Source organism: Chitinophaga sp. 01L420 (genome assembly GCF_056399985.1).
This window is the reverse complement of record NZ_JBFTSK010000019.1, coordinates 1-57,671: the sequence shown is the minus strand read 5'-3', so window position 1 is coordinate 57,671 and position 57,671 is coordinate 1. Positions and strand designations below refer to the sequence as shown.

The window sequence follows — 57,671 nt, the reverse complement described above, 5'->3', positions numbered from 1 at the left end:
CCAGCAGGCGTTGGGATCTGTACTCCTGAATAACTGTTGTCCCCAGCGGTTGAATACAGCAATGTCCGAACTGATAATATTTCTCCAGAATCGAATACCAAAGCAATCATTCCTGCCATCTCCGTTAGGTGAAAAAGCATTGGGTATATCGTTGGCAACGGGAGGGACTACCGTTATCGTATAAACGCTGCTACAGCCGTCCAGGTTGCCGGTGACGGTGTAAGTGGTCGTTTGCGGCGGATTGGCAATGGGAGTGGCAATATGCGGATCACTAAGCCAGGTGGCCGGTGACCAGCTATAGGTGGTTGCACCGGTGGCTACCAGGTTAACGCCCGTCCGGCAGCCGGCAGCAACAGATTGACTGACAGATAATACCGGTCCGGGTTTGACGGTGAGATTTAGTGTGGTGATGCTGTCGCATCCGCCAGGTAGGGTGGTGGCGTAAGTGGCCACCGCCTGACCACCTGAGCGGATGGTTAAGCCGTTCCATAAATAGGGTAATTCATTTTCACAGATGGTAATATTTTGAGTGCCCCTGGGTATGGGATTTACGGTGAGGTTGAGGGTAACGGTACTGTCGCAACCTTTGGACGACGAAGTGGTATAAGTAGCCACCCCATTGCCGCCGGTAGTAACCGTCTGCCCGTTCCAGGCATAGGGTAGCTGGTTCTGGCAAATGGTGATATTCGTCACCGCAGTGATGGTAGTATTAACAACAAGCTGCAACGTGATCGTACTGTCGCATCCGGCAGAAGATGCAGTGGTGTAGGTGGCTGAGCCGGCAGCATTGAGTATTTGCCCATGCCAGGTATAAGGAAGTTCTCCTGAACAGATACGGACGTTTTCTGTAATGGCCCATACCGGATGTACCGTCAGGTTGAGGGTAACAGTGCTGTCGCAGCCTTTGGCGGAGGTGGTGGTGTAGGTAGCCACGCCGTTACCGCCGGTTGTTACTGTTTTTCCGTTCCATACATAAGGTATTTGATTTTGGCAGATGGTGATATTGTCTGTTGCAGTTACGATGGGGTTGACGGTAAGGTTGAGGATGACTGTACTATCACAACCTTCGGAGGAAGTAGTGTGGAAGGTAGCCACATTGTTACCTCCAACAGTAATGGTTTTTCCGTTCCATACATATGGCATTTGATTCTGGCAGATGCTGATATCAACAGTAGCGCTTTTCGCTACATTTACCGTCAGATTGAGCGTAACAATGCTATCGCATCCTTTGGAGGAAGTAGTGGCGTAGGTAGCCACCGTATTGCCACCGGCGGTGATAGTTTGACCATTCCAGGTATATGGCAGCTGGGGTTGGCAGATGCGGATGTTGTCAGTAGTCCGAATGGTACCGCCGGATGATTGGGCCTCGAAGCAGCCGATGTCAACGATGCTATTGTAAATACGGGGTTGGCCACCGAGGTCTGTTGTAATAATACCTGGCACCAGTGAATTATCCCCGGCATCAATGGCCGCGCTTCCGCAGGGCTGCAGGTGGTAGTCGCCATCCGTGGTGGGTGCTGCCGATGCGGGCTGTGGTGCAATGAACAGTGGATCGGCATTGCTGTTGCCTGCACCTGGCGGCACAGTGGCCCCCTGGATAATACTATGTGCAATCGTGGCATTGCTGAAGTTCAGCAGGTTGGGATCGGAAGCAGCTTCGTTGCCCCAGATAATGCAGTTGTTGAAAGTAAAATTTTGGTTTTGCCCATAGAAGCCTGCATTCACACCGCCCGCCTTATTACCGGCGATGGTGACACTGGAAAACACCGTAGTGCCGTTGCTGTTCATCCATCCGCCGCCATCGCCGTTTGCCCGGTTACCAGTCACCAGTCCGCCGGTAAAAGTCACGTTGCCGGCGTTACGCCCTGCTGCGCCGGTTCCGGAAGCAGTATTGCCTCTTATAATAACGTTGGTCAGCTCCATGATACCGGAACCACTCTCGAAACCACCGCCATTGGCTGCACTATTTAACTCGATGCTGCTGCTACTGATGACCAGTCTGCCGTTGGTGCCATTGTCGAATCCTCCACCGTTCATCAGTGCCGTATTCCCGGACACCTGGCAATTGTTAAGCGAAACATTATCCGTGAATTTGGAAAAACCACCACCATTCTTCTTTGCATGATTCAGACTAATCACTGTGTTTGTCAGTGTAGTGGAGCCGGAATACTGATAAAAACCTCCACCATTTTCAGTGGCATTATTCGCTCTGATGGCACTGTTCTGAAATATGACGTTACCACCTGAATTGGCCAGCCCGCCGGCGCTCCCGGAAGTTTCATTGCCCTGAATGGTCACGTTGTTCATCGTCACATTGGTATTGCGGGAAATGTAAACACCGCCGGCACCATTCCCGGAGGTATTGATGTTGATACCGGTGGAGGTGAAGGTGGGATTACCATCTTCAATATATACGCCTCCCGCATAGGCCCGGGCGGTATTGCTGCTGATATAACAATTCACTATAGCAGGACTGCTACGTTTAATGTATAATCCGCCTGCGTAGGAACCGAATATGAGGTCACCGTTGACGAATGTATTAATCGTCCTGGTGGCGTTGCCATTGGTAATATGAAAACCATCCAGCACCGCATTGCCCACAGCACCTACGCTGAGCACCGTATGATAGCAATTGTCTGTTGCATCACCAGGTACGCCAATGTCAGCGGTCAGAACGCTGGGCGTTGCATTGATGATTCGTTGGGAGGGATCCGTTTCTGTGCCCAGGAAACCACCGTATAGCTGTACATTGTTCACCAGGGAAAAGGCATTATCGCGCGGGTCGATGCCTGGGCATCCGGTGGCGGGGTCATACAACGGTTTATAGGTGCCCTGGCCAACCCATATCTGCTGAACGGCCGCATTGGTCTTTGCCACCGCCAAAGCGTCCGCCAGTTCTTTAACGGCAGTGCCCCAGCTGCTACCATCTCCACTGGCAGCTGCGAGGCCGTTTACGTACAATATACCTGCGGGTGAAGGCGTGATGCCGGCAGGCGTGCATTGCGCAGCTGCGGGCAGGGAAAAGAATAAGGTGGCTAACAGAAGGGTTCCCCCTGGCAGGAGGAAAGTTAATAATGGACGAATATCTACAGACAATTTGATCATTATGTTGTTGGCATGCTACCTGCATGGCTTACGGAAAAAGCAAGCTACTGCACAGATGTTGGGTTTGGGTTATGTTGATATTTTTTCTGAAATCAATGAAACCATAGCCCATGGGGGCTGTAGTGCGGTATGGGAGACAGGACGAAGGACTGTATTAGTCGCTTCGGGGCTAAAGATAATAAATTATGACAGAAGCTTTCTATTGCTATCGGGATGGCTGGCAACAGGCCTGGCAGGGGGACATGCTTTCAGTATTTTAGGTAACCGGAAACCATTGACTACAGCCGGTTTAAACTTTTAAAACGAGTCATTTTGAACAATTACTTTTCCTGCGTGTTCATTTTGAGAATTTATCAACCATATCGTATGCTGAGAATACTTCCTTTGATCATCGTCCTCACGGGGATCAGCCAATTTGCCTGGGCGCAGGATGCCAATTACTGGTCTAACAACTACGGACCTGCCGGATTTTTTACCCCGGGTGCAGTGCTGGCCAACAACCGTGACAGTGGGGTGCTTTTTTACAACCCTGCCTTGCAGGCCTGGACGCAGAAGAAGGCGGTATCTATTTCCGGAACTGTTTACCAGGTAGAGTCTATCAAAATCAAGAATGGGGCGGGCACGGGGAGAGATTTAAAATCACGTATTACATCCAGTGTTCCGCAGATGCTTTCCGGGATGGTGGCATTAGGCAAAAAGAAGCCCGTGTATATTGCCTATGCGCTCATGCATACGGCCGTATTTAATTACAATGTATCCCAGCAACAGGACACCAAACTAAATATACGGGATAGTGCGAATGCTCCCGGCCTGGAGTATTATATCGGGCAGTATAATTTTCAGAATATAACGAGAGAAACATCGGCATTGATCAGCACCGGTTTTGCACTTACCAAACGATGGGCGATAGGATTTATGGCCGAAGGGCAATCGCGTTCCCAGCATTACAGTGAAACCTTCAGTTCGCGGGCATTGATTGGCAACAGTACCACCAGCACAATGCCGCTGGCCAGCAATGAAGGAGCCTACCAGGTAGACTATCATCATATCGGACTGAGATTGAAATTGGGGCTCAGCTATGAAATGGAAAAGCATCATGTTGGATTACTGTTTTCTTCACCGCTCATTCACCTTGGAGGAAAGGGCACTTTGCTGAGTAATAATGCTATTGCCAATATCCATTTCATCCCGCAGGAGGTAGTGAATTTACTGGCGAGTACACGGCAGACAAAACTAAAATCCGATTATAAAGTGCCGGCAAGTATTGCGCTGGGCTATGCATATGACTACAATAGGGGACAGGTGTATGTTGCCGCAGAATATTTCCTGAAAGTAAAAGAATACAATATCCTGACCCCACGTGCAGAAGGTTTTATAAGGCCGGACACAGGAGGCTCTCATTCTTCTACAGCGGCATTGCTGGAAATGCGGGAAGCGAGGAAAGCTATTTTTAATATAGGCGTTGGTGTTAGTTATCAGCTTAAGCCGCAGTTGGTAGGGTATTGTTCGCTACGCACTGACTTTAACTATGCGACCCGGGAAACCACTGATGGGTTTTCACCCAATACCGCTATATGGGACAATTATTATTGTCAGTTAGGGCTGAATATAAAGAGAAGCAAATACAATCTCCGCACCGGCATTTTATTGGGATACGGTCATACGGGCAGCTACCAGCAGCCGATTAATTTTGATGATCCCAAAGAATCCAATTTACTGACCGGTACCATCGGTACAGTACCAGCGACCCGCGTGACGGCTGCGTTAATGATCGCTTTTATTCATAATCTGTAAGCAGATAAAATAAGTCAGCGCTATATGGAGAAGCATACACTTCTCCATATAGCGCTGACTTGTTAAAGTGGTTTATTCCTTGATTACTTTCAGGGTTCTCACCTGACCATTATGTACCAGTTTTATCACGTAGATACCTGCCGGCAGTGAAGCTGCTGATATCATTTCCGTATAGGCGCCGGCGTTAAGTTGTCCGTTTACCGGTATCAATCGTTGTTTGCCTGTCATGTCATACACTGCGAGTATCGTGTAACCATTTGAAGGCAGACTGAATTTTACCGTAAAATGTGCCCCTGCAGGATTAGGATATACTGAGAACGTAGGTGCTTTTGATAATTTGGAGGCAGTCAGGCTGGTTGTTGTTTTAATTTTCACTTCCGCATAGCTGTTCCACAGGTTTAAGTTGTTGCCATGTCCGAGAATGCGTATATACTTCGCCGTTTTACCGGTAAAAGTGAAGCTCTCAAAATTGTCGGAGGTGCCGCTGCTCTGCAAGCCGGTCGCGGCGTTGGTCCAGGTGTTACCATCTGTGCTAATCAGTACGTCGAATAGAGAACGGCGGGTATCCCCTTTGAAAAACGCAATATCCACGCCTGTAACAGTAGCGGTGCTACCCAAACAGAATTGTATCCACTCTGCGTTGCCGCTTGCTGACCAGCGGGTATTCAGATCATTGTCGAGGGTATTGGCGGCTACGTTTCCATCATCGCTGCTGGCAGTAGCAGGTGTGCAAGCCGGGCCTGCTGTTGAATCTGCGATCACTGCGAGTTGTGGAGGATTCGCTGCTGCCTCTTTTGAATTGAGGAGTATACGTGGATCGTGTGCCTGCTGACTTTTCAGTACCAGCGTTATCTTTTTTCGTCCTGCCAGCAGTTCACTTTGCACATAGCTGGTTACATCCCAGGTATAATACCTGGCGGTATCATTGGTCAGTACGGTAGATGCTAAAGCGGTACCGCCGGTTGCCGGTTTATTATTCCAGGTAATGGTTTTTTCGGACCAGGTAATATTACTGGCCGGATATGCCGCCACTGGTACGCTGGTAGCAACCGTGCCATCTACACGACCAAATACTTTCAGCACCACGGATGATACGGAGCTCGCCGCATTTGTGAGGTCGAAAGTAAAGTAAGATTCACGGGCATTATTCAATTGTCCGCTTGGCGATACTTTCGTAATCAGCAAGGTGGAATCTGTTGTACCAAATGTGATGGCTGCATTGGTTCCATCTCTCACATATGCATCCTGTACCGGTGGCAGTGTGGTGGCAGCAGGAGCGGCTTTAAATATAGCCGTATACGTAGTATCGTTATCGGTAATCCGGATGTTCTGCACCCTTGCACCTCCATGTACCCAGTGATCAAAAATATAAGTAACCCCGTTAAGCGTTTGCGGAGAAGGGGCATCCATGGGTCTTACCATACCGGACAAAGTAGCCGAAGAATATGGTGTGGTAAAAGGAATATCATTGAGGCGGATCTGCAGGCCGGCAGGTTGTGTATTCAACGTTATATTGGAGGTCACCGGGAACATTTCTACATAGGTGGTATCCAATTCACCTCTGCTATCTTTCACGGAAAGAAGAATGCGATACCAGATATCTGTTTCCGTATGTCCTTCTGCAGAAATCACAAAAGTGCCTGTTTTAACACTGTCGGGTACTTGCGGACCGGGATGGATATGATTGGCATGATGAAAATCAATCCACCAATGAAATGCGCTGGCAGCAAGTGTTCCATCTTCGGCATCCGTACCGGTACCTGTAAATCTAACGGTATCGCCTGCACGGAATGTGGCACCGTTTACAGGAGCCGTAATAGTGGCAACGGGTAGTGTGTTGGGTTTGGCAATGGTCAATTTTGCATTGCTGCTGGTAACGCTGCCTGCGGTGTTGGTCACTACTACGCTATAAAGACCGGAATCTGCCGGTTGTACGTTGGAAATGGAATAACTGGCCGCTGTGGCACCACTGATATTCACCGCATTTTTTCTCCACTGGTAAGTGGGAGCGGGATTGGCAGTAGCTACTACACTAAACGTAGCGGTTTGGCCTTGCGGGATGCTAAGTGATTGCGGCTGCGTAACGATGGCAGGGGCTTGTGTGCCGGTGTAAATAAGTTTGTACAGGGCACTATTATCCCGGCTCAGGAAATAGAGGTTTCCATCATTACCTTGTTTAAGATAAACAAGTCCGCCGCCTAAACCCGTTGCAAAGGCTGTCCGTGTGGGTGATGCCGGGTTGATGTAGTTGATCCATCCTCCGCAGTAGTCCAGGAAAAAATACTTGCCATTATAAGTAGCCGGATAGTTGCTGATAGCGCCATTGAAAAAAGTGCCTCCATTGATCGCGCAACCTTGTCCATCCGGAGGAGCCGTATTCCTGTTGGTGCTATATTTATAAATAGGATCGGTTAAGCCGGTACAGCCGGATGAGCAGGTGCCTTCTTTGTCGGGCCATCCGAAGTTACGGCCACTAACAGCAGCATCGTTGATTTCTTCCCAGGTAGATTCCCCCACGTCATTGATAAGGATTTTGCCGGTTACCGGATCGATGGAATTGGTAAACGGGTTTCGTAAACCATATGCCCAAACGCGGCTGCGGGCAGCTCCGCCACTGAAGGGGTTTCCGGAAGGTACAGAACCATCAGAATTGATGCGTAGCAGTTTCCCCATGTAGCTGTCGAGATTTTTAGCATTATCGCCTACTTTATTATCTCCTACAGAAACATATAATTTACCATCATTTCCAAAAGATAATCCGCCTCCGTTATGGTAGATCGCACTTAAGGTAGGAAGGTCCAGCAATGTGGTTTCTGAGCCGGCAATGTCTCCTGTCATTGTAAATCGGCTCACGCGGTTATGTGGACCGGAAGTATTGGTATAATATAAGTAGATATAGTGATTGGTAGCAAAGCCCGGATCTACCGCAATGCCTATCAGGCCGCGTTCTCCGCTGCTATTAACGGAAAGGGTAATAGCCGGAGTGGATAGCAGGCTACCGTTTTTGATGACGCGTAGCTGCCCTGTTTCCTGGCATACAAGGATGCGACCATCAGGAAGAAAGGCCATGGCGCTGGGACTGCTGATACCATTAGCCACTTGCACCCGTTGAAAGTTGGCAGGTAGTGATTGAGCTCCGGCCGACAGCCATAAAAGTGGTAAGAATAAGTAGAGTAGTAAACTTGTAATTGCGTATTTTTTTTTCATAATAGGTTTTCTTAAGAGAGAAATGTTTGAGGGTTGGATACCAGACATAGGTTGCCCGTTTATGCATAATCCAGTAGTTATACATAGCAATGCTGTTACACACTGATGCGGACCGCCTTTTTAACGGATGTAATAAAAGATAGGGGGACTCATAAAGCAGTTTTTAAGGATGAACAATAGGGTTATTATATGTACAAAATATAGAAACGAAGTAGGTTACAACACTGGCTCGATGGTCTTTCAGAATAATACTACCCGCTACAAATATTTCTGCCGGGAATTACGTGGGATTTTAGCTGTGTACTGAAGTTATGCAATCGTTTGCAATAATTAGCATATTATTTTCACATTTCCCGATAGTATATTTCAGGTTATGTGGGTATGTGGAGAGAATAGGGAAGAGATAGATCTATGCTAAGAAGGCCTATTGGCCTTCATTACTGTTCAATGGCTCTTTTCAGCATGACCAGTGTGGTATTCCAATAGAAATTAAGGTGATGGTAGATGACATCTGTCGGAAAGTTAGTTAAAGATAATTCCAGCGAAGTATGTTGCTCCATGGGAATTATGGTGAACCGGATAATGGTGTAGTTTTCGTTTTTGTCGGGCAGTCGGGATAAGGAGCTCAGGAAATTATAACTAAGGATCTGGTCAGGTAAATATTCCAGTACAACGCCTTTGTTTTCAAACCTGGCGTGATGGAAACCTTTTATGATAATGGGAGCTCCAACTTGCCAACTGGTAGTAATATCCAGATCCAATGCTGCGTCTCCCATCCATTTGGCCATTAACGTTGTATCCGTAAGTGATTTCCATATTTCGGCGGCCGGTGCTTTGATGTCTATTTTTTTGTCGATGATCTTTTCCATGGGAGAAGGTAGTGATAAAGTATGGCGACAAATTAAGCAATGGGAATGGCAATGTAGCAGACTTCTTGATGAGCTGAATAAAATGTGGGATTAGTGGTGGCTTCATGTAGGAATATCTCTGATGAATAGAACAGCTATTATCAGTCCGGCGTCAGTAAAAATATTCAGGTATCACTGTGCCGCCAGGGTGATTATCATCACTTTGGCGGCACAATTGCTTTCTGAGACAGGCGGAAAGCCTTCTCTCCTAATAAAAAAATTGCTCTAATACAATCTGACCATCTTTTACTTCATATAACATGATCTGTTCAATTTGTATTCTGCCAAAACCGTCTACCGTAATATCCACGGTACGCCCTACTGAAAAATGGTTACCGCCTACCACAGGTAGGGTAGTACTTGCTGCATGAACGTCTGTTATCTTCGCTACAAAGTCCTTTCCCTTTTTCCGAACGGCTTCTTTGCCTTCGGCATATCCCATATAGGGGGAATTTTCAGGGTCTATACTTCTTACGTCATCTGCAAAGAACTCGTCCTGGATTTCAAACCACTTTTCCTGCTGGGCAAGTTCGTTAAATCTTGTGGCCACTTCCTGGGTGGTCAATGCTGTTGCGATCATAAAAATTTGTTTTTTTAGTCAGTCAATTTTTTATTTAAAAGAAATTCCAATTTCTTCAGTTTCGATGTCCAGAACTTATCAAAGAAGGAGATCCATTGCTGTAATTCATTGAATCCTTCCTGTTTCAGTGTGCAATACCTTTCTCTGCCTATGTCCTTGATAGAAATAAACCCTGCGGAGTATAGTATTTTGATATGCTTTGAAACAGCAGGACGACTCATGTCGAAATTTTCAGCGAGGCTGTTGATGGTTAAACTTTCTTCTGAGAGTAGCGTTAACATCTTCCTCCTGCTCGGGTCAGCAATTACCTGGAATACATCAAGTGTTGGTTGTGCCATTTACTCTGGTATTTATACGGTCAGCGATTTTTTGTAAGTTTTTGAGCCATCCGTCTGTCAGTGCGTTGTACATGTTGACATTTTCTGTTTCCGAAAAACCGCTATGCAAAAGTGAAAGTTGAGTCCCTTGATCTTTCTGTTCCAGTTTCCATTCCACTACTGATTCAATAGTGATCTTGCCGTCTCCGGAGCCGCTATTCCAGGAATAGGATAGCTTTTTGAAAGGAACCATCTCTAATACCCTGCAATAAACTATTCCGTCGAAGTTGAGGCTGGGTATGGGGTTGGTCTTGAATTGAAAGTCATGCCCAATGATGGGCTGAAAATCATTTTTCATGAGCCACTGTTCCATCAATTCAGCATTTGTGAGATATTCCCAAACTATCTCGGGAGGATGGGGGAAGAAAAACTGGTGATTAATGCTTGCTGCCATAATGCGTAACTTTTAAGTTACCTAAAGGTATATGTAACTTTTGAGTTACCCAAATATTTTTTGAGTTTTTTTTACTTTCTTAGAAAACTAACAGGAATGAGGCTGGTGCATATTTTTTCAGATCAACAATGAACCTGTTGTTTTTTACGCTAATCCGCTTCCCAATTGGGTTACCGCGTAAATCAACCGGTTGAACCGCTTTGGCATTACATTTTTCAGGAAAACTAACCGTACAATTGCCTGAAATGCCTGATTGTTCCCACAGCCGTAGAATAGTGCCTTCGCCATCCGGATTTTCTCCAAAAGCGGTGATGAGTACACCGGTTCTGGAAATGGAGATACCTGTATTCATTGCCTTTAACTTTCCGGCTTCGCCCTCCGCTATCCCTGTTAATAAAGGTACACGTGCTTCCCAGGAGTTTTGAATCAGATCAGGAACGGCAGGCGTGTGGGCATCTATGGACCAGATCCGAACTCTTTCACTCCATGAACCATCCTGCCATAATGGGAAATTGGTATTCCACATATTATTGTAAATATTTACAAATACGGAGGGGATTTCCGGGGAGTGATCCAAAGCAAATTTCCATAAGCCGGGTTCGCCTAAACAAATCAACGGCGCATCAATAGGAGTTAATCCCATTCCCGATTGGTTGGCCTGCGTAATAGCCACACCGGAATTAACCGCCATCAGGTACTTGTTAGTGCCGGTAATGATGTCTGTCTGAGGATTTATAGGGCCACCCAAACGTCCCACTGTAAAGTGAGGTTTCGTAATGGCAAAGGGAAAGCAAAGCCATCCACCTTCTGGTTGTTTGTCTGCTGTTTTAGAAGCTACTGCCCATTCCACATCTACATAAGGTGTATTTCGGGGGAAGGTAAATATCAGCGTATATTTTTTTGCGAAGCCGTTTGTCTGCTCCGTAGTCAGCGTAGCGATATCCGCTATGGCTGAATGCGCCACCGTGATGTCCCAATGATGTGGCGTAAAGGCGATGTAAGGTGCTTTATCCGCACTGATCATTCCGGGTTTCCCCAAATCATTCAAACCCCAGCCATCTTTTATCCGGCTATAGGCATTAAACCATTTGTCTACCTCGTTGGTGCTGAACCGTTCATGCAAAAACTGGCCAACAACATATTCTGAGGAAGTATCCACTAATTCACGACCGGTTTTCTTCTCAACTAAAGAGGATATTCCTCCCCGGGTTAAATCAAAAACTATGTTAAAATAGGGGGTGCTAAATATAGATTGGCTATCGTTTGTAATGGTGGATGCTTTTAAATCGCCTGGAGCATAAGTAACATAACCACCTGCCGGAATTTCTTTTGCATAAAAAGAAGTTCCTTTTTCCCAAGGATTTTCAACCATGCCTGATCTCTTCCAGGGTAGGGGATTATAAACGATCAACCGCTTTCCTGCTACGTTTACAGATTTTGCCAGCAGATCAAGATGGGTATTTAGTTCCGTACTAACAATGTTGTTGGTGTTGCGGATATACTGGCGCTTTTCATCGTACGATTTTAACCATTTCCTTTTGCTTCCCTGACCAGTGTTTGTTGCATCACTATTTTTAAGTTTTGAATAATCGCCGTTTTCAGGAATGGGTTCTGCTTCGGCTTCAGCCAGCCATTTTTTCCAATCATCACCATAACTGTAACGTGGGCCGTATTCCGCATTCATGCCCCAGGTATGTTCAGCGTACAAAAGACTTTGTTCATAGGCTTTTGCCAGTTTAGCCGAAACAGATGCAGTGGGAACGCCCCAGATGTTCATTTCTGTGTGCAGTGCATCAAGTGCTGGTGTCAACGGGCGGATATTTCGTGCGATTTTTGTTTCCTGGGGATTTGATTGTAGGCCATGAATCCAGGAATCGGGTGTGTCTCCTTTAATAGTAGGCAAATCAGGATGCTCCGCAAATATTGCTCTTGCAAAATCATCGAGCGTTCCAAAATGTATCTTTACTCCTGGCAGATCTCTTTGCGTTTGCGCAATGATGTTCTCCACTTCTTTTTGGTTAGGCGGGCCGTGGTTGTCGCCAGTCATGATCATAGCAAGATAGTTCTTGCATGGCCAGTTGGCAGGAGGTTGTATTTCAGAGCCATACAGCGGGGTATATTGACATAAAATTTTAGCACCATCAGCACCTTCCCACCAGAAAATTGGAGGAAAGCGCGGATACTGACTCGCAGGATTACAGCCTAATTGCAGGAACTTTATACCTGCATGGCTTAGCAAGGTAGGCATCACCCAGGAATGACTGGGAACATCGGTCATTTTAGCACTGATAGGTAATGGCAGTCCATAGGTACGGGCAATTTTTGAAGAGTAATTTAGCCCGCGAACTAAATCTTCATAATCAAGCGACTCGGTATGCGTTGTAAAAGGGAGGGCATGTACCACGATGGCTCCTTCTCTGATCGCTTTTTCTATTCTTATCTTTCGTTCCGGATTTTGTTGAGGCCCTAATATCTGTGCATAGAGTGGCCATCCGGGCACTGTCCAGGCAAAGCGTTTATCTTTCGGGAGTGTTGCATTTTTCTCTATCACCTTTAATGCCTTATCCATCATTTCTCCCCGGTATCGTGCAAAAACATTTTCCGGTAAATCAGTAAAGCCTAAGTCGAAGTGAGTTTTGAATACCAGCCATACATCTGTTACTTTTGAGATGCCTGCATTACTTGTTTTTTGCTGTTGTGCAAATGCTCCCGCTGTAACCAGGAGAATGGTAAAAAATATCAGGTAGATTTTTTTCATAATAGTTCAATCTTTTTGATTACTTATTCCTGTTAGTCTTTTTTAACGATTGTTCCTTTAGCTCCTGCTTTAATGGTCCACTCTTTACCTGCAAAATGTATATGGCGTAGCTCCCCGGTAAAAGGGCGTGGTGTGGATGAATTCTGAAGACCTGTTCCTTCACCGGCTTCCGGGGAGAAGCCAAAGAACGTAGTGATGACCACGTCACTGAACGCAACGCCACTGATACATTCTTTCATACAGCCCTGCCTCATGGCAATACGCACAGGCGCATCATAGGCGGTGCGGTTGGGACCAAAAAATTCACGGGCCTGCGCAAATGGACCTTCCCTTGTAACCACTGCCGTACGACAGTAGAACGTATAGGCCCCAACGGGATCACCGAGCTGCCACATGGTATTAACAGTGAGTGGAATCCAGCCGTCATAAGCGCCCATGGGGCCATGATCCGGGCGGTCTGAATTCATGGCCGCAGCATCTTTCTCACTCATTGCCCGCATCCAGTCGCGGGTAAGGAGTTCGTTTTTGACGAAGGAAATCATTTCTGATTTTTGTGTAGGAGAGAGGTCCCGCTTTAACGCATTGCCCGTATATATGAAGTCTACACAGTGCCGCAGTTCCACACGTTTACCATCTAAGTGCCAGGCATTCCAGACGCCATCTCCCGGTTTGTAGAGCGACAGTACCACGGGAAGTAGCGTTGTCGCTTTTTTCTGTAACTCATTTGCGCGTACTGTATTGCCACGAAGGATATACCACTTTGCGGTCTCCCGCATCATCCATATATTTTGCGCATTGCAGGAAGGAACACAATGGATATAAGCGGGAGCGCATTCAAGCAGGTTGTTGTTTTCACCATAGTTAGCCAATCCATCATGACCTTTGGGAAGTGATTCCCAGTTGGTAGCAAGTGAATCCATGGCTTCCATGATGGTGCGGCCATTTTCCAGTTTTTCATCGAGGAAGTGGCGATCATTTGTTACGCGCAGATATTCATCAATGGTTTTAAAGATAGTACATGCATTGAATGCATAACCGCCGATGTTGTCATAATGATTTGCATCAAAACCTGTAGTATCCCGTAAATCGAGCGCATAGCCACTGGCTTTTCCGCTACGTGGATTCTGCACCAGCCAGCGGCGAAGCGTCGCCTTCATACCGGCAGGTTCCAGCAGTGCCCATGCAGTCGCCTGCATAGAGGCATCCCAGTAAAATTGAGTGCCGTCTTCCCGTTCACCACTGGTAATAAAAGAACGGGGATGGACCGGAAACTGTGTACGTTCCAGGGCTAACATCGTCCACGCGCCAACGTAGTAGTTGCGTGCCAGTGCGGCGTCGGAACTTTTCAAGACAGGCAGATGTCCCGAAAAATGTGTATTACCCGGCGTGAATGCGTCCGCCCAACGATTCTCCCAAACCTTTTTGCAGTCATCGAAGTAAGTGTTAAAGCTGGCCGCCCATCTGGTCACTACAGCGTCGGTTTGCGCCGTTTGTGAAGATGCATCATCACCCGCCGCAAATTCAATACGCATACTGCCTCCTTTGGGTAGCTCCATTGTCCAACGCCAGATAACGGTATCTTTTTCCGTTGATATATGATCGGGGTTGCGTGATGGACGCAGTATGGATGTCACTCCCTTACGTTGGGTGCTATTGGAAACGCCGATACCATCGGCCAGGAGTTTACCAGGTACACGCAAAGTCAGCGTAGTATGGCGCGGTACAATCGTTGTATTGGTGGCCACGATGCGACACATTATATTTCTTGATTCATTGATCATTCGTGTGTCCGTTTCCACTGATATGCCATTGCAATATGGATTGCGCCGCAGCGCCTTATAGGGGAAACAGCGGGTTTCCGTGGCCGGATATTCCTGCCCGTCTATGGTCAGTGTAGTGACAGGATGCCCTTTCCGCCAGGGATATATTCCCCCCGGATAATAGTAATAGGAGGTCAGGTCCCGGTTAACCACCAGCATATGGTGGAAATTATGGACTGCAGGCATATTATCCACCTGATCCATCGGGATCCAGTCTCCGGCAATGTCATCAAGCGTAGGAATCCCCAGTGCTGCCGCGCGTTTCGAAGAAGAATCAGTGATGATTACAGGGAGGTGATCTGCTAATGCAAAGACAGAAAGCGTATTGAAAATAGCTGCTGTAAGAATAACAAAAGCTATACTTGTTTTCATGAAGTAGAATTTAATATGTACAAACATATGGACATATCACTACATTTCAAATAGCTGGCAGATTAAATTATCTTGTTGATTTGGGGTAAAATTTCCCGTCCATTTTCAGACATGGAGTGTTCGGATACGGACGTCCATAGCAAAATAAAATGCGTAATATCGTTGTACAGCGCAGGTTGTGTGTATGGCAGCATTATTGTCATTTAACGGAAAATTGCCAAATCATGTTAAGAAGTCATGCCAGGGTGGCCTGGAGAAATCTTTTAAAGAACAAGACTTTTTCTGTCATAAATATCATAGGGTTGTCTACCGGGATGGCGGTGGCTCTGCTGATTGGTTTGTGGGTTCATGATGAATTGACGTTCAGTAAAAATCATGCGCATTACGATCGTATTGTGCAGGTGATGCAGCACCAAACCTTTAACGGCGTGGTAGGTACGCAGCCATCCAATCCTTATTTGTTAGGACAGGAGATCCGCGATAAATATGGCAGTGACTTCAAGTATGTGGTGATGTCGTCCTGGACGGGGAAACATATATTAACCCATAACAATAATGCGGTTTCCGAAACCGGCAATTTCTTTGAGCCGGACTTCCCGGAAATGATTACGCTTAAAATGCTGAAAGGTACCCGTGTCGGGTTAAAAGATCCGGCATCCATCCTGTTATCGGCCTCCGCGGCAAAAGCATTGTTTGGAGATACAGATCCTACAGATAAGTTGATAAAGATAGATAACAAACTGGATGTGAAAGTGACCGGTGTGTACGAAGATCTTCCTTACAACTCCGCCTTCAGGGCCCTGGCGTTTATCGCCCCCTGGGAGTTATATGTCAACAGTCAACCTTGGATTAAAGCGATGGACAATCCATGGCGGTCCAACTTCACCCAAACCTATGCGCAACTGGCGGACAATGCAGACCTGGAAAAGGTTTCAGCTAAAATAAAAGATGTGAAGATGCGTAAAGTGCGGGCAGAAAGTGCGGCATTTAAGCCGGAAGTATTTCTGCATCCTATGAGCAAATGGCATTTATATGCGGAGTGGGACAATGGAAAAAATGTAGGTGGGGGTATTCAGTTTGTATGGCTTTTCGGGATCATTGGCTTTTTTGTGCTGCTGCTGGCCTGCATTAACTTCATGAACCTAAGTACTGCCCGTTCTGAAAAGAGGGCGAAGGAAGTAGGTATCCGGAAGGCCATAGGGTCTGTCCGTGGCCAGTTGATCACGCAGTTCTTCAGTGAATCCCTGCTGGTAACGGTCATTGGTTTTGTATTGGCATTGCTGCTGGTGCAGTTGGCTTTACCGGTGTTTAACAGTGTAGCCGACAAGAAGGTCAGCATTCCGCTATCGAATCCCTTATTCTGGCTGATTGGCCTCGCAGTGACACTTTTTACCGGCTTAATTGCCGGCAGTTACCCCGCATTGTATCTTTCTTCTTTTGAGCCTATCAAAGTGCTGAAAGGTACTTTCCGCGCAGGACGTTATGCGGCCATTCCCCGGAAGGCATTAGTGGTGACACAGTTTACCGTGTCGGTCATTCTTATTATAGGAACCGTGGTCGTATTCCGGCAGATTCAATACGCAAAAAGCCGTCCGACCGCCTATAGCAGGGAAGGGCTGCTTGCCATTCCAATGAAGACTGCGGAAATGAAAGATCATTTTGAATTAATCCGCAATGAGTTGCTTGCAACCGGCGTGGTGAAAGACATGGCTTATTCTTCCAGTGGTACCACGGAGCTGAATGCTATTAATAATGGCTATACCTGGAAAGGAATGCTGCCGGGAACACAGGGAAATTTCGGCTCCGTTAATGTGACACATGATTATGGAAAAACCATTAACTGGCAGATCATCGCAGGACGCGACTTTTCGAGAGCGTTCGCCACGGATAGCACCGCTATGATCCTCAACGAGGCCGCCGTTAAATTTATGGGCCTTAAAGAGCCGCTGGGAGAAATCGTAAAGGTAGATAATAAGCCATTTCATGTGATTGGTGTGGTGAAAGATATGGTGATAGAATCTCCTTATAATCCGGTCTTCCGCACTGTTTTTACGATAGATTATGACAACGCCAATCTGATCAATGCTAAAATAAATCCTGACAAAACCACCGCTACTGCGTTGGCGCAGATCGAGGCGGTCTTTAAAAAATATAATCCCGGTGTTCCTTTTGTTTACAATTTTGTAGATAAGGATTATGCTGAAAAGTTTGATACAGAACAACGTATCGCCCAACTCTCCAGCTTCTTTGCCGTGCTGGCTATTTTCATCAGTTGCCTGGGACTGTTTGGTATGGCCTCTTTCATGGCAGAGCAGCGCGTGAAGGAAATCGGTGTGCGCAAGGTACTGGGCGCTTCCGTTTTCAATTTATGGCGTTTGATGACAAAGGATTTTGTATTGTTGGTGGCGATTGCACTGCTGTTGGCTATACCGGTAGCTTATTATTTCATGAACAACTGGCTGCAGCACTATAAATACCGCACGGAAATATCCTGGTGGATCATTGCGTTGACCAGTATCGGCGCGTTATCCATCACTTTGCTGACAGTGAGTTATCAATCCATTAAAGCAGCGATGATGAACCCGGTGAAGTCGTTAAGGTCGGAGTAAGGATTTATTTAAGTAGCTCCAGTTCAATATATTTTGTACAGTCGTTTTTCATATCAGGAGAATTATCAAGCAGGATGGCTGCGCCGCCTTGTTTGATCATTTCTTTTACCGTGTCATAGCTTACCATAGCACCTTCTACGCCTTGCCCTATTAAATCAAAAATGATATGGTTTGTATTGGATAACGTAGCATAAAGACTGATTAGTTGCTGATGATTTCCCCCCAGCGGATTCATTTTTGTGCGCTTGTTAATAAGCGGGTTCCCGTATATTTTGCTGGCAAGCTCATGGTGTGGTTGGGCATTTTTTTTAAAGTATTGCCCAACAGTCGACGGATAGAAACGCTTTCTTATCCACGACTCTCTGAAATGCGGCACATAGGTCAGCGGCTGATATATTTTAACAGCATCATTCGAAATCCTACCAGTTAAAATGTCAATCAGCTGCATTTCCAAATCATAGAAATGCGCCCCACTATATAAATAGACGACTATCATTTCCCCTTCCCTCAACTCAAAAGGAGGTATGAAATATTTTCCTATCGTTATCCCTTTACTTTCCACTATCATCTGATTGCTTATAATGTATCCGTTTATCTAATCATAAACTAAAATAAGGTTAATATCGGCAAAGAAGCCATCAATTTTAGCGTATACCCTTAGCCTGTATTAAACTAAATTCGTAAGACGACAACAAAATCGAAGCTATTACGATAGTAAAGAGCATTAATGATCCCGTTTGTGAGGGCTGTCACCGGCCAATCTTGTAATTTCAACCAAAGCAATCAAATCAACTGTCTTGAATATTCTATGCCCTGCAGGTTAAAATAGTATCTCCAATTCTATCAGCTGATTTTATCATTCAGTTAATAAAAGCAATCTTATGAAGTAGACTTTATCCACTATGACCGGCTACCGCGGAAATGTCCGTCTGTTGCGGGTTACACGTTACACGTTTTTTTTCTGCCGGTAGCATGCTGCTACCTGTTGTTATACTTTTCTCCATACATTAAACCATTTATATGTCACATTTATCACGAAAGATAATAGTGGGGTTGCTATGCCTGGCCATCAGCCAGGGAGTTGCCGCACAACAAAAAAATGCACCGGCGCCATTGCCGGATCACTGTTCCTCTTCCAGGGCGATGCAGGAACTGTATAAAAAACATCCTGCATCCTTACAGGCTGCCCGCAACCAGGAGGTTAATATCCGGAAGACGGTAGCCAGGATGCAACAACAACGACAGGCATTCGAAACACAATCTGTGCAATACACTATACCGGTGGTATTCCACATTAATGATGCTGTGAATCCCTATAAAGTAACGATGGCGCAGATCCGTTCTGCCATAGATATTATGAACCAGGATTATAACCTGGCGAACCCTGATTACAGCCAGATTGACTCCCGTTTTATAGGATTGGCTGCTAATCTTCATATTACTTTCCGGCTGGCAGATATTGACCCGCAAGGCAATCCTACTAATGGTGTAACCTATCACTACAATGATTTGGATGGCCGCTCTCCGGACGGTTCCGGCGCTAATGTGAAAGGCGTTTCCTACTGGCCCGGAGAAAAATACCTGAACATCTGGATCGTGAGTGAAGTGGAACAGAAAGGGGTATTTAATAATTCCGGCTGGACTTATCTCCCGGATGAGTGGGTGGCCAGTAATCACCTGGATGGTGTAGTTTATAACTGGCGTTATCTGGGCGCACCAGGCGTCGGGTCTTCTGAAAATGGCTATCCATATATGAAGCGGGTGCTTACCCACGAAGTAGGTCACTTTCTTAATTTGCAACACACCTTTGAAAACGGTTGTACCGCTCCCGGTGATGAAGTAGATGATACACCACCTACACAATCCAACTATGGGGGATGTAACTTAAACGCCAACTCCTGTGGTACTGTGGCGAATGTAGAAAATTACATGGACTATTCTTCCTGCACCAAGATGTTTACAGCAGGTCAGGCAGATAGAATGCTGGCCGCGTTAACCAGCACAGTGGCTCACCGGAATAATTTATGGTCAGCCGCCAACCTGGCAGCCACCTTGTTGTCGGATTCCACTAAAAGGATGGTGCCGGCTTTTAATTTATTCAACGAAAGTGATGTAAATAACGGTGCCATAACGCTAACGGATACACTAAAAATGCTGGGCGGCGCAAAGTTTGCTGTCAGTAGCGGCAGCCTGACGCAAGGCACGCACTTTACAGTGCAAAATCTGCCTGCCGGCTTGTCGGTGGCTATCCAGGTGATTAACAACACCACGGCGATATTATCTTTTACCGGCCAGGCTACACAGCATAATGTGATCAATAATACAGATAGTTTAAAAATTACCTTCCTCAATGCGGCCATACAGGGAGGAGCTGCATCGCTCTACCATTCTTATATCAACCTGGGTATTCGTTTCCTGGATCCGTATAAGATCATTTACAATGATATCCCTGATATTGTGGTGAACAGTACCAGTACCTGGACTCGCTTTAGTTTTAATACAGGAGATGGGACCTTCGGCGGCTGGTTCGACAACGGCAAACTGCGCCTGGAAACCTATCAGAAAGCAGCCGTGTGTGAAGGTAGTACCCGGAATATTTCTCCGTTGCCGGTGAATACAATGATAGGAGATACGTCTTCTTTTGTGGCCGGTGGTGCATTCCCGGATGAACATGATATCTTCAGCAGCACTTATACCAAATGGGGTGGTAAAACAGCCTACGTAGGTGTTAAGTTTACCGTAGGAGGCAAACCCCGTTATGGCTGGATTCGTATTACGGTAGCTGCCGATGGCAGTACTTACACCATTAAGGACTATGCCTGGAATCAGGCGCCTAATGGCAGTATCAGGGCCGGTAATGCAGGAGCGCCTACGCTTTCCTGGTCAAAGAGCCAGTTCCGCGAAGCATCGGTCAATGATGGTGGCATTCCAGATTCCTCAGAAGTTGGTATTCTCGGTAATACCTTCGCCATCAGCTCCGGGAATTTCACTAACAACGTGCATTATACCGTTAGTAATCTCCCTGCTGGGTTGAGTGTACAGCTGAAAGCTTTGAATAATACCACGGCCATCCTGAAATTCACAGGCAAGGCTACCAGTCACACGGCCGCTAACAATGCAGCAGTGATCGTCCATCTCTTACCGGCAGCCTTCAGTACCCAACAGGCAGTAGACAGTAGCCAGAAGCAACTGCTCATCAACTTCCGCGATCCTTATATGATTAAGTACGTGGATGTAAATGATACGCTTTACACTATCAATATGACCAACAACTGGTATCCTTTCCTGGTGGATAATATTCCGGATGCGGTTTATGGCTTGTGGGCAGACAGTGGCAGGTTAAGATTTGAATCCTACCAGAAGCCGATCGTTTGCCAGGGTACTACTAAGAATATTTCCCTGCTGGCCCCCAATACGGTCATCAGTGATACGTCTAATTTTGTAGCTGGTGGCGCTTACCCGGATGAACATAACCTGACTACCACCTCCTACACGGTATGGAAAGGAGCAACGGGTTATGCAGGATTTACTTTCACTACCGGTGGAGAAACATTCTATGGCTGGTTCCGGTTTAAAGTGGCTGCTAACGGTAGTGGATATACGTTAATGGATTATGCTTACAATACACTGCCTGGTGGTAGTATTAAGGCAGGACAAACCGGCGCGCCTGTAACAGATTCCGGATTTCATGTATCTGATTACTGTACCGCCAGTACGGCATTGAACTATAACACCATCACACGGGTGCGGTTCGCTAACCTGGACAATAGTTCACAATGGGATGGTTATAAAGACTTCACCGCACAATCAGCTAACGTAACAGCCGGAGGATCTTATCAGCTGCAGATAAATCTGAATATAGAATATTGGCCGGACATTTCTGTGGCCGCATGGGTAGACTGGAATGGCGACAAACAATTGAATGATACCACAGAAAAAATATTTGTTAGACGGGGTACAGGTCCTTTCACTCAAACCATTACGGTGCCTGCCAATGCGAAGAATGGCACAACGCTGCTTCGCGTCAGAATGGGGTATGGCAGTAATATGAAACCTTGCGGCATTGATAATTACCAGGGTGAGGTAGAAGATTACACCGTCAAAGTAACCGGAGGCACCGCGTTGCTGAAGAAGATGGCGACTTCCAATTACAGGCTGAGTGCTACCAGTCCTTTTTCAGACAGGATTAATATCAACTACCAGTCCACTGTAACTGGTATGGCAAAAGTGAAGCTGTATAACCTCAACGGCTATATGCTAAAAGAACAGGATGCGCATGTAATAAAAGGTAATAACACTTTGCAGATAAATAATCTGTCTGCATTACCGTCAGGCGTGTACATCATTGATGTATCCTATGGCGGAGAAAGACATACCGTGAAAGTGGTGAAATAGATACTATTCCAAAGATGAAAACAGGTGGTATATCGAAAGATGTACCACCTGTTTCTTTAGCTGCCACTATACACCATATTAATCACGTCATCCAACCCTTTGTCATTCCCCAGTGTTCCCCAGGTTAAATGTTTCTGTGGTGAAAGTCGTGCTTCGCAAAACAGCGGGGCCACCGTTTCCGGTGCTATCCGTATTAGTTCTATCGCCTGCATGGCGAGTGCCATTTTTTCAACGATGATGCGTGCTTTATACTCATCCGGATGTGCTATCAGCGGCTGTAAATTTTCCAGGTGATGATCTAAATGTGTATCGAAGCCTTTGGCTTGTTCTAAGTAATCCATGAATGCGTTGATGCTGTGGGGTTCTTTGTGCATGCTGCGCAGTACATCCAGTGCCTGTATGTTGCCAGAGCCTTCCCAGATGGCGTTTACCGGCACATCGCGGTATAGCCTGGGCATAATGGATTCTTCCACGTAACCATTGCCGCCAACACATTCCAGGGCTTCACCAAGTACCAGTACTGCTCTTTTGGTGTTCCAGAATTTTCCGATAGCGGTAGCGATGCGGGTAAAGTGCATGGCTGCTTCATCAGTAACTGCATCATCAAAACCTTTTGCCAGGCGCATGGCGAGAGCGGTGGCGGCAGCGGATTCCAGAGATAGATCGGCTAATACATTTTTCATGAGTGGCTGATCGATCAGTTTTTTTCCGAAAGCAGTTCTGTGGCGACAGTGATGGATGGCTTCTGCCAAAGCCCGCTGCATGGTGGCAGCAGAGCCGATGGCACAATCCAGGCGGGTATGGCGTACCATCTCCATGATGTTGGCCACGCCGCGACCTGTTTCTCCGATGAGCTGTCCCCAGGCTTCGTGGAATTCCACTTCACCGGATGCATTTGATTTGTTGCCCAGTTTATCTTTTAACCGCTGAAAGTAGAGCGCATTCTTTTTTCCTTCTGGTGTGAACCGTGGCACCAGGAAACAGCTTAATCCTTTGTCTGTTTGGGCCAGCACCAGGAAAGCATCGCTCATGGGAGCACTGCAGAACCATTTTCTGCCGGTAATTTTGTAGACACCATTGCCTGCGGGTTTCGCAAAAGTAAGATTAGCACGAACGTCGCTGCCGCCTTGTGGTTCGGTCATGGCCATGCCAAAGGTGACGCCTTTTTTCAGGGCGTATGGAATAGGTCTTGCGTCGTATTCATTGGAAAGTACCAGTGGTAGCCATTCTTTGGCAATGTCTGATTCGATTTTGAGTGAAGGCACTACCGCAAAGGTCATTGTTAAAGGGCAGCTGCTGCCTTCATCTATTTGTTGTTTAAGATAAGACAGGGTGCTGTGTGCGAGATAGGCGCCTTTGTTGCTGGCCGTCCATGCGATGGAATGCACCTGGTGACCGATGGCTGCTTCCATCATCTGGTGATAGGCCGGATGATACTCAACGATATCTGCGCGGTTGCCAAAGCGATCATGCGTTTTTAGTACAGGAATATTTTTGTTGGCCAGCTCACCGGCATGCTGCATAACTTGACTGCCCATCAACGCGCCGAATTCAGTGGCCTGCGTTTGTATCCAGCTGCCACCATATAGCTGAAGCGCTTTTTGAAGCAGGGGGTGAGAGGTAAATGAATTGTAATTTTCAAGTACGGGTACCTGGTTGGCGGAGGTGTGAAAATCAAAATCAACAGGAAGCATATAATGTGATGTTTGATATACACTAATTTAAACTATTTGCGACAAAGGCTATCGGAGCAAATACATAAAAAAGGCCGCTCCATCCGGAGCGACCTTATATGACGGGTTGGTTTTAAGCTTATCTTCTTTTCCTGTAAATCAGGAGTGCTGTTGCCAGTAGCAGCAGCGATACGGGGATCACCCCAAAGAAAAATATCCGCATGGTGAGGATACCTGCATCATCGCTGTCTATTACATCTCTCGACCTCATAGCACCGGTGTTGATGGGGAACTCTCCATAGGTAAACCAGCGGAATATTTCTGTTGCAAATGGCTGGTTCCATACCGATGGTTTTCTACGGGAAATTTCTGCGGAACTCATGAAGTCGGCATCGCCGGCAACAATGATTCGCTGCGTTTTCCCGGCTTGTTTTCTTTCCATGGCAATGACCAAGGGTTGGTTGTTTTTCGATAACAGCAACGGCACTACCTGGAAACCGGGCGTGGTACCATATTGCAGGTTAACGGCGCCGGACACTGATACTACGCCACTGTCGGCCTGATAGGCTCCCAATGCCGGTGAAATAGCGCCTGCTTTATCAGAGAAATGAGACAGGATGAAATCCGGCGCATAGTCCCTGCTTTCTTCCTGCACAGCAGCATCGCCGGCATGTACATCCAGTTGCTGCAGTAAAGGCGCCAGTACTGCCTGTGATCCGGGCTCCGTCATCACAAAGAGGTTCCTGCCACTGGCCACATATTGCTGCAGCTGTTCCTGTGCCTTGGGAGAAAACGCCGCTTGCGGTGCAGCAATCACGAGTATGGTAGTATTGGGAGAAATATGCTGGAGATCCAGGTTAACAGTATCCACCGTAAAGCCCTGGTTGATCAGCGCAGCACGGAAGGAGCCTTCTTTTACAAACGTCTTCAGTGCCGCATCTCCGGCTTTGGCAATACTTCTTTCTCCGTTACCGGTAAGGAAAGTAACCACAGGAATCCGGGAAGGGGTGACAATATGTTTCAGGGCTGCAGTAAATTCCCGCTCACCCGGATAGATCATCATATCGTTGTAGTACCGCAGAAAGGTTTGACCATCGCCATATTGGAGCAGTCGTACCAGCCTGTTTTCTTCGGGCCGCAGATCTACCATTTTCCGGATAGTGGCTGGTGGCAGTACCTTTTTAAAGTCAAGGTCTTGTATGTCGGCTACTTTTTTGGCAATGGCGGCATCGGTTTCTCCCGGGTAATTTTTATAGAGATTTTTGTTATCACCAAAATCATAGTAGTACACATAGTTCATTTGCAGGTCTGGCATAAACCGGCGGTAAGGGATCATCAATCTTTCATCCGCGCTTTTCTTTTCCGGTGAGCCCAGGTAATAGTTGTCATCGAGGATATTGACGTAGGTGGTAATCTTTAGCGGCTTATCCATTTTCTTTACCAGCTCGCGGCTTTGCGGACCCAGCGTATGGATCCTGGTAACGGTCATGTCAATATAACCGGTAGCTGCCGGGAGAGCGCTGATATAGCCAACGAGGAAACAGAAAGCCACCAGACCAATGTACCTGGCAGTACGGAGCCAGGTGGATTTAGCTTCCCGCTGATCCTGCAAACGCGTACAGGTAATAGTCAGGAAAAAGCCGATGACAAGGAAGAAATACAGTACATCTTCGGAGCTGATTAATCCGGCAATAAATTGTTCTGTTCTGCCGGAGATAGACATAAAGTAGGTGATATGTCTTACCGTATCATTACCCTGAAACAGGCCACCAATAAAGTTCAGCAGGGCCAGTACCGCCAGTGTGCTGATAGCTGCTACTACCTGGTAGGTAGTTAAGGAAGACATGAATAAACCGATGGCCGCGTAGGCACAGATCAGCAGATACAGTCCCAGCGCACCGGATGACAGTAATTGCCAGTCGATATGTTCAATAAAGTAGGAACCGGAGATACTGTATAAACAGATAATTACCAGTAGTAATGCGCCATAGCCCATCATGGCCAGGTATTTTCCCAGTACAATATCTTTGACTTTAATGGGGGAGGACAATAATAATTTGATAGATCCACTGTGTGTTTCCCGGCTGATCAGGCCCATGGTTAGCAGTGGAATATAGAAGTACAGCGTACTTTTTACGCCGGGATAAAAACCTTCTCTGCCACCAAACACCATGGCAGTAACTTCTGTAAAATGATTGCCCATGCGTTGTGCGCGGCCAATCATCTGGATATAGTGGAGGTAATCAATACCTATTTGTATCGGGAACACAATTAAAATGAGCCATGCTACCGGTGAATGAAAAAGGAGACTCAACTCCTGCCGGGCGATTCTGATAATTATTCTCATTACTGTAAAGCAGGTTTAGTTTTTTTATTAGATAACTGGGCGAAGATGGCGTCCAGCGAACTTTTTTCCAGGGTGATTTCTTTCAGGCGCCATCCTTTCTGTACGCTCAGTTCCACAATGCTTTCGGAGATATCTGTTGCTGGTTCAAAGTGCATACGGAAGGATTTGTCTGTCAGTAATTCTACTTCCTTAATGCCTTTTATTTGTTGTAAAACGGTGAGCGAAGGAGGATTTTCCATGGTTGTAATCAGGCTATCCGGTTCGATGTAATTATTGAAAGATTCCATCGTGTCCTTGAACACCATTCTGCCGCCTTCAATCATGATGATATCCTGGCAGGTAGCCTGTATTTCAGAGAGAATGTGTGAAGAAAAGATAACGGCACGGTCCGTGGCGATTTCTTTGATCAGCTGTCTTACTTCCAGGATCTGGTTGGGATCGAGACCGTTGGTGGGTTCGTCCAATACTACCAGCAGGGGTCTGTGGATCAATGCCTGCGCAATGCCTACGCGTTGGCGGTATCCGCCGGAGAGGTTGCCGATCAGGCGATTACTGAAATGGGCCACGCCGCATCTTTCTTTTACCTCCGCTACTGCGGTTTTAATGCGCCGTTTATCTACGAACCGCAGATGCGCGCAATAGGTCAGGTATTCATTTACCGTTTGTTCCAAATATAAAGGTGCATTCTGTGGCAGGAAGCCAATTCTTTTCTTGGCTTCTTCCGGGTGCGTGCGCATATCAATGCCTTCAATGAGCACCTTACCAAGGGTTTGACTGAGTACGCCACAAAGAATATTCATGGTAGTGGATTTACCGGCGCCATTGGAGCCGAGTAATCCTACAATACCCTTTTTATTGATGTCGAAACTGACATCCTGCACTGCCCAGTCTTTACTGTACCGGTGAGAGAGTCCTTCAATTTTAACGATGTTATCTTGCATTTTCTGATTTGATTAAGTCAACAGGAAAGTAAGGGTGCCGGCATCACCGGCACCCATGGAATAGGAATCAGGACAAAAAAATTAAGGATTCAGTGGCCAGTCCGGGTTGAAAATGGTGGCTGCCGGCCATAGCTGACGCAAATAATTATTACTGTTGGGCAGCAGTTCATATGTTTTACCTTCTGCTATATGTGTCACCGTTTTCTGGAACCGGGTTTCTTTGTTCAATCGTTTCAGGTCAATCACACGTACGCCGGTGAAAGCCAGTTCCCGTCGTCTTTCTTCCAGTACAAAGCGCAGTACTTTTTCTGCATCATTGCTGAAATCGGCCGGGGTAAAGACTTTATAGGCAGCGGGTGTGATGCGGTTCCATCTTAACTTATTGATATCATCCAGTGCGGCCGATAAGTTGTTAGTACGCGCATTACATTCTGCTCTTATCAGGTAGGTTTCCGGTATGCCCAGAAAGTTGTTGTAAAAATCACCCCGCAGAAATAATTTCACATGGTAACGGCTCATATAATTGAAGGGGGGCGCCGGAGGCCAGCCATCAGCATAATACAGCATCCAGCGACGATCATCGCTGCTGAAGAGCGCTGTCAGTTCCGGAGAGGCGCAAACACTCATCCCTAAACCAAAAGGCCGGAGAAAATGACGGGCCACGATCGTTTCTTTGTTATACTGACAATCGGGAATATCCGTCCATCCCACCGGAGCTCCGGGTACATTAGGGAAGGGGCCGGGAATAACCACTTTATTATCATTCATGTTGGCCAGTTCTGATTGCAACGCAAGCGTGAGGTCTGCATTCTTTTTGGCATTGGCATAGTCGCCCATAAAAAGATAGGCCTTGCTCAAAGCGGCATAGCCACCGGCTTTGCCAGCCCTGAATTTTGTGAGTTTGTGATCGAGCGGGAGGTCGGGTATCGCCGCATTAATATCATTGATCACCTGATCATATACTTCCTGGATGGTGTTTCTTTTGAACTTCGCATTAATGTCTGCAACCAGTGCAATAGGAATACCCAACTGTGTGGCAGCAGTGGCGGCATCATAATGCGATGCGTACATATTTACCAGCAATAAATGCTCCATGGCACGGTTCAGGAGGGCTTCTGCGCGGAGTCCTTTTTTAGCAGCTTCCGTTCCCTCCGTAGCATCCATGATGTTATTGATGATGGTATTGCTATAGAAAATCCTTTTGTAACCTTCACTCCATTCATAGTCATTATCACTTTCTGAATAGGGAAGGGGATTGAAGGTATAGATCTTGCGACCAGATAGCGCTTGTTTGCTATACAGGTTACCCGGTTCTCCTTCCGGCAGGAAAGCATCATCGGTCATCAGGTCCCAGTAGTAATCGCCATAGTTAAGGTTGTTGGCTGAATTGAGCAGACCTTCGTAATCGGCTACTGTTATCGGAATGAATTTGTCTTTGGGCTTGATGTCCAGGAATTTGGTACAACCGGACAAGATTACCAGGCATGTTATGATAGAGAGATAGATTTTCCTCATGGCTGTTGGTTTTAAAAAGTGACATCTAATCCTGCCATATAACCTGGCATTACCGGTGTGGTTCTGGCGGCTGAGTACGAGGAAGCGGAGTAGGCTTCCGGATCAATGCCAATGGCGTTTTTGTACCAATGGAAAGGATTTTGTACCTGCAGTGTTAACCTCGCAGCGGATATTTTTTTCGTCCGGGATAACAGCGATGCAAAATTATAAGACAATGAAATGTCCCTTACTTTGATATAATCTGCCTTGAGTACATTCTGATCAGCTGCATACCAGGTCTGGGTAAAATAGATGTTACCGTTGTTTTTAAGATCTGGTGCCGGTATAGTGCCCGGAATTTTTTCATCTCCCGGCTTACGCCAGAAATTTATCACACGGTTATCCGTATTGGAGGAGTTAAGGGCGCCGTTGAGAATGGGTACTACATCCCGCATCACATTTCCGCCGTTGGCGATGACCATGATATTCAGGGTCAACTGATGATACGTAAAGGTGTTGGTAAAGCCGGCGGTGTAGGTAGGCCGCATGGTACCACTGTATACCAATGCGTTTACATCTGTCATGTTCATGACCAGGGCACCTGTCTGATCATAGTTTTGCACTACTTTTCCGGCAGCATCATACACCAGCATGGTACCATTGGTCGGATCAAGTCCTGCAGATTTGAAGCTGAATACGGCATCCATCGGATAGCCCACTCTGTTTACACCGTAGCCGCTGGTCAGGCCGACAACACTCGGATCTTTTGTATTGATCTCGGTCATCCTGTTTTTATTCAGACTGAGTGCCAGGGTACTGCTCCACGAGAAATCTTTTTGCTGAATGTTTTGTGTATTGAGCGCCAGCTCTATGCCTTTATTATTCAGACTACCAAAATTGATCAGTGAGGTAGGAAATGCATTGGTAGGATCAGTGGCTTTATCTCCCAGCAGGTCTGTGCTCTTGCGGATATAATAATCGATGGAGCCGGAAATCCGTTGGTGGAACAGCGCAAAGTCAATACCTATATTGGTGATGGCAGTTTTTTCCCATCTCAATGATTTATTGGGCGGGTAAATAATGTTTGAGCCGGTGGTACCTGTTTCCCGGATAAAAGCGGATTGCGCCTGCAAGTAAGGGCCTACTTTTCTAGCCACGTTACCGCTTAATCCATAGGTAGAACGGATACTGAGGCTGCTGAGCCAGGAAATATTCTTCAGAAAATCTTCTTCAGATATTCGCCAGCTGGCACCGGCAGACCATAGTGGAAGATACCGGTAACGGGGATCTGTGCCAAAGAGATTGGAATTATCGATGCGGATACTACCGGTAACATTGTATTTACCATTGTAGGTATATCCGGCGTTACCGTAAGCGGAAATGTAGCGGTCTTCTGTATAGCTGAAATAGTTTTTATCGCTGTAGTTGTAAGAGAATGTACTACCGATAGCCTGCGTTCCCTCTAAGTAACCGAGCTGAGATTCATCCACCGGCAGGAATTGCAGGTTATTATCGTTGTAGCCCATTCTGAATACAGAAGTATTTTCCTGTGCCACTGCTCTTCTTTCTGCACCCGCCAGCGCAGTAATATGGTGCTGCGTATTAATCTGCCGGTCAAAGTTAAGCTGGGCGCGGGCCGTATAGGACTTGTTGGAGGATCTTATTTCCTGTATCTGGCCACCGTCCGGTACATTTTTTTTGATCACCCCATTGTTGATTTGCGTGGCGTTATTGATCATATCCTTCGTGGAAAAGGCATCGGTCCTGAAGACCTGTGCGTAGTTACCGCCGCCTCGTTCTGTCTGATACTTCAGATCCAGGCTAAGCCCCTTAATAATTTTCACGGTGAATCCACCCTGTAAGCGGAAGTAATTCGAAGTGGATCTGAAATCAGTTTTATCAACTTCGTCCAACGGGTTGTAGGTTTCATCGAGCAAGCCCAGGTTTTTTAACCGGTCTATTTCATATTTTGATTTCAGGTAGTTCCATGGAGCGGAGCTGCCATCGGGGTTCCGCAATACTTCATATGGCATGCGCCTGTAAAAATCGGTAGGGTAGTACATATCGTATTTACCATTGGCGATATTGGTAAATACTGCTGCGTCTGCATCGAGCCATTTGAATACTTTTACTTTATCTTTCAGGCCGATGTTTACCGTTTCGTTGGTACTCTTAAGTCCATAGCCACGGTTGCCGGTATAGTTCATATTCAGGTTGTACTGATGTATTTCATTGCCGCCATTGGCAGAAAAAGCATGTCGTTGCTGGAAATAGTTCCGCATCAGCAGGTCCCTGATCTGACTTTGTCCGTCCGAACTTCTTAATCTGTTGAGTGTGGCATCCAATTCAGCTTTGCTGATGATGTGTTGTTCGTATTGATACAGTGCCTCATTCACTTTGGGTTGCGCTTCTCTCAGGATTCCGTCATCGTAGGAAGGGTGCCACATATTAAACAGTTCCTGCTGCAGGTCTACCATCTGTGGTGCATTGAGCAGGTGCATGTAACCGATATCAGGTTTAGGTAGGATGTAAAAGGTGCTGCTGAAGTTCACCGTCATTTTCCTGGCGCTGCCATTGCGGGTGGTAATCGAAATAACGCCATTAGCTGCGCGGGTACCATAAATAGAGGCCGCGGCGGCATCTTTCATGATGGTCACATTCACCACATCGGCAGGATTAATAAAGTTGAGGTCTCCTTCATATGGAAAACCATCCACTACATAAAGAGGGGCCTGGTTACCATACAGGGTGGAGAGGCCGCGGATGGTGACATTACCATTCTGCATGAATAGCCCGGGGACGGTGCCTTCCAGCCGGTCGAGCAGACTGGTTTCCAGCCTGGCGCCCAGTGTTTTTTCTGTGATGATGCTGAATGAACCGGTAGCCCGTTCTTTCGGAATAGATTGATATCCGGTATTTGCCGTCACATTTACATCGGTGAGGTTGGAGGTGAGTGCCAACAACGTAATAGTGCCGGTGTTACCACTTTTCAGCATCGCTGCTGTTACTACCAGTTCTTTTGTTTTGAAGCCAATAAAGCTAAAGCGCAGCAGCTGGCCGGCGGATGCAGCGATGGTAAAATTACCTTCGATATTGGTAATGGTAGTTTGATTGGTGCCCATGAGCATCACGGTGGCGCCGGGCAAAGGAGCGCCGGTGCTGTCGGTAACATGACCGGTTACGGGAGATTCTTTTCCTGCAAGGTCTTCTGCTACATCGGTTGGAGAGAGACGTTTACCAGACAACATAATCGTGTTGCCGGCTATTTTGTAGTTAAAGGGCTGGTCTTTCATAACCAGGTCCAGAAAGGCCAGTAGTGGCATGTCGCGAACATTCACAGAAATCGCTGCGGCCTGTTTCAGCAGATCCGATTTACCCCACACCACAAATCCTGTTTGCTTTTTGATAGTGGCAAACAGTTTTTCCATTGGCACTTCCTTCCCTGAAAAGGTGATGGACTGTGAAAATGTGCTGGCTGATACATGTAGGCAAATGGCAAGAAGGAGGACACTTGTTAGTCTCATAATCCGGAGCATTTTGGTTGGGAGCCGGCATGGCAAGTCCCAACGGCTCCAGTAAGCAATTTTTTGCATAGATTTGCAGCGTTTGGTTGTTAATAATGGCGGTCGCGAAACCCTGTTTAAGATCAACTGAACAACCCTTTGAGCGATCAAAGGTGACCGGAAGTGTTAGTCGCACTTCCGGTTTTTTTATGTTGGTTGACCTGTTGTGTTAATTTGTTTTTTTTATTTCAGGCATAGTATTTTTTATGTTAAGGCATCACAATGAGCCGCCGGCCTTCTTCCAGCCGGAAATGCACCTCTGCACTTTCCAGTCCTGCCAGCACATCCGAGAGCTTTAATGACCGGCTCATTTCTCCAAAGAAGTGTATATCCGGAACATTTCCTTCATATACCACCTCCAGGTTGTACCAGCGTTCCAGCTGCCGCATCATCTCTCTTAAGCCCACTCCTTCAAAATTGAATAAGCCGTTTTTCCAGGCAATAGCTCTTTCTACATTGGCATCCGGGCTTACTTTCAACTGGTGATTCTCCCAGCGTACCTGTTGCCCCGGTTTTAAGATGACCGGCTGGGATGCTTCATGGGTAAGGGATACGCGAACAGCTCCTTCTATTAAGGTAGTCGCTATATTTTGTTCGTTCGTATAGGCGTTTACGTTGAATCCGGTTCCCAGTACGGCCACTTCCAGTTGTTTACGCACCCTTAATTTAAACGGTTGGGTTGCCTGTTGTGCTACTTCGAAATAGGCTTCCCCCGTGAGTTCCACCAATCTTTCTTTGGAGGTAAATGCCACCGGGAATTGGAGAACGCTGCCCGCATTCAGCCATACCCGGGTGCCGTCCGGCAATACCACTTTAAACTGTTTGCCGTTGGGCGTAGTGATGGTATTGTAAGCTGTGGCTTCCGTGCGGGTGCTACCGGGCGTGTATTGTAGCCCGTTATCCTTCAGCACTACGCGGGTATTGCCCTGGGTGGTGATTTCACCGTTACCCATACTATCCAGCACCACCTTTGAGCCGTCTGCCAACGTTAATATGGCACCATTGCTGCCAGGAGCGGCATCCGGTGTGGCCTTTGCAGCCATTCCGGACGGAGGCTTTTGCTGCTGGTAATGATTCAGCAGGTAGGCGGCCGTTCCCAGCATAAGCACTACCGCTGCTGCCCAGCCCCACTTGTGCAGGAAGTGGATGTGGTAAACCGGTTTGCTCACCGGCTCTGAAAGCTTATCGGCCTGCAGGATCTTGTCGGCTACTGACATCCAGTGGGGATAATCGTATGCCGGCAGTGCTGATTCTCCTGATGCTTCCAGCAGCGACTCCACCTCGCTAATGGTATCGCTATCCTGTTCTACCAGGGTAGTGAGTTCCAGCAGCTCTTCTGTGGTGGCCGTGTGCTGGACTAACCGGTCCAGTAAATATTGTAATCGGGTGTTCTGTTCCATTTAATGTGTGGTGAATACAGGTAAACGAAGCCCTTTATCTCCCTCTCTCTATTACCAGACAATTGAGCGGGAGAATGGTACCGAAAAAAAAGAAAGTTTTTTTACGCTATCCAAGAATATCGATGAATAGGGCCAGCAGCAGGGGGTAACCGGCTTTCAGGAGGGATTGGCGAATACTTTTCAATGCCATCACCAGCAGATTTTTGACCGTGCTGATGGCCAGCTGCATGTGTGTGGCAATTTCCGCGATGCTCAATCCCTGTTCTCTGCTGAGGCGGTAGATCTGTTGTTGTTTTTCGGGCAACTGCGCCACTGCTTTGTTGACCAGTTTCAGCAGCTGCTGAAAGTCGATGGTGTCGGAAACCGGGATAGCGCTTTCCGGCGCTACCGCATCCATTACTTTGTCCCGGATCGTTTGGCGGCGGACATAGTTCACGGCCAGGAAAAAGCAGATCTTCCTGATCCAGGCGGCAGGATGGGTTACTTCCGCGAGCTGGTCGCGGGTGAGCCATATTTTTAAAAAAGTATCCTGCACCAGGTCATCTGCCACCGCAGTAGATCCCGTAATACGGGCTGCCATGGCCAGCAGCCGTGGTGCATGCATTTCAAAAAGACTCCTGAACGCCGCTTCATCACCGTTGGCGAGGCGTTTATAAAGGTCAGGAGCATCAATAGAATGACCGTCGCTCAATTAAATGATATTTTATTATACTGGCTATGAGATGGCAATAAAAACAGACAGGCGATTCGCCGTAGTTTGATTGATATTCACATGTTGGCATTATGTATCAGACAAAATAACAAATGCGGAGACAAGATAAAATAATAATGCTGAATATTAGCCCCCCATTGTATCAATCGGTGACTATTTCTCCACTTCCTTACCAGCCACTCCCAATGGGAGCTGACGCAGGTACCCAGCACCGCCAAACTGGTGAAGCAATAAAATCGCTTATTTATTATTGAAAACGGATAGCAGGTAATATCATCCCTGCTATCCGTTTTTTTTGAAATATTATAACAACCGGGATATCTCCGGATGTTTAACTCAGCGTAAACCGCAACACCACAAACGCTTTATCAATTGGTGTTGCCATGCTTTGTATACTTAGCTTCCAGTCTTTGATAGCATCTGCCGGTTCCGTAAGCGCGAGGCTTTTTAATGCGCCTATAGGCTGACTATCCGTTAATGGAGCACTATTTAAAGAAAAGATGGCCGTCTGATCACTGGATACCAGGAAGAAATCCTGCACCACCAAATGCTTCGAAGTATAGGTAGCGTAATAAGGCAGGAAGTTGGTCAGCTTGCTGAGGTCCATCGTATTGTTGCCGGACGCATCTTTTATGGTCATCGCCTTATGCCATTCTGTAGGCAGATCGTGTTTCAGGTCCACAAAAATAAACAGTCCTTCTTCTCTTGCCAGGTCATCGGTTTTTTTAATGAAGTTGGTGACACTCTTTGTCGCAGCAAGTTTCAGCCGGTCGCCTCCCTCTACAGCGGTGTAGCGGATAGAAATAATAATGTCGGTAATGGTATCATAATCGAATTGCTGGAATGTAGGCAGCTCAAAACGCCACTTGCTGATCACGCCGGCACCTTCAAACGGCAGGTAACGCTCATCTTTAAAATTTAATTCAAACATACCGCTATCATTTTGCCCGGAACTGGCGGCAATAGCTGAAATGGGCACCATGAATTTCATAAACCGGTCATCACTTTCATCCGTCTTTTCCGGATAATTATTGGTGGTGGCGAGGGCAGAATTTCTGAAGGTATGATCCAGCAAACGCAGCGTGGCATTTAAGCCGGTATATGGACCGGCAATACAAGGAACAGAAATGGATACCGCCTTGATCCTGCGTTTATAATGTCCGGGATAGTCCATATCAAAAATGTATTCCGGTATGGAGAATTCACAGAAACCATTTTCCTTCAGCGACAATAACGCCAGTGGATTTAGCTGCCGGATAGAAATATGTTTATTGATTTCATAATCATATCCCCGGTTTTCCTGGTAAGCGGCTTCCAGTTGTTTTAAGCCCACATACAGTTGTTCACCGGCCAGTAAACCATCATGGCTGGCATCCCAGTAGCCGCTCTGGATAAAGCTGGTGGACGACAGGCCCCGTTCGAAGCGATATGTTTTCTCGGCTTTTTGCGCAATATCGTAGGCTACACTATATACCTGCCGGTACAAGGTTTTCAGCTTTCCTTTCATCCAGGTATACAGTTCTGCGTTTGAATATTTATTTTTCAGGAAGTCTTCTATTTCCTGGGAATTATCTATTTGCTTTTGCTGATTGATAATATCCTGGTTTGCCATGGCAATCCTTATTTGCTGCGAGGCGATCTGTTTATCGATCTGTTTGATTTCATAACCTGCAGCATTGGCCTGCATCACCCGTTCCTGCAGGGCGCGTTTAAAGCCTCCTTTCTTGGCGGCGCTGGCCGACTGGTACGACATATAGTTGGCGGTCATCTGAAGGGCCTTAGACATGGTTTGTGCAGCCTGTCCTAAATTGCTGCCACCATAGCTGGTGCCTACACCCACGCCGAAGGGCTCTGCTGCCCCGGTAATCATCGGGATGGCAAATAATATTCCGGCGATGACTTCCGGCGTGCCAGCGGCCAGTTGGAAGCCGGCAGCCAGCGAGGCCATGTTCATATCTTCCTGTTCGTAAGCAATTAATTTCAACCCACTGTCATCTATTGGTGTTTCAATGGCATTGGCGATTTCCGAATAGTCAGTATCTATGTCAGGTACTTTTCCGGCATCTTCACCGATGAGCTGCAAATAATACTGCATGCGGTAAACAGGAGATTTACGGTTTTGCTGTAATCCTTCCAGAGCGCTCAGTGCTTCATCTACCTGTTTTTTCTTGATTTCCATCTGCAGGTTTTGCATCACACCTTCATGTTTTGCACGAATGAGTGATAAAGATTCATTGTCTCCTTTTTCAATAGCAGACAATATTGCGGCGCCAAGTGATTTAAGTTCATTGCATAATTCCAGGGCCTTTTGCAACAGGTAAAAGAAACGATAATTAGGCATAGAAGTGTTGAGGTCATTCAACACGGCGTCTATACTTAAACCTTGTGCAGCGGCATTTACCAGCAGGGCCGGATCAATCGGTGGCTGGAACAGCGGCAGTATCCGGAATACCCCTTCTATATTTTCGGAATGCCGGATTTTAAACAGCCTGTCGTCCAGTGTATCCCAATATCCCATGAGGGTAGGGTTGTTGGGAATACAGAAGTAGAGGGTAGAAGCAAACCCAAAAATGTTGGCGTATTCAATTTCCTTCTGCGCATTCACCACTCCCGGCGCGATCAGCTGATTACTAAAGGGTGCCACCAATTCCAGTTCTACGATGGCATTGCCAAAGGCATCCCATTTGTTCAGCAGGGATTTATAGGTTTGCGGCTGAATTTTGCCGCGAACAGGAATAAAGGTAGGACGCTGTCCCAGTATATGATATGCCAGGATATACATTTGTGTGGCCTGGTTAATACTTTCTATACTATCCTGGCGGAATAAATAATCTCCCCACGCCACGAGGTTATCAATGTATTTCATGACCACCCACTTCATATATGCTACGGGACGATTACGGGCTACTACATGCGGCATAAACGGATGGTTGCGCCATTCGGTCATGTCTTCTCCGGCAGCAGTATTTGCCTGTAGTTGATTGAATATTTTATCGAGAATACTTTTTGAATCTATTTCTTTAAATGGTGCAAACTGCCAGAACCTGGTATCATCCTTACCTTTGGCCATCGGGTTAAATACATAATGGTACCATTTCATGGCTTCCTCAAACTGCTGACCTTCACTCAGCGCATTGGCCAGCATCATGGGCGCATGGAAAAACAGCTCCCAGTTGTAGAGGGAGTAGGGGCGCTTCAGTTCATGATACGTTTGTACCTGCTGGTTGGAATAGGCGCCAAAAGTATCGCCTTTGTTGATAGCGGGAGATAAGTTAAAACCAAAGAAACTGGCTACATCCGGGAGGTTGATGTTGCCCAGCAACTTGCTGCTAAAAGGATGATTGAAATTATTGGTCCCTGGTAAGCCATTCGATAGCTCCACCAGGTCCGGCGACTCAAAATAGATATCTTTATTGACTCTTTTTTTATCGGAAGAAGCTATTTGCCAGGAATACAAATCTCCTTTCGACTGATTGAAGAAATCGATCGGAATTGCTTCTGTGGTCACCGGGCTGGCATTGTTGATGACATTGCCATTAAAACTGAATGCTCCTCTGAAGGTACCGTCACTGTCGTATTTATCATCCACATTGATCAGCACATGATCGGGATATACTACTGGTACAAATTTAAAGTACTCTATATCCTGCATAATACTGATGGGCGCAGAATTGAAGAAGTCACTTCCAATTTGTTTTTGTGTCCATTTACCATTCTGGTATTCACTCCAGCCCATTTTTATTTCATAGTAGTCAATAGGCCGGTTATCGTTGGAAGAAGTTTTAGCCAGGTCATTAAAAGTTGTACTTCCGTTTTCCGCCGGTTTTGTTTTTTTGATCATCTGTGGGAAGAAGATCAACAGGCGGTCGTTCCAGACTACTGGTATGAGGAAACAGCCATTCGTATTTCTTGTCCGGGTTAACAGCCCCATAAATATCCCGGTAAAGTTATCTTTATCCCAGCTTGTTTGTATGATTCTTCCTACGGCGGTTCCATCAAGGGCAGGAACGTGGATGGAGATTTTTTTAAGGACACCGATGGTATTTACGTTGCCTTTCCACGTATAACTGCCACCTGAAAAATCAGGCGTGTTGGGCAGATAACCTTTAATACTGCAATGGGTAAGATAGAAATGGGTATAGGGTGATTTGTATTTGTGCGTACCCGAAACGACCATTAAAATTTCTTTATCTGTGATATCATAACTGGGAATATCTATCTGCATTTTCTCCCAGGGATACCAGTTGCTTTCCACCAGGTCGAGGTAACGATAGTAGAAGAAGAAAGGCGTATTACGTGTACGGGAAAATACATGGAGCTTTGCCCCGGGCGACCATTGGTTGCCCGTTGGGGTGCCATCAATATAAAATCCCACCACTTCCATGTTCGATATCTCGTGTATTTTATAGAGATAGGATTTCAGGGCATCGGTAATATTTTGTTTATTGATATCTTTTTGAAGTAGTTCGCTTTCCAGTTCTTTGAAGAAAGCGCTTTTGTCGTCCCGGAGATCACTTTCAATCCAGTTTTCGGGATATAAAAATACTTTCCGGTTGGCTTCCCATACGCGGTAGCGCTGCATCCAATCCCAGCGGTCGCGGTCAAGGATGTCATTGGAGATGCCTGATTTGTCTGCTTCCAGTCCAAGGAAGCAACGTTGTATAAATAATTGTACGGATGATATGGCCTGTACTATCCGGGATGTTTCCATCACAGCATCCATCTGCACATCAATCAGGAAATATTCAAAAAGACCATTGGCATCCGTTACGCCCCAGTTCTGTATTTTTTCATCTACCAGCAAATAGCCGATGAGTGCATCTTTTTGATGGTTCCTCAGCAGATCGTTAGCAGGTTTGATGACCTGTTCCCAATCCGTTTGTTTGTATTTGGCATGAATAGCTTTGTTAATGCTTTCTGCAATCGTATGACAAACAGAGAAGGTGGCCCCCGGCTGTGCCCAGTCAAATAGCTGGTCCACATCCATTCCTATTTTACTGGTTACACCAATGGCCTGCTGCAGGGTGAGTAAATTGATTTCGTTTTTGAAATATACCGGATCGTTCCAGTTAAAATGTGCAGGCGTTATCAGCTTACCGATAGCAATTTTATCCCACAATGTTAATGCGGCTATTTTGGGAATCAGCTGCGTCTTGTCTATGCCGGCTGTGCCAGTCCATTGCAGGAATTCCAGCAAATTGGTACCGGTTGGCGGCAGTGAATTGCGCAACCGGGTATATGTTTCCAGCCGCAGCCACTGGGTAATATCGGGGGCATTGAAGTCAATACCGAAATCGGGCACATTTTCAAAAATATAGTTGACTTCATCTGCACTGATACTAAATCCATTAATGAGTATGGCCGCTTTTATCAGCAGGGTATAGGCGGCGCTGGTACTGTTGCTGGCAAAATCAGGTAGTAAAACGGCGGTAGGAATAGGTGCGGGCATCGCAGTAGCCGTTTTCCAGCTCAGGTCTTTTAAAGAGCTATCCAGGTCGTTTACCTGGAAGGTGTAAATTTTCCCTGCCAGCAATTTAGTAGGTACCGACCACCATTCATTGGTAGGATCATCCTGCTGTACAAAAGGAAGTGCTGTGTTACCCAGCAATATCACCGGCGCCACTGTTGTGCTGCCGTTTTGCACGATGAACGTCACTACACTGTCGGAAGCTGGAATGAGAAAGCCATTCCAGCCGGTGGCAGCAGGAGCGGTGCTGTTTTTAATACTTTCAAATACGTTGTAAACCGATACCGGTGTGGGAATAGCGGGTACCTTTAAAATGGTGGACACCAGCAAATCTGTTACAGCCAGGTCCATCCCCGTTTGATCCGACAAGCGGTTGATGATAAAGCTGTGATATAACTGTTGACGGAGATAAGGCAGAAAAACATTCAGAAAAGCGAGTCGCTTTACCGGTGCAGTATTGGGGTCGGGGAGTCCATCTATCATCTGGTCGGCGGTCACTACTTTATCGCCCTGCAATAAAATACTTTTGATCGAATCACATACACCTGCTAACAGTAGCTTAAATTGTTTGTCCTGTTGTTTGGTGATGCGGTCCATAGATGGATCCCAGTTGGGATCAATACTCAAATCATTAAACGCGGTGATTTCTCCGGGGGTAAGAACGCCCGTTACCTGGATACGACCATTGGCCCAGTCATAAATCAGTTTAGTCCTTAACGAGAGCAGATCGGCAGATGGTGGGCTGGCAATGAGGTCATTTTTACTATCAAGACCATCGCGGGCGGTATCAAGATGTACAGGCACATTGGTGCTGAATACATTGGTGCCATTCAGGATACCCATGATGAGCGTTACTTCCGCCTGGTTATATAATAAACTGACTTTCGATTTTACCAGCTCGTTCGACGCCTGGTTTTGCAGATCGGCCTGTTGGTCATCGGGAGAAGCGGTAGGGTCGGCAGCCACCAGATCCGGGTTCGCGGTATCAATTCCATTCAGGCCGTCATATATGTTTTTGGCCAGTTGAAGAATGGTGATGAGGGCGGGCGTAAACGGCTTTTTAGTATTATCAATGTTATGGAGAATATAATTCAGTTGCCGGTAATCAAATCCCGCATCATCCATTTTTGTCCAGTTGTTGATGAAGGTGAGTGTTGCATCCGCACTGGTGAATGGATCGCCGAAAATGGGCCATGCTGCAATGAAATCCGGCATTCGTAAGCCTACTACTTTTGCGAGTAAAGTATACCGGTAAATAAAAGAAATGTTGGACAGTGTCAGATTCACCAGGGTAGGATGCTGGGTGAGGATTGCATTCAAATCATCTGAGGATAGATTGAATGCGGACATCAGCACCGGGATGTGATCTTTAATAAGAATGGGGGTGGTCAGGTAATTGCCGTCACTATCCGGTTGGAAAACGGTGTCTTCTCCGGTAATGTTATGTGTTAGCAGCAGGCGGGCATACAGCGAAGGATCGCCTGCGGTGCTGATATTGCTCCAGAAGGAGAGTAGCTTTATCAACTCCAGCCCGGTGAGGTCCAGTAATTTTTTTACGGCTACCAACTCATGAATGAGTGCGGTGTTAATGTTATAATGGAGCCATACCTGTAATTGTTTGTTTTCGCAGCTGCAGTCGTCTACACTTTTACGCTGGCATTCAAGCGGATCAAATGTGTTGCCGGCAGTGTAAGACAAACTCATGATGGCTTTGTCTGTTTCATCGATGCTCCATTCCAGTTTACGCCACAGGCGGATAAAGCGGTGGAAGCGATCGTATTCCGCTTCCGTAACAGGGGAGCCATCTAAATGAATCATCACCGTTTTTGAAATGTCGCAGTCGGCAGTAAAATCGACCCGGCTGAATTTGTTGTTCTGGAAATGGCCGATGGTTTTATTATTCAGTACAACTGATCCTGTTAAGCTTTTGAAGCTGTCATTATAAGATTTGTATTCCCCTTCAAAGGTGATGATACCTGTTTTGCAATCTATCGTTGCCATGCGGATAGATTGTTTTCTTTCTTCTCTGTACAACACACAATCCCGTATTTCAAATTGTATGGCAGATGGCGCCACCGCTGCGGCTACATTGTGGGTGGGGCTATTCACGATCAGGGTGCCATTGATACAATGACAGCCTTCATCGAGCACAATTATTTTTCCCACTTGTTTAAACGAACAAATCAGCCAGTGTTCTATTTCTTTGAGATCTACCGGTCGCTCCCGTTGTTTCGGCTGACAAGGGTCAGGTGCTGGTTTTTTAAAGTCCAGCCCTTTTGATGCCGCCCATTTTTCAGGATTGTGGATGGCTTCCAGTTGTTCTTTTAACGACAGCGTCATGAGGTAACGATAGCTGAAGGGCAGGCTTTCCATAATGGTCAATGCCCTGCCTTCCGGCATCATAAAATTCAGGAACCTCGTTTTCAATAATGCCACCAGCTCCGAATACTGAATGCCTGTACGTGGCAGTAGTTGTCGCTTTACAAATTGGAGTCCCACCATTGTTGCCTCATTGGTGCTGAGCATCTCTGCGGTATTGACAGCGGTGGTTTTGGACGGATCGTCATAGCCGTAGTAGTCGCAAACAGGCTTCACCTGGATGGCATCATGGTATATCTTCGCGGTGTTAGCATGATTGCATTGGATGTCCCATTGATTTCTGCTGACGAAAGCTTCCTTTGTCAGGATGATGTATTCATCCTGGGTAATCTTTAAATATTCAGCATCCGTGGCACGGGTAAGGTATTCAAGATGATATTGATCCAGTTGTACATTCCTGGCTGCAGTAGGATCCGGGTCGGGGCTGGCGACATCCGCGTCGCTGCCTACCGGATCAGGTGTGGCCGTAGCATGGATTTGCCGGGGTGAGCGGAAGGTATCCATTAATTCGTAGCGACTGGTTTGCAGGAACTCCAGGTAGTTCCGGATCACATCAATAGGCTGATGATAGGGTAAGTTAAACGGGTATACTGCTTTTGATAAGATCGTGTAGGCGTGATAGTTAGTATGCTGTGGCTGGGCCAGCAATTCGCTGCTGGTTTCGTTGGACACATTGAATGCCTTTAATTTTTTTGGATCATTGTACACCGCATATTGCTCCATTACTTCATTTACCAGGTCTACGTAAGGCAGAATGGTATTGGTGTTGGCGCAGGTGAGCTCCAGGCAGCCGAGGTCCGGGCGGCGATCAAATAGTTTTTGTAAGGGTGTTCCTGAAATATCTGCCGGGTTACTTTTTATTTTGATGGAAGGATCTGCGCCGGATTCTTTTTCACTTAGGTTGTTATTCCTTAAGTATTGCAGCAGCTCCACAAAGTAAGAAGCTGCGCTGTATACGGACGTACATTCGCCACACTCGCAGAAGTCGGCATCTGCAAAAAGGGCATTCCAATCCAATGGGCTGGTGGGTATGGTGTTGGTAGTGGCCTGGCTGGCTGCATTGATTGATTGATCAATTAAAGCGATGCCGGTGCCACGCATGGTTTCTATGGCAGATGCCATGGCTTGTTCTCCGGTTACCCGTCTTGCCATGGCTGCTTCATGGATGCTGGCCGCTGTGTTTTCATCCAGGCCATTGGCCGTCATCATGTTGGTGAACTGCTGCCGGGGCATTTCACTGATGCTTAAGCCGGTGGTGAAATTAGCGGATATTAGCGCTGGTACGGCTTCCGGAGCCGGGCTTACCCGAACTATTCTCTGTAATGATTTTAAATCGTTTTTTACTTTTTCCTGATCATCCGGAGAGACATCTTTTAATACATCTGCCTTATTCAACAGATCATAAACAGGATGCGACCGGATATTAAAGTCCGGATTTTTTTCCAGTATCGTTGCGGTAGTGGCGCCGGAGGGGGTATTTAAAAGGGGGACCTCCGGATCCTTCACCATGTTAACTACCACTGCTGTTGGCTCGTGCTGAAAAAGACGAGTATGCAACGCTTTTGCGAAATCTGTTTTATCTGTGCCTGCAGGTATTGCATCATCCGGAATGCTGTCGGCCAGGGAAGTTTGATTGAAGCGGAGCGCAATATCCCGCAGGGTATTGGTGGCAGCATCCTTTTGGAATTTGTCTACAATGTGCGCGTTGTTGCCCGACCAGGTGGCCAATGCAGCAGTAAACTGCAACTTGTTCAATAGTTCAGGAGTAAATGCTTTATCTCCTTCCAGGGTGGATATAGCAGCTTTCGCGTCCCCGTTATGGGTTGTTAGCAGCGCTGTAAAAGTGCTCAGTAAGGCTTTGTCATTGCCGAAATCAGCATGAAAAAGATGGGTGGAATCGCTTTTGGGGGCTATCATGATAGTGAATTTTATTGTTTGTTATTATCAGCTATATACACATGTAACTATATTGTTCCGGAAGTGCAGGGCAAAATTCTTCCTTGGATTTTGAAGACAGAGGGCCTTCTACTTCCATGCCTCTTTTTTTGCTTAACACCTCTTTCATAAAAGTGGACTCGCCTTCATTAACGGAACCCACCGGGTTAGGCCATTTGGATTTAAACAGACTGGCAATCAGGCCGGCTAAGCCGAAGATAGCGCCGCCAATTAACTGACCAAATGAAGCACCTTCTCCTATCCATTCTGATCCCGTTATACTATTTCCATAGGATTTCGATTTACGACTGCTGAATACTCCGATGAAAGCGCCAACAATGGCCCCGATAATGGTGCCTATCATTGCGCCAATGGTGCCGGCGATCATACCAATGATGGGTATTAAACCACCACCATTCAACAGGAAAAATGCATCTTCGTATTCATCTTCCACTTTTTTCAATCCTTCGTATACATTCCGCCATTCCTTCTCTGAAATTTTTCCCAGTTTTGAATGACCTTTTGTGATCACACCTTTGTCTTGCATTAGTTCGAGTGCCTTTTCGTTATCCCTTACCAATGCCATAAAATCCTCAAAGCTTTTACCACGCACTGCGAGGTCGGCTTCCGGGAACATCAGATGCCCTAATCTGTCGCCCAGCAGGTACTCGGATTTATGGTAGTGCGCATCCTGTATAGGATGCAACAGGTTTTCTCCGGCACCTTCCAGTGTTGGTGAGGTCTCCTTTTTGAATTTGTTATAGAAGTGGCTGAATTTCTCTTCTGTGGTACCATTATACAAGGCATGGCCTTCTATATTCGTTTCCTTTACATAGTGGCCAAAAAAGTTCATGCTGTTGCTGGTGGCGTCCAGCTTATCTCTCCGGTCACTTACATTGGAGGCTCTGCCTATATTCATGGCCTCCTCATCACCTACATACTGCGATGCAATGAGTATGGTAAGATACTGGTGGATGGCAATATCAGCCCTGCCATTGACGTCCGATCGGGTAACGGCATTGTTTCGTGCATACCGGTAAAGATTTAATCCTGCACCGGTGCCAATGGGATCGGCGCTACACCATCGTCCCAGCCAGGTAATATAGTATCGTGCGCTGTGGTATTCCAATCCGGTTTCTTCATCCCGTTCTCTGCTGGTGTAGCGATAGCGTTTAGCCGCTACGTTTATAGCAGCGTTGTTCGCCTGAAAGGCGGTAGTACCAAAGGGATGATATTCTTCATAGTTGATGATTTGTGCATTTTCATTCAGCTCCAGGGTAACGCTTTCCAGGTGATTGTCCAGCTGATACCTGGTGGTTTTTACTACCGGCGCCTGTTGCTGACTGCCTCCTATAATAACAGCGGGGGCAATTTCTGTATCCAGCATTGCTATACGGGTTTTGTCATCCATCACATGCAGGGTTTCCCTGACCAGCCCACTGGAATTATTATATACTTCATAGCTGCCGAGGTAGATCCGCTCTTCTTTTTTGGAAGGCGTATTGCCATCGGAGGCAGCATATTCCGTTACTTTCCGGGTTCTTTGCCCGGTGCCGTCGTACACATAGTAAGTCGTTTCCGGTGTGCCGTTGTTGACCACCTGCTGTGCCGTGGCTTGCAGTTCTTCTTTAAAATTCCAGTTCATCACCGGCAGGTGCGGCATACCGGTCATGAAGCCGTGCTGTGCATGGTGTGGATATAACCAGGTTTGACTGCCAATGGTGGTACTTTTTATCCGGTTGTTATGGTCTTCGTACAAATAATCCCTTGTCCAGGAGCCTGTACCAGCGCTGTGCCCCATCTGTTTAATATTTCCCACCACATCATATTGATAATGCTGACTGTAATTCCGCAATGCGTTGTTATCGCTGGTAGCATGTTGATTTATAAAAGGAAGGTCATTCCAGTTATCGGTGGTACCAAATGAAACAATGACATCGGCTTCCCTGCCGGTGGCGTTGATCAGCCGGTATTGCGCATCATAAGTATATTCATTGGCTGCTGCTACGAGGGTATTTTTAAAGAAAGTATCAGGGAGCGCGGGATCATTTATCCGGAGCACGTTGCCGGTGGGATCGTACACGTATTGCAGATCCTGTAACTTTTTGGCGGTACTGTTGGTCGTAACAAGGCTGCTCAGCCGGAAGGTGAGAGGATCGTACTTATATTTAGTTAATACATCATTGCCATATAAGATACCGCTGCGTTGTCCCTTTTCGTTGTAGTCAATGTTTTTTATAAAGGGGCTGTCATGGCCGTTTTCATGAACGGTAACGGCGTTGAGTAATCCGGCAGGATTAAAGTCCGGTGTGGTGATTTTATTGTCGGGGGTTGTTTGCCGGATAAGTCTGTTCAGTGCATCGTACGCAGTAGCCGTGGTAAGTGTATATTCCGGTGACGTAGCCAGTAAGCTGTCGGGGTTCACCATATCCCAGTCGGGCATGTTTTTATAATCCAGCGCAAATATGCGGGTGGTATCCAGCAGGTTGCCTTTAAAATCGAAGGTACCGGAGATGATTTTGCCGGCGCTGTCATACAAATTTTTCAGCTGGCCGATGCGGTTCAGTAATTTTTCTGCAGCGCGTTCTGCGGCTGTCATGGCGGGTTTGTCGCCGTACACTACTTTTTCATACAGGGCCTGCGCATAAATAACGGTGTCGCCTCCGTTGATGCGTTTGCCTGTTGGCCGGTGTAAGGCATCATATTCAAATGATAGTTCGTGGCGTCGTTCATCCCACATTTTCACGGGGTTGCCCATGATGTTATGCAGTGTCCAGCGTTTGCCGGTATCCATACTTGTTTGCACTGTCCGATGGCCCAGCATATCGTAGCGCCATGCCATCACGGTATTACCACGGGCGTCTGTAATGGTCAAAGTATTTCCTTCTATGTCCATGTCTGCCCGGCTGAAATACTTTTCTTCCAGCACGTTGCCGATACCGTCTTCCCAGCGATTATGATCTATGCTCAGTATTGGTCTGGCTAATGTATCGGTGATCATGCAGGAAGGCGTATTGTAATGTACGGCTGATTTTATAGCGGCTATTTTCTCCGGATCATTTGGGTTAGGAAGGTTAATGCGTGCGGCGTACCAGGCACTTTCTTTAACGGTGTCGTTGACGTCATAAGAGCATTGTTTCCAGGCGTCAAATACCACCTTGTTAAACGTTCCGTTGGGTAGTTCGGTTTTAACGCTTCTGCCGGTGCCGTCATAGTAGAGGATAGGAGAAACGCCTTTTTCTACCCAGGCAGGATCGTTTTCGTAGGCGGGCGTAGTAGAAAAATACGGTTCATATTGCCGGATAGGATTGCCTTTATTATTCAGCACGGTCCGGCCATTGCCCACCCAGCGCAACTGAGTGCCGGTGTTTAAGAGGGTGCCATCAGGTAGTTGTACTTCTCCGGCTTCTGCCTGTATTTTTTTCATGGCTACCTGTCCAAATCCATCGGTATATTCAAAACTGATTTGCAGCGGGCTATCCGGATCAACGGCGGCGTGTTGCTCCCGCTTAATGACGGCCGCTACACAAGGTTGCTGATGAAAGTCGTACACTATTCTTACCGAGGCGTTGTGGAGTAGCAGATGGGCTTGCGTTTGTAATTGGGTGTAATCGCAGATACCCGGTGCCGTTGTATTGGCCAGCGCAAAGAAGGCGGCTATATTTCCGGATTCAGGTGATCCGGTGTAGGCGGTGATCCCGATTAAGTTGTCGGCTTCTTCACCCTGCAACGGGTCGTTGCCGGCTTTTCCTTCTGTGGAGGTGGCTTTCACGAGTCCGAGTTCATCTGTGATGACAGCAGAAATATTATCATTGATATCCAGCATGCGCAATGGCGAGAGTGTACGATAGCTGAATGCCAGTACCCTTGTTTCATTTTGATGGGCATCAAGTGTTCGTTGCAGGAATAAGTAATAAGGATCGTAAAATACAGTGGAGATACTTTGCAATGGATCGGTATAGCTAACCGGACTAAAGAACCGGTTTTTTATGTTGGTGAGCGTTTCACCACCGTGACAGAATTGTACGGTGCCTGATGGTATCCACCAGTTAGTAGCATCGGATATAAAGCCTGCCTGTTGCAGGTCTGTATCTCCCACTACAAAGGGTAAAGAAAAAGCATCGGGCACAAAAAGATCCTGCAACAGGCCGGGTGTATACGCCAGTTGATAGCTTTCATAAGTGACGCTGCGTACATCCATCGAGCCTTCGGCAAGCGGTAGGGTGAGGGAAGCGTTGTAAAAGATGGTTTTAACATGCTCCGTCAAACGTTTCTGCGGCGAGAGATTATTGGCGGTTTGCTGGTAGGCAATTTCGGGAGTGGGATCTATTGCCCCTTTAAAATCGGCGATCGTAAAAGCAGGATGACCGATACCCGGCGTAAAGCCGGTGAGCTCATAGGTTTGCGTTTGCCAGGGTTTTCTCAGGTAATAATTTTCCGGTGTAATAATATCTTTCGTAAAGCTATTCCGTGTAAAAGTGATCCATTGTTGCTGCTGCGCTTCTTTTGCTTTTTGTTTTGCCAACGCGGTGGCGGGGGAATCGCCTGGAGTTGGTTGCAGCAAAGGTTCCTGCTGCTGCCTGGGATATACTACGGATACAGATTCCAGCACGTTGCCCAGTTCATCGGTGGTAATGGTGAGCGTATGTGCAATACGGGGATCTGTTGCCTGCCGTTCATACACGTAGTTAATCGCTTCACTTTCTTTTACCAGGAAAGCGGCGTATTTATTGATTCCGCGTTCCTGTAGTAATTCAATGAGGCAGTTGTGTGTTGCTACGGAAAATGGAATTTGTTCCGTTTCCAAAGCAGCGGCCTTGAAGGTGATAAAAGCGGGATCATTGTCTGCATAGCTGTGAGCCAACTTTTCATCCGCTATTCTTTTCGATGCATCCAGGCCAAATATTTCCTGGCGTAGCACCATGCCTTTACAGGCCCTGAGGGCTTCGCGCCATTCGGCAGCGCTTAGCTGGTTTATCGAAAATACACTGAGTTTAGGATTGGGTATTATCACCGCATCGGGTAGTGCATACTCTGTTGCAGTGGTGCTGAATCCATTATTTTTGAAAAGCGCGGACCAGTATTCCTGGCTGAATTGACTGAGGATCCTTTCTCTGTCGAGGAAGGCGCCGGTATGAAACCAGGTTTTGGTGAGCACCGGTGGCTGATGATGTTCGTTGGCGGGATTGGCGGCAGTGAATACATCAAAGTCTTCTGTATCGGTTTGTTCTACTCTGCCAAACCCACGAAACTCCCGCTCTGCAGGATCATAATAGCCATGGTGATAAGTATACTGTGTGCTATATCTGACATTGGTGACTGTTTCGGTGATAATGGTTTGTGCAACTACCTGGACAGGGAAAGGCAGTTGTGTGATCCAGGGTGTTCCATTTTTTTTATCCTGCAAATAGTAATGTGTGGAGCTTTTATAGATTACGGTAGTTAGCTTGCCCATGCCATTGTTATGACTGCACATGATATGCGGTTTCCGGCCACCCATTAAATCGATGTAACGCATCGGTGTTCCGCGATAGGCAGGTAATGTGGAGGACCATACAATGCAGGCGGTTCCATTGCCTGTGAGATCCGTCACCGTAATTTTATTGGGTTGTTCTGTAGGAAGAAATGGTTGGATGGTGGTGACGTCACTCCAGGCATTGCCACTGAAATTCAGGTAGGCACGGAATTCCTTTTTGCCGAGGTACATGATGTCGGTAGCTCCGGTGCCGCTGATGTCTGTCAATTGCAGATAGGCGGGATTGAATGCTTCCGGTGTATCAAAGAGGGGCGAATTATCCATGGTAATTTTGGCGCTGAAACGTCCATATCCCATATTGGCCCAGTAACAAACTTCTCCGTTTCTGATGCGGACGAGATCCGTTAATCCATCGCCCGACATATCTGCGAGGAAGATCCGTTGTTCCGGATCTGAAAAAAGAATGGCGGCCCCTTTTTCTTCATCATAGGGTTTGGTGGCCAGTTCCGGCGCACCGTAACCTGTTTTGCCTTCGTTTTCCCAATACCAGAATGCACCCAGATCAGAGAAAAGGATCTCTGGTTTACCATCACCATTGATGTCGAGCATGCGTACATTCGGGTCATGCAGATCGAGGTTGAGTGTTTTCAGGAATGACCGGAAAGGTTGCCAGTGGCCGTCATCACCTAATTCAAAATAGCCCTGGGAAGTGGGCGAGTGGACTACGATCTGCTTCTGTCCATTGGCATCGAGGTCCTGTAGTTGCAGGGTACCGTTGCTGATGCCGGTGAAGGATGGTTTTGGGAGGATCGCAAGGGCGTTGTCAAAGCAGAGGTCTCCGTTTTCATCTGTTCCCCGGTTGGATTTATAATACCATCCGTTGGCTTGTTCTGTGAGGATGCCGTTGATGCCTTCGTTATATAAATCTACCCATTGATAATTATCGGCAAGTCCGGAAGGCGCATGTACAAGGCTTTCCGGGCTGACTTCTTTTACTTCCGTATTCCAGCGCAGCCATTGATAATCGAAGGTCAGTGGGGGCAGTGATTTAACGGAATAGGCACTGTTGTGCCATATATAGCCTTGCTGGGTAATGCCTGTCAGATAGGTGAGTGCAGTGGGGCGGTCACTGCCCGGCGGTGGTGTGCTGGCAGGTACGTAGGTAAAATCGAGCGACTTCACCAGGGTGGGCATACCGGCGTTCAATTCCGCGAAGGTATGAAACAGCAGCACCCTTTGACATAACCGGTAGCTGCGGAGTTCAAATCCTGCACGGCAGCTGGAGAATGGGTCCTTACGGGCCTGCCAGTCGCCGGGATCGTTGGGTGTTGGCAGCAGCAGGTCATGCTCGCCATAATCAAATACCAGCTCAAAGAAATGATCAGGATCCGGAGGCGGCTCCACCGCATAAACGGAGCTGGGATAATAAGGCGTTTTGTTGCCGTATTTAATACGTTTGAGGTGTTTGTTGACAAAAGGTTGCAGACCATTGTACCTGTTTTTTTCAGGCAACGCTTTCGCCACATTTTTAAGATCTTCTGCTTTGTATTCATACCAGATCCAGGAGCCTTTATCATCAAAGCTGCATTCGGGCAACCACTTAAAAATCTGTTGGGCATCATCCGGATGCATGATACGGTATGCAGGACTATAGCCGAAGAAAGTAACCGTATTTTGCGGTGTGGTGACACGCCAGTAGTAGCCATTATCGGGATGAAAGATCCGTTCTATCCTGGAGAAACCACTTTCAATCCGGGGGCGGTACTGTCGGATGGTAAATGCACCGATGGTTTCCTGTCTTACCTGCCAGGCATTGCTTTTCCAGTCCATCAGCGGCACCAGTTCTTCCAGACCGGTAAACATAAAAAGATCTTCCCCGGAGATGTCATCGATATCATTGGTATCAAAATACCGGGGCAGTTTTTTATCCGTGCTGCGTTGAATGGCGGGCAGACCTATGTCCCAGCCAATGCCAAAAAGACTGTTGCCGGTACCTGAATTATAAGACAACGACAACTGTGGCTGGAAGCCATTTCTGTTAGGTGTGCAGGGTAAGGGAATGGTGAAAGACGCGGTTCCGTTAGCGGCATTTACCTGGAACTTTTCATCTATGCTCTTTAATGCGCCACCGCCGGCAGGAAGCGATATGCGGGGTATGTTCAATGCGTTTGACGGGGTATTGCGCTCTTGCCCGAGCACGGAAAATGAACCATGCCTATCCTGGACAGCGCTGTCATTATTATCCATAATGTTCTGATACTTTTAAAATCGGGGTTTGGGGGTATCGAGGTTCTCTTTTGGGGATCTTATTGCTATTGACCTTTATCCAGTGCTTCTCTCTAAATATAACACTATAAAGATAAAAAACAATTTTCTCCTAACGGAAGTATACCAATTTTAACATGTTTTTCGGTTAAAATTGGTATACTTCGGGGTAATTTTTACATAGGATACGTGCAGGAAATAGAATAAATTGGCGTCCAATAACCTGATTCCAGTGGGGCTAACTGATTCCGATAAGCATATAAGGCAACTTCCTGTACACACCAGCCATCTTGCGGCAGCAACCGGGCTTGCCGTTTTCTGGAATGAACTGCAACAACATAATGAACACGGCCTGTATAAGATCTATCATGAACTGTATGATAACTTATATCACTATGGCATCTCGGTAGTACCGGATACGCAGATGGTAAAAGAAGCCATTAATGACGTGTTTGTAGAGTTATGGAAGAAGCGGGAACAGTTGATCATGCCTGACCATATACCGAATTATATTTTTATCTGCTTTAAACGCCGTCTCAGTAAATTATTAGGAAAAGAAAACAAGCGCACCGGTAAGTATGCCGGGCAATTATTCCAGGAGCCGGAAGAACAGCCCTATGAAACGGTGCTGATCAACCTGGAATCAGACGGGCAGTTACGTGATAAAATGGAAAGAGTGCTGGCGCAGTTAACCGCCCGGCAAAAGGAATTTATCCGGCTTCGCTTTTATGAAAATATGAGTATGGAAGAAATTTCTCTTCAGACCTCTGCGTCCATCCGTACCATATATAATACCCTGCATACCGCCATCGTACAGCTCCGCAAGATTATGTCCCTCTTCGTGCTCACACTTATGTTGTATTTTGGAAAATAGTTTCCATTTCTTTGGTAAATAATTAAGATACCGGTCCTCTTTACATTAAACGGGTGATACATGAACCTACAATCCTTCATGGCGGAAGACTTTATGCTGAATGACTCTTTTGTGCGTTACTGTCTGCAAAGTAATGAGGAGGACGTTGCTTTCTGGAATGACTGGATTGCACGGAACCCACATAAGCAGGAGGAGACAGATAAAGCGCGGGAATGGGTACTACGGCTAGGTGTAAAGCTAAACGCGGAGGAAAAGCAGGAGGAGTTCAATAAGCTGCGTGCGCTTATTGAAACAGATCATGACTCGGTAAAGCGCCGCAGAAGTTATCTCCCTTATGCCGCAGCAGCTGCATTGGCAGGTTGTATGGCTTTTGCATGGATGTGGAAAAAACAATCACCCACCAATAGCAAGGCCATTGCTTACATCACGTATCGTGCGGATAGCGCCCGTAAACAGGTATTACTGGCGGATGGCAGCACGGTGATTTTAAACCGGAACAGTGAATTGCGCGTGCCTGATAATTACAACCAGCAGGAACGTCATTTAATACTTACGGGAGAAGCATTATACGATGTACAAAAAGATGATAAGCGCCCCTTTACCGTTACTGCAGGCAACACCAGGGTACAGGTGCTGGGTACCGTTTTTAAAGTGCGGGCCTATCTTTTCGACAGTAGTGTACAGGTATCATTGCTCTCCGGAAAAGTAAGTGTAGCTGCAGCAAACAAGGCAAAGGAATTATCACCGGGACAAACCGTAAAAACAATCCACGATCAGCTGATTACCGGCACCTTCGATGCCACGCGCGAACAGGACTGGCGTAACGGGAAATTGTCGTTCAGAGATGCCTCCCTGTCTGAAGTGGCAGATCAGCTGGAATACTGGTATGGCATTAAAGTACACATCACCCCGGGCAATTATCCGGCTATTCATTTCAATGGCGAATTCGTGAACAAATCTCTGCCAGATGTATTAGCTTCTATTTCTTACATCACTAATCTTAAAACAGACATTCATAAAGGCGAGTTATTTATCAACCATTAATTATAGCAGCAAGCCTGCGATTCCATTCTAAACAATAAACTTTCTAATGTTATGAGAAAGAAATGTATCTCTTGTACCTACAAGGGTATAGCCCGGCGCGTGCTCTGTATCGCGGTGGCAGTGTGTTTGCTGTCATGGGTGCAGGTTACCGAAGGACTTAAAAATAAAGTTGAAATAGGGTTCTCTCAATCCAGTGTAATCAGCGCTTTGCGTTACCTGGAGAAAAATACCGCCCTGAAATTTTCTTACAACCGCGATGACCTTGAACGTACCGCAAAATTTACCATCGATAAAAAAGTACGTACTGTAGAGGCCTTACTAAAAGAAATCTGTAACGCTACAGGTCTTGAGTATAAAATAACGGAGGACATGATCCTGGTAAAGCCAGCCGCTCCACCCGCCACTTCTAAATCAGATCAGCAAAAAGAAGGAGACCTGCAGGGTATCGTAAAAGCCGCTACCGGTGAACTGATGCCGGGTGTGAGCGTAAAGGTAAAAGGAGGGGGCAGAGGTGCGCTGACCACCGAGAACGGAAAGTTTAATCTTACCGGCGTTCCCGAAAATGCGGTACTGGAAGTATCCTTTATAGGATATGAATCACTGGAGGTAAAGGCCACCGGTCACCAGGACCTGAACATTACCATGTATCCTTCAGTAAAAGTACTGGACCAGGTAGTAGTGGTAGGGTATGGTACACAGCGGAAAAGTAACGTGACCAGTGCCATTTCTTCTGTAAAAGGAGATGTGATTGCGAACATGTCTACCAACAACCCGGTGGATGCACTGCAGGGCAGGGTAGCCGGTTTAACGGTAACAAATGGCGGCGGACAACCCGGCGCTCAGGCAGATGTACGTATCCGCGGTCTTAGCACCATGGGTAGTCACAAGCCTTTATATATTATTGATGGATCTCCCGGCGATGCGACTTACCTGAGCAATAATGATATTGCTTCTATGGAAGTATTGAAAGATGGCGCTGCGGCCTCTATTTACGGTTCTTCCAGTGCCAACGGCGTTATCCTCATTACCACCAAAAAAGGTAAGAAAGGGGTGCCTGTCATTGATTTTAATGCTTACTATGGTGTGGTAAATCCTACCGGTAAATACGACATGCTGGATGCCGAAGGGTATAAAGCCGTTCACAAAATGATGTATACAAATGCAGGTCGTACGTTACCTGCTTTTGTTACTAAAAATACCGGCGTGAATACCAACTGGCAGGATGAAATTATCCGTCCCGGCAGCGCCGAAAATTATAACCTGAACCTCCGCGGTGGTGGTGACTATATCACCTATGCCCTGAGTGGAGATATTACCAATGAAAAAGGTACTTATATAGGATCTGATTTTAAGAAGAAAACCATCCGCTCCCGCAATGAATACAAGAAAGGAATTTTAACAGTAGAAGCTAACCTTACCTATTCTGAAACGAAAGCTACTGTACCAAGATTTGCCGCACGGGAAGCTTACTTCCAGTCACCTTTACTCCCCGTACTGGACCCTAAAGAAAAATATGGTTATGGTTTGCAGGTAGATGGCTTGCCCAAGTATCAGAACCCGATGGGAGCAGATCATTATTTTCAGAACTCCACCAACACACAATACTTTAATGTGAATACCCGCTTCACGCTGGCACTGTGGAAAGGGCTGAAGTTTGTGACCAATCTGAACCTGGTCAATGAAAACGATTTTGGCTTCACATACCGGCCGGCAGTGCGTATCAATGCCAACGATGGCGCCGTGCCTTATGCTTATCTCTACAATATACGCACCAATGCCAGGCAACGGCTCATGGAAAATCTGCTGTATTATGATGTGACATCAGGTAAGCATTCACTGAATCTGCTGGCAGGTTACACGGCACAGGAACGCAGCAGCGAATGGCTGGATGTTACGGCAGATGGTAAAACAACGGTACGTACCATTCAGAATGGAGAGCTGGTAGAAAAAACGGTGCCTGGTGGTTTCCTGGACCCTTCCTTCGTTACCATGGATGGTGCACTGGGCGGTACTTTTGGCGCTGGTGGCAGCAGAACAAAATATGTTCGGTTGTCTACATTAGGTCGTATCAACTATGCATATGATAACCGCTATATGGTGCAGCTATCCATCAGAAGAGACGGCTCTTCCAAATTTGACCTGGCCAGGCATTATGGCATCTTCCCTTCTGTAGCATTGGGATGGAATATGCAAAAAGAAAATTTCATGAACAGCATTACCTGGCTGGACATGTTGAAGTTACGTGCCAGTTATGGTGAGTTGGGTACGGAAGAAGCATTGCTTCCATATGACCACTTAAACCTGATGGTAGTGGATAATACCTGGGCCGGTGGTTCGGTGCAGGGTAGTGGTAGTACACCATGGCCCGGTATCATTGGTCAGGATCTGTTGGGTCGTGAGCTGCACTGGGAAACCAGCCGTTCCGCTAACGTTGGTTTTGATTTCAGTTTGATTCATAATAGTCTCAGTGGTTCCTTCAACTACTTTAGTAATAACACCGATGGTTTACTGGTAACCAAAGAAGTACCGCCATCTTCCGGCGTAAACAATCCGACACTGAACGTAGGTAAAATCAGGAATCGTGGCTGGGAGCTGGAACTTACTTACAGCGGTGGCCGCAGAGAGGGTTTGCAGTACAGTCTTACCGGTACTTTCAGCAGTGTGAAAAACGAAGTAGCCTCATTGGCTAATGCCGGACAAACCTTATATGGTACCGGTCTTAAATTCGGCGCTGACCATTATGCCAACCAAACCCGTGTAGGCCGTGAAGTAGGTGCTTTTTATCTGTATGAAGCAGATGGTATTTTCCAGTCGGATGCAGACGCCGCCAACTACAAAAGCAAAACCGGCGACCGCTTACAACCTGCCGCTAAAGCAGGTGATATCCGTTTCAGAGATACCAATGGTGATGGTGTGATTGACGAGAATGATAAAACCTACCAGGGTTCCGGCTTCCCGAAATTCGAATATGGATTTAATATTACCCTGAATTATAAAAGAATAGATTTCTCTCTTTTTGTGCAGGGGGTAAATGGCAGCAAGGTGTATAATGGTAACCGGTTTGAACTGGAAGGGATGGATGCCGGCCGCAATTTCCTCACTACCACATTAAATGCCTGGACACCGCAAAATACCAATACAGACATGCCACGTGCCGTGTTGGGCGACCCTAACAGAAATGCCCGTGAGTCTACCCGGTTCCTGGAAAGCGGTAACTACCTGCGTCTGAAGACTATCCAGCTCGGCTATACGTTGCCGGAAAGTTTATTGAGCCGCTTCAAGATCCAGAAGATCCGGTTTTATGCCAGTGGACAAAATCTGCTGACCATTACCAAATACAGTGGACTGGATCCCGAAGTATCGAGGGTATCTGTATTGGATACGGGGCTGGATCGGATGCAATATCCACAGAACAAAAAAGTAATGCTGGGTGCGCAATTGTCTTTCTAAGCATAAAACTATTTAAAATGAAAAAATTACACTTATATATTCCGGTTGTACTTGCATTACTGGCCATCGCGCCGGGTTGCAGCAAAGACGTGTTGGATCAGCGTTCTCCGGACAAGCTGGAAACCGGCTTATACTGGACTTCCAAAGAAAGAGCGCTGTCGGGGTTGTCGGCTGCTTATTCGCAGGTAGAAGGATTTGTATATTGGGATAACTATGTAGAAGCACGTTCTGTGCGGAGTTTTTACCGCGAAGATTATGTGGAAGCAGGCGATGATGCTTATAATTATTCCTGGTGGATAGAGCATTATAATTTCAACTTCACTTCCGGTAAC

Annotated in this window: 25 protein-coding genes (1 of these 25 running past the window's edge); 7 read left to right on the top strand and 18 right to left on the bottom strand. The window is 46.7% G+C overall.

All coding sequences use genetic code 11. From position 1 onward, the window contains the following. Positions 1–3,105 carry the 5' portion of a T9SS type B sorting domain-containing protein gene (locus tag AC1DP6_RS18850; RefSeq protein ID WP_477056210.1) on the bottom strand. The gene continues 114 nt to the left of window position 1, outside the view, so only the first 3,105 of its 3,219 coding nucleotides appear in the window; its start codon is at positions 3,103–3,105; its stop codon lies off the left edge, out of view. A gap of 366 nt (positions 3,106–3,471) precedes the next feature. On the opposite strand from AC1DP6_RS18850, the gene AC1DP6_RS18845 reads away from it, so the two are divergent. Continuing rightward, positions 3,472–4,899, top strand: coding sequence for a hypothetical protein (locus AC1DP6_RS18845; RefSeq protein WP_477056209.1), 1,428 nt, complete (start codon positions 3,472–3,474; stop codon positions 4,897–4,899). Positions 4,900–4,971: 72 nt separating this feature from the next. Here the strand turns inward: AC1DP6_RS18845 and AC1DP6_RS18840 are convergent, their stop codons facing one another. The 7 genes from AC1DP6_RS18840 to AC1DP6_RS18810 form a co-directional block, all read right to left on the bottom strand. Continuing rightward, positions 4,972–8,106, bottom strand: coding sequence for a PQQ-dependent sugar dehydrogenase (locus tag AC1DP6_RS18840; protein WP_477056208.1), 3,135 nt, complete (start codon positions 8,104–8,106; stop codon positions 4,972–4,974). A gap of 437 nt (positions 8,107–8,543) precedes the next feature. Then, on the bottom strand, positions 8,544–8,975 hold the full coding sequence (locus tag AC1DP6_RS18835) for an SRPBCC family protein (protein ID WP_477056207.1): 432 nt from the start codon (positions 8,973–8,975) through the stop codon (positions 8,544–8,546). Between the two features lie 247 nt (positions 8,976–9,222). Then, positions 9,223–9,594 (bottom strand): SnoaL-like domain-containing protein, encoded by a 372-nt coding sequence (locus AC1DP6_RS18830; RefSeq protein ID WP_477056206.1) that lies wholly within the window; start codon positions 9,592–9,594, stop codon positions 9,223–9,225. Positions 9,595–9,608: 14 nt separating this feature from the next. Next, positions 9,609–9,932 carry an ArsR/SmtB family transcription factor gene (locus AC1DP6_RS18825; RefSeq protein WP_477056205.1) on the bottom strand — a complete coding sequence of 108 codons (324 nt, stop codon included), beginning with the start codon at positions 9,930–9,932 and terminating at the stop codon, positions 9,609–9,611. Continuing rightward, positions 9,913–10,365, bottom strand: coding sequence for an SRPBCC family protein (locus AC1DP6_RS18820; RefSeq protein WP_477056204.1), 453 nt, complete (start codon positions 10,363–10,365; stop codon positions 9,913–9,915). Before AC1DP6_RS18820 ends, AC1DP6_RS18825 begins: the two co-directional genes overlap by 20 nt. 79 nt (positions 10,366–10,444) lie before the next feature. Continuing rightward, the gene (locus AC1DP6_RS18815) at positions 10,445–13,123 is read right to left on the bottom strand and encodes a glycoside hydrolase family 38 N-terminal domain-containing protein (RefSeq protein ID WP_477056203.1); all 2,679 of its coding nucleotides are present in this window, start codon (positions 13,121–13,123) and stop codon (positions 10,445–10,447) included. Between the two features lie 32 nt (positions 13,124–13,155). After that, positions 13,156–15,315 carry a hypothetical protein gene (locus AC1DP6_RS18810; protein WP_477056202.1) on the bottom strand — a complete coding sequence of 720 codons (2,160 nt, stop codon included), beginning with the start codon at positions 15,313–15,315 and terminating at the stop codon, positions 13,156–13,158. 224 nt (positions 15,316–15,539) lie between these two features. Between AC1DP6_RS18810 and AC1DP6_RS18805 the strand changes: the two genes are divergently transcribed. Further along, a complete protein-coding gene (locus tag AC1DP6_RS18805) occupies positions 15,540–17,924 on the top strand; it encodes an ABC transporter permease (RefSeq protein WP_477056201.1) in 2,385 nt (794 codons plus the stop codon). Positions 17,925–17,928: 4 nt separating this feature from the next. Here AC1DP6_RS18805 and AC1DP6_RS18800 read toward each other — a convergent pair whose 3' ends face one another. Beyond that, positions 17,929–18,492, bottom strand: a complete 564-nt coding sequence (locus AC1DP6_RS18800) for a hypothetical protein (protein WP_477056200.1) — start codon at positions 18,490–18,492, stop codon at positions 17,929–17,931. Between the two features lie 452 nt (positions 18,493–18,944). Between AC1DP6_RS18800 and AC1DP6_RS18795 the strand changes: the two genes are divergently transcribed. Then, entirely contained in the window at positions 18,945–22,319 is a 3,375-nt protein-coding gene (locus AC1DP6_RS18795; RefSeq protein ID WP_477056199.1) for a M43 family zinc metalloprotease, read from the top strand. 56 nt (positions 22,320–22,375) lie between these two features. On the opposite strand, the gene AC1DP6_RS18790 is transcribed toward AC1DP6_RS18795, so the two are convergent. The 9 genes from AC1DP6_RS18790 to AC1DP6_RS18750 all read right to left on the bottom strand — a co-directional run bounded on the left by AC1DP6_RS18790 (position 22,376) and on the right by AC1DP6_RS18750 (position 51,953). Next, positions 22,376–24,013, bottom strand: a complete 1,638-nt coding sequence (locus AC1DP6_RS18790; RefSeq protein WP_477056198.1) for an acyl-CoA dehydrogenase family protein — start codon at positions 24,011–24,013, stop codon at positions 22,376–22,378. A gap of 118 nt (positions 24,014–24,131) precedes the next feature. After that, on the bottom strand, positions 24,132–26,339 hold the full coding sequence (locus tag AC1DP6_RS18785) for a DUF4350 domain-containing protein (protein ID WP_477056197.1): 2,208 nt from the start codon (positions 26,337–26,339) through the stop codon (positions 24,132–24,134). After that, complete coding sequence (locus AC1DP6_RS18780; RefSeq protein WP_477056196.1) at positions 26,339–27,280, bottom strand: ABC transporter ATP-binding protein; 942 nt, start codon at positions 27,278–27,280, stop codon at positions 26,339–26,341. Before AC1DP6_RS18780 ends, AC1DP6_RS18785 begins: the two co-directional genes overlap by 1 nt. A gap of 81 nt (positions 27,281–27,361) precedes the next feature. Next, a complete protein-coding gene (locus tag AC1DP6_RS18775; RefSeq protein ID WP_477056195.1) occupies positions 27,362–28,795 on the bottom strand; it encodes a RagB/SusD family nutrient uptake outer membrane protein in 1,434 nt (477 codons plus the stop codon). 11 nt (positions 28,796–28,806) lie between these two features. Further along, entirely contained in the window at positions 28,807–32,298 is a 3,492-nt protein-coding gene (locus AC1DP6_RS18770) for a SusC/RagA family TonB-linked outer membrane protein (RefSeq protein WP_477056194.1), read from the bottom strand. A 248-nt stretch (positions 32,299–32,546) separates the two neighbouring features. Continuing rightward, a complete protein-coding gene (locus AC1DP6_RS18765) occupies positions 32,547–33,737 on the bottom strand; it encodes a FecR family protein (RefSeq protein ID WP_477056193.1) in 1,191 nt (396 codons plus the stop codon). 106 nt (positions 33,738–33,843) lie between these two features. Then, the gene (locus AC1DP6_RS18760) at positions 33,844–34,428 is read right to left on the bottom strand and encodes an RNA polymerase sigma factor (protein WP_477056192.1); all 585 of its coding nucleotides are present in this window, start codon (positions 34,426–34,428) and stop codon (positions 33,844–33,846) included. 352 nt (positions 34,429–34,780) lie between these two features. Next, positions 34,781–44,212, bottom strand: a complete 9,432-nt coding sequence (locus AC1DP6_RS18755; RefSeq protein WP_477056191.1) for a Tc toxin subunit A-related protein — start codon at positions 44,210–44,212, stop codon at positions 34,781–34,783. Positions 44,213–44,243: 31 nt separating this feature from the next. Continuing rightward, positions 44,244–51,953: a SpvB/TcaC N-terminal domain-containing protein gene (locus AC1DP6_RS18750; protein WP_477056190.1), complete on the bottom strand. Its 7,710-nt coding sequence runs from the start codon at positions 51,951–51,953 to the stop codon at positions 44,244–44,246. Positions 51,954–52,179: 226 nt separating this feature from the next. Here AC1DP6_RS18750 and AC1DP6_RS18745 point away from each other — a divergent pair, with 226 nt between their 5' ends. The 4 genes from AC1DP6_RS18745 to AC1DP6_RS18730 form a co-directional block, all read left to right on the top strand. After that, positions 52,180–52,845, top strand: a complete 666-nt coding sequence (locus tag AC1DP6_RS18745; RefSeq protein ID WP_477056189.1) for an RNA polymerase sigma factor — start codon at positions 52,180–52,182, stop codon at positions 52,843–52,845. Between the two features lie 60 nt (positions 52,846–52,905). Then, positions 52,906–53,889 (top strand): FecR family protein, encoded by a 984-nt coding sequence (locus AC1DP6_RS18740; RefSeq protein ID WP_477056188.1) that lies wholly within the window; start codon positions 52,906–52,908, stop codon positions 53,887–53,889. Positions 53,890–53,940: 51 nt separating this feature from the next. Beyond that, a complete protein-coding gene (locus AC1DP6_RS18735) occupies positions 53,941–57,339 on the top strand; it encodes a SusC/RagA family TonB-linked outer membrane protein (RefSeq protein ID WP_477056187.1) in 3,399 nt (1,132 codons plus the stop codon). A 17-nt stretch (positions 57,340–57,356) separates the two neighbouring features. Next, positions 57,357–57,671: hypothetical protein (locus AC1DP6_RS18730; RefSeq protein ID WP_477056186.1), on the top strand; the 315-nt coding region annotated here is incomplete at its 3' end.

Bases quoted from the DNA above. Each gene is read 5' to 3' on its own strand.
- AC1DP6_RS18845 (WP_477056209.1), top strand. From the start codon at position 3,472: ATGCTGAGAATACTTCCTTTGATCATCGTCCTCACGGGGATCAGCCAA.
- AC1DP6_RS18840 (WP_477056208.1), bottom strand. From the start codon at position 8,106: ATGAAAAAAAAATACGCAATTACAAGTTTACTACTCTACTTATTCTTA.
- AC1DP6_RS18835 (WP_477056207.1), bottom strand. From the start codon at position 8,975: ATGGAAAAGATCATCGACAAAAAAATAGACATCAAAGCACCGGCCGCC.
- AC1DP6_RS18830 (WP_477056206.1), bottom strand. From the start codon at position 9,594: ATGATCGCAACAGCATTGACCACCCAGGAAGTGGCCACAAGATTTAAC.
- AC1DP6_RS18825 (WP_477056205.1), bottom strand. From the start codon at position 9,932: ATGGCACAACCAACACTTGATGTATTCCAGGTAATTGCTGACCCGAGC.
- AC1DP6_RS18820 (WP_477056204.1), bottom strand. From the start codon at position 10,365: ATGGCAGCAAGCATTAATCACCAGTTTTTCTTCCCCCATCCTCCCGAG.
- AC1DP6_RS18815 (WP_477056203.1), bottom strand. From the start codon at position 13,123: ATGAAAAAAATCTACCTGATATTTTTTACCATTCTCCTGGTTACAGCG.
- AC1DP6_RS18810 (WP_477056202.1), bottom strand. From the start codon at position 15,315: ATGAAAACAAGTATAGCTTTTGTTATTCTTACAGCAGCTATTTTCAAT.
- AC1DP6_RS18805 (WP_477056201.1), top strand. From the start codon at position 15,540: ATGTTAAGAAGTCATGCCAGGGTGGCCTGGAGAAATCTTTTAAAGAAC.
- AC1DP6_RS18800 (WP_477056200.1), bottom strand. From the start codon at position 18,492: ATGATAGTGGAAAGTAAAGGGATAACGATAGGAAAATATTTCATACCT.
- AC1DP6_RS18795 (WP_477056199.1), top strand. From the start codon at position 18,945: ATGTCACATTTATCACGAAAGATAATAGTGGGGTTGCTATGCCTGGCC.
- AC1DP6_RS18790 (WP_477056198.1), bottom strand. From the start codon at position 24,013: ATGCTTCCTGTTGATTTTGATTTTCACACCTCCGCCAACCAGGTACCC.
- AC1DP6_RS18785 (WP_477056197.1), bottom strand. From the start codon at position 26,339: ATGAGAATAATTATCAGAATCGCCCGGCAGGAGTTGAGTCTCCTTTTT.
- AC1DP6_RS18780 (WP_477056196.1), bottom strand. From the start codon at position 27,280: ATGCAAGATAACATCGTTAAAATTGAAGGACTCTCTCACCGGTACAGT.
- AC1DP6_RS18775 (WP_477056195.1), bottom strand. From the start codon at position 28,795: ATGAGGAAAATCTATCTCTCTATCATAACATGCCTGGTAATCTTGTCC.
- AC1DP6_RS18770 (WP_477056194.1), bottom strand. From the start codon at position 32,298: ATGAGACTAACAAGTGTCCTCCTTCTTGCCATTTGCCTACATGTATCA.
- AC1DP6_RS18765 (WP_477056193.1), bottom strand. From the start codon at position 33,737: ATGGAACAGAACACCCGATTACAATATTTACTGGACCGGTTAGTCCAG.
- AC1DP6_RS18755 (WP_477056191.1), bottom strand. From the start codon at position 44,212: ATGATAGCCCCCAAAAGCGATTCCACCCATCTTTTTCATGCTGATTTC.
- AC1DP6_RS18750 (WP_477056190.1), bottom strand. From the start codon at position 51,953: ATGGATAATAATGACAGCGCTGTCCAGGATAGGCATGGTTCATTTTCC.
- AC1DP6_RS18740 (WP_477056188.1), top strand. From the start codon at position 52,906: ATGAACCTACAATCCTTCATGGCGGAAGACTTTATGCTGAATGACTCT.
- AC1DP6_RS18735 (WP_477056187.1), top strand. From the start codon at position 53,941: ATGAGAAAGAAATGTATCTCTTGTACCTACAAGGGTATAGCCCGGCGC.